At 56.3% G+C, this 57,671-nt stretch carries 52 protein-coding genes (1 of these 52 running past the window's edge); 22 read left to right on the top strand and 30 right to left on the bottom strand.

Annotation, left to right across the window (positions count from 1 at the left end):
• From LN415_02330 to LN415_02315, 4 genes are all read left to right on the top strand, one after another.
• Window positions 1-1,011, top strand: partial view of a hypothetical protein gene (locus LN415_02330; protein MCJ2555931.1) — the 3' portion only. The gene continues 36 nt to the left of window position 1, outside the view; the window shows 1,011 of its 1,047 coding nt (coding positions 37-1,047); its start codon lies off the left edge, out of view; its stop codon occupies window positions 1,009-1,011.
• Between the two features lie 94 nt (window positions 1,012-1,105).
• A complete protein-coding gene (locus LN415_02325) occupies window positions 1,106-2,161 on the top strand; it encodes an MSMEG_0568 family radical SAM protein (protein ID MCJ2555930.1) in 1,056 nt (351 codons plus the stop codon).
• A 4-nt stretch (window positions 2,162-2,165) separates the two neighbouring features.
• Entirely contained in the window at window positions 2,166-3,149 is a 984-nt protein-coding gene (locus LN415_02320; protein ID MCJ2555929.1) for an AIR synthase related protein, read from the top strand.
• 7 nt (window positions 3,150-3,156) lie between these two features.
• Window positions 3,157-3,615: a GNAT family N-acetyltransferase gene (locus LN415_02315; protein MCJ2555928.1), complete on the top strand. Its 459-nt coding sequence runs from the start codon at window positions 3,157-3,159 to the stop codon at window positions 3,613-3,615.
• Here the strand turns inward: LN415_02315 and LN415_02310 are convergent.
• Window positions 3,612-3,803 (bottom strand): hypothetical protein, encoded by a 192-nt coding sequence (locus LN415_02310; protein MCJ2555927.1) that lies wholly within the window; start codon window positions 3,801-3,803, stop codon window positions 3,612-3,614. The two genes, LN415_02315 and LN415_02310, sit on opposite strands and share 4 nt — an antisense overlap.
• A gap of 107 nt (window positions 3,804-3,910) precedes the next feature.
• Between LN415_02310 and LN415_02305 the strand changes: the two genes are divergently transcribed.
• Complete coding sequence (locus LN415_02305) at window positions 3,911-4,249, top strand: carboxymuconolactone decarboxylase family protein (GenBank protein MCJ2555926.1); 339 nt, start codon at window positions 3,911-3,913, stop codon at window positions 4,247-4,249.
• Between the two features lies 1 nt (window position 4,250).
• On the opposite strand, the gene LN415_02300 is transcribed toward LN415_02305, so the two are convergent.
• The 4 genes from LN415_02300 to LN415_02285 all read right to left on the bottom strand — a co-directional run bounded on the left by LN415_02300 (window position 4,251) and on the right by LN415_02285 (window position 9,853).
• On the bottom strand, window positions 4,251-4,682 hold the full coding sequence (locus LN415_02300) for an OsmC family protein (GenBank protein MCJ2555925.1): 432 nt from the start codon (window positions 4,680-4,682) through the stop codon (window positions 4,251-4,253).
• Complete coding sequence (locus tag LN415_02295) at window positions 4,679-5,803, bottom strand: MSMEG_0565 family glycosyltransferase (protein ID MCJ2555924.1); 1,125 nt, start codon at window positions 5,801-5,803, stop codon at window positions 4,679-4,681. Before LN415_02295 ends, LN415_02300 begins: the two co-directional genes overlap by 4 nt.
• 62 nt (window positions 5,804-5,865) lie before the next feature.
• A complete protein-coding gene (locus LN415_02290; GenBank protein MCJ2555923.1) occupies window positions 5,866-7,041 on the bottom strand; it encodes a (Fe-S)-binding protein in 1,176 nt (391 codons plus the stop codon).
• A 1-nt stretch (window position 7,042) separates the two neighbouring features.
• On the bottom strand, window positions 7,043-9,853 hold the full coding sequence (locus tag LN415_02285) for an FAD-binding oxidoreductase (GenBank protein MCJ2555922.1): 2,811 nt from the start codon (window positions 9,851-9,853) through the stop codon (window positions 7,043-7,045).
• Window positions 9,854-10,092: 239 nt separating this feature from the next.
• Here LN415_02285 and hypB point away from each other — a divergent pair, with 239 nt between their 5' ends.
• From hypB to sixA, 6 genes are all read left to right on the top strand, one after another.
• Window positions 10,093-10,752 (top strand): hydrogenase nickel incorporation protein HypB, encoded by a 660-nt coding sequence (hypB, locus tag LN415_02280; GenBank protein ID MCJ2555921.1) that lies wholly within the window; start codon window positions 10,093-10,095, stop codon window positions 10,750-10,752.
• A 10-nt stretch (window positions 10,753-10,762) separates the two neighbouring features.
• The gene (hypF, locus tag LN415_02275; GenBank protein MCJ2555920.1) at window positions 10,763-12,982 is read left to right on the top strand and encodes a carbamoyltransferase HypF; all 2,220 of its coding nucleotides are present in this window, start codon (window positions 10,763-10,765) and stop codon (window positions 12,980-12,982) included.
• 84 nt (window positions 12,983-13,066) lie between these two features.
• Complete coding sequence (locus tag LN415_02270; protein ID MCJ2555919.1) at window positions 13,067-13,288, top strand: HypC/HybG/HupF family hydrogenase formation chaperone; 222 nt, start codon at window positions 13,067-13,069, stop codon at window positions 13,286-13,288.
• Entirely contained in the window at window positions 13,272-13,655 is a 384-nt protein-coding gene (locus LN415_02265) for a hydrogenase maturation nickel metallochaperone HypA (protein ID MCJ2555918.1), read from the top strand. Before LN415_02270 ends, LN415_02265 begins: the two co-directional genes overlap by 17 nt.
• Window positions 13,655-14,743: a hydrogenase formation protein HypD gene (hypD, locus tag LN415_02260; protein MCJ2555917.1), complete on the top strand. Its 1,089-nt coding sequence runs from the start codon at window positions 13,655-13,657 to the stop codon at window positions 14,741-14,743. Before LN415_02265 ends, hypD begins: the two co-directional genes overlap by 1 nt.
• An 84-nt stretch (window positions 14,744-14,827) precedes the next feature.
• Window positions 14,828-15,289: a phosphohistidine phosphatase SixA gene (gene sixA, locus LN415_02255; protein MCJ2555916.1), complete on the top strand. Its 462-nt coding sequence runs from the start codon at window positions 14,828-14,830 to the stop codon at window positions 15,287-15,289.
• 16 nt (window positions 15,290-15,305) lie between these two features.
• On the opposite strand, the gene hypE is transcribed toward sixA, so the two are convergent.
• On the bottom strand, window positions 15,306-16,370 hold the full coding sequence (hypE, locus tag LN415_02250) for a hydrogenase expression/formation protein HypE (GenBank protein MCJ2555915.1): 1,065 nt from the start codon (window positions 16,368-16,370) through the stop codon (window positions 15,306-15,308).
• Between the two features lie 52 nt (window positions 16,371-16,422).
• The gene (locus LN415_02245; GenBank protein ID MCJ2555914.1) at window positions 16,423-16,734 is read right to left on the bottom strand and encodes a hypothetical protein; all 312 of its coding nucleotides are present in this window, start codon (window positions 16,732-16,734) and stop codon (window positions 16,423-16,425) included.
• A gap of 90 nt (window positions 16,735-16,824) precedes the next feature.
• Here LN415_02245 and LN415_02240 point away from each other — a divergent pair, with 90 nt between their 5' ends.
• On the top strand, window positions 16,825-18,054 hold the full coding sequence (locus tag LN415_02240) for an FAD-dependent oxidoreductase (protein MCJ2555913.1): 1,230 nt from the start codon (window positions 16,825-16,827) through the stop codon (window positions 18,052-18,054).
• A gap of 17 nt (window positions 18,055-18,071) precedes the next feature.
• Here the strand turns inward: LN415_02240 and LN415_02235 are convergent, their stop codons facing one another.
• The 3 genes from LN415_02235 to LN415_02225 are packed head-to-tail and all read right to left on the bottom strand — an operon-like array spanning window position 18,072 to window position 20,679.
• Window positions 18,072-18,524, bottom strand: coding sequence for a 4Fe-4S dicluster domain-containing protein (locus tag LN415_02235; protein ID MCJ2555912.1), 453 nt, complete (start codon window positions 18,522-18,524; stop codon window positions 18,072-18,074).
• Window positions 18,521-20,359 (bottom strand): aldehyde ferredoxin oxidoreductase family protein, encoded by a 1,839-nt coding sequence (locus tag LN415_02230; GenBank protein MCJ2555911.1) that lies wholly within the window; start codon window positions 20,357-20,359, stop codon window positions 18,521-18,523. Before LN415_02230 ends, LN415_02235 begins: the two co-directional genes overlap by 4 nt.
• A 44-nt stretch (window positions 20,360-20,403) precedes the next feature.
• Complete coding sequence (locus LN415_02225; GenBank protein ID MCJ2555910.1) at window positions 20,404-20,679, bottom strand: MoaD/ThiS family protein; 276 nt, start codon at window positions 20,677-20,679, stop codon at window positions 20,404-20,406.
• A 127-nt stretch (window positions 20,680-20,806) separates the two neighbouring features.
• Between LN415_02225 and LN415_02220 the strand changes: the two genes are divergently transcribed.
• The 3 genes from LN415_02220 (at window position 20,807) to LN415_02210 (ending at window position 23,199) form a co-directional block, all read left to right on the top strand.
• Window positions 20,807-21,832: a zinc-binding dehydrogenase gene (locus tag LN415_02220; GenBank protein ID MCJ2555909.1), complete on the top strand. Its 1,026-nt coding sequence runs from the start codon at window positions 20,807-20,809 to the stop codon at window positions 21,830-21,832.
• A 73-nt stretch (window positions 21,833-21,905) separates the two neighbouring features.
• A complete protein-coding gene (locus tag LN415_02215; GenBank protein ID MCJ2555908.1) occupies window positions 21,906-22,445 on the top strand; it encodes a ferritin in 540 nt (179 codons plus the stop codon).
• Between the two features lie 85 nt (window positions 22,446-22,530).
• Window positions 22,531-23,199, top strand: coding sequence for a hypothetical protein (locus tag LN415_02210; GenBank protein ID MCJ2555907.1), 669 nt, complete (start codon window positions 22,531-22,533; stop codon window positions 23,197-23,199).
• Between the two features lie 77 nt (window positions 23,200-23,276).
• Here the strand turns inward: LN415_02210 and LN415_02205 are convergent, their stop codons facing one another.
• Both LN415_02205 and LN415_02200 read right to left on the bottom strand, forming a co-directional pair.
• Window positions 23,277-24,023 carry a CoA synthetase gene (locus LN415_02205; protein MCJ2555906.1) on the bottom strand — a complete coding sequence of 249 codons (747 nt, stop codon included), beginning with the start codon at window positions 24,021-24,023 and terminating at the stop codon, window positions 23,277-23,279.
• Window positions 24,017-24,913 (bottom strand): CoA transferase subunit A, encoded by an 897-nt coding sequence (locus LN415_02200; GenBank protein ID MCJ2555905.1) that lies wholly within the window; start codon window positions 24,911-24,913, stop codon window positions 24,017-24,019. The genes LN415_02205 and LN415_02200 overlap by 7 nt, the downstream gene beginning before the upstream one ends.
• 80 nt (window positions 24,914-24,993) lie before the next feature.
• Here LN415_02200 and LN415_02195 point away from each other — a divergent pair, with 80 nt between their 5' ends.
• The 3 genes from LN415_02195 to LN415_02185 are packed head-to-tail and all read left to right on the top strand — an operon-like array spanning window position 24,994 to window position 27,295.
• Window positions 24,994-25,737, top strand: a complete 744-nt coding sequence (locus LN415_02195; GenBank protein ID MCJ2555904.1) for an SDR family oxidoreductase — start codon at window positions 24,994-24,996, stop codon at window positions 25,735-25,737.
• 9 nt (window positions 25,738-25,746) lie between these two features.
• A complete protein-coding gene (locus tag LN415_02190) occupies window positions 25,747-26,889 on the top strand; it encodes a thiolase domain-containing protein (GenBank protein MCJ2555903.1) in 1,143 nt (380 codons plus the stop codon).
• Between the two features lie 4 nt (window positions 26,890-26,893).
• Window positions 26,894-27,295: a Zn-ribbon domain-containing OB-fold protein gene (locus tag LN415_02185; GenBank protein MCJ2555902.1), complete on the top strand. Its 402-nt coding sequence runs from the start codon at window positions 26,894-26,896 to the stop codon at window positions 27,293-27,295.
• A 4-nt stretch (window positions 27,296-27,299) separates the two neighbouring features.
• Here the strand turns inward: LN415_02185 and LN415_02180 are convergent, their stop codons facing one another.
• The 9 genes from LN415_02180 to LN415_02140 all read right to left on the bottom strand — a co-directional run bounded on the left by LN415_02180 (window position 27,300) and on the right by LN415_02140 (window position 38,602).
• Window positions 27,300-29,210 carry a hypothetical protein gene (locus LN415_02180; protein ID MCJ2555901.1) on the bottom strand — a complete coding sequence of 637 codons (1,911 nt, stop codon included), beginning with the start codon at window positions 29,208-29,210 and terminating at the stop codon, window positions 27,300-27,302.
• Window positions 29,211-29,442: 232 nt separating this feature from the next.
• A complete protein-coding gene (locus tag LN415_02175) occupies window positions 29,443-29,697 on the bottom strand; it encodes a hypothetical protein (protein MCJ2555900.1) in 255 nt (84 codons plus the stop codon).
• A gap of 226 nt (window positions 29,698-29,923) precedes the next feature.
• A complete protein-coding gene (locus tag LN415_02170) occupies window positions 29,924-30,517 on the bottom strand; it encodes a GTP-binding protein (protein MCJ2555899.1) in 594 nt (197 codons plus the stop codon).
• Between the two features lie 153 nt (window positions 30,518-30,670).
• Window positions 30,671-31,837, bottom strand: a complete 1,167-nt coding sequence (locus LN415_02165) for a hypothetical protein (GenBank protein ID MCJ2555898.1) — start codon at window positions 31,835-31,837, stop codon at window positions 30,671-30,673.
• Window positions 31,838-31,852: 15 nt separating this feature from the next.
• Window positions 31,853-32,575: a hypothetical protein gene (locus tag LN415_02160; GenBank protein MCJ2555897.1), complete on the bottom strand. Its 723-nt coding sequence runs from the start codon at window positions 32,573-32,575 to the stop codon at window positions 31,853-31,855.
• A gap of 4 nt (window positions 32,576-32,579) precedes the next feature.
• Window positions 32,580-36,647: a PAS domain S-box protein gene (locus LN415_02155; protein ID MCJ2555896.1), complete on the bottom strand. Its 4,068-nt coding sequence runs from the start codon at window positions 36,645-36,647 to the stop codon at window positions 32,580-32,582.
• Window positions 36,648-36,662: 15 nt separating this feature from the next.
• Complete coding sequence (locus LN415_02150) at window positions 36,663-37,472, bottom strand: response regulator (protein MCJ2555895.1); 810 nt, start codon at window positions 37,470-37,472, stop codon at window positions 36,663-36,665.
• A 152-nt stretch (window positions 37,473-37,624) separates the two neighbouring features.
• A complete protein-coding gene (locus tag LN415_02145) occupies window positions 37,625-37,996 on the bottom strand; it encodes a hypothetical protein (GenBank protein MCJ2555894.1) in 372 nt (123 codons plus the stop codon).
• Window positions 37,997-38,068: 72 nt separating this feature from the next.
• A complete protein-coding gene (locus tag LN415_02140) occupies window positions 38,069-38,602 on the bottom strand; it encodes a DUF4184 family protein (protein MCJ2555893.1) in 534 nt (177 codons plus the stop codon).
• Window positions 38,603-38,831: 229 nt separating this feature from the next.
• Here LN415_02140 and LN415_02135 point away from each other — a divergent pair, with 229 nt between their 5' ends.
• The gene (locus tag LN415_02135) at window positions 38,832-39,092 is read left to right on the top strand and encodes a hypothetical protein (GenBank protein MCJ2555892.1); all 261 of its coding nucleotides are present in this window, start codon (window positions 38,832-38,834) and stop codon (window positions 39,090-39,092) included.
• A 12-nt stretch (window positions 39,093-39,104) separates the two neighbouring features.
• Here the strand turns inward: LN415_02135 and LN415_02130 are convergent, their stop codons facing one another.
• Window positions 39,105-41,753 (bottom strand): tetratricopeptide repeat protein, encoded by a 2,649-nt coding sequence (locus LN415_02130; protein ID MCJ2555891.1) that lies wholly within the window; start codon window positions 41,751-41,753, stop codon window positions 39,105-39,107.
• Window positions 41,754-41,922: 169 nt separating this feature from the next.
• Between LN415_02130 and LN415_02125 the strand changes: the two genes are divergently transcribed.
• A complete protein-coding gene (locus tag LN415_02125) occupies window positions 41,923-42,846 on the top strand; it encodes a GTP-binding protein (protein ID MCJ2555890.1) in 924 nt (307 codons plus the stop codon).
• Between the two features lie 186 nt (window positions 42,847-43,032).
• On the opposite strand, the gene LN415_02120 is transcribed toward LN415_02125, so the two are convergent.
• From LN415_02120 to LN415_02095, 6 genes are all read right to left on the bottom strand, one after another.
• On the bottom strand, window positions 43,033-43,839 hold the full coding sequence (locus LN415_02120) for a YwiC-like family protein (protein ID MCJ2555889.1): 807 nt from the start codon (window positions 43,837-43,839) through the stop codon (window positions 43,033-43,035).
• A gap of 125 nt (window positions 43,840-43,964) precedes the next feature.
• Window positions 43,965-44,339 (bottom strand): response regulator, encoded by a 375-nt coding sequence (locus LN415_02115; protein MCJ2555888.1) that lies wholly within the window; start codon window positions 44,337-44,339, stop codon window positions 43,965-43,967.
• The gene (locus LN415_02110) at window positions 44,332-47,217 is read right to left on the bottom strand and encodes a PAS domain S-box protein (GenBank protein ID MCJ2555887.1); all 2,886 of its coding nucleotides are present in this window, start codon (window positions 47,215-47,217) and stop codon (window positions 44,332-44,334) included. Before LN415_02110 ends, LN415_02115 begins: the two co-directional genes overlap by 8 nt.
• 512 nt (window positions 47,218-47,729) lie before the next feature.
• Complete coding sequence (locus LN415_02105; protein MCJ2555886.1) at window positions 47,730-49,655, bottom strand: tetratricopeptide repeat protein; 1,926 nt, start codon at window positions 49,653-49,655, stop codon at window positions 47,730-47,732.
• Between the two features lie 261 nt (window positions 49,656-49,916).
• Entirely contained in the window at window positions 49,917-50,138 is a 222-nt protein-coding gene (locus LN415_02100) for a hypothetical protein (GenBank protein MCJ2555885.1), read from the bottom strand.
• Window positions 50,139-50,306: 168 nt separating this feature from the next.
• Window positions 50,307-50,990 carry a hypothetical protein gene (locus tag LN415_02095; GenBank protein MCJ2555884.1) on the bottom strand — a complete coding sequence of 228 codons (684 nt, stop codon included), beginning with the start codon at window positions 50,988-50,990 and terminating at the stop codon, window positions 50,307-50,309.
• Window positions 50,991-51,400: 410 nt separating this feature from the next.
• Here LN415_02095 and LN415_02090 point away from each other — a divergent pair, with 410 nt between their 5' ends.
• Complete coding sequence (locus LN415_02090) at window positions 51,401-52,450, top strand: hypothetical protein (protein MCJ2555883.1); 1,050 nt, start codon at window positions 51,401-51,403, stop codon at window positions 52,448-52,450.
• 64 nt (window positions 52,451-52,514) lie between these two features.
• Here LN415_02090 and LN415_02085 read toward each other — a convergent pair whose 3' ends face one another.
• The gene (locus tag LN415_02085) at window positions 52,515-52,868 is read right to left on the bottom strand and encodes a hypothetical protein (GenBank protein ID MCJ2555882.1); all 354 of its coding nucleotides are present in this window, start codon (window positions 52,866-52,868) and stop codon (window positions 52,515-52,517) included.
• Between the two features lie 784 nt (window positions 52,869-53,652).
• Between LN415_02085 and LN415_02080 the strand changes: the two genes are divergently transcribed.
• Window positions 53,653-54,291 carry a hypothetical protein gene (locus tag LN415_02080; protein ID MCJ2555881.1) on the top strand — a complete coding sequence of 213 codons (639 nt, stop codon included), beginning with the start codon at window positions 53,653-53,655 and terminating at the stop codon, window positions 54,289-54,291.
• A gap of 24 nt (window positions 54,292-54,315) precedes the next feature.
• On the opposite strand, the gene LN415_02075 is transcribed toward LN415_02080, so the two are convergent.
• Window positions 54,316-57,132: a hypothetical protein gene (locus LN415_02075; GenBank protein MCJ2555880.1), complete on the bottom strand. Its 2,817-nt coding sequence runs from the start codon at window positions 57,130-57,132 to the stop codon at window positions 54,316-54,318.
• Between the last annotated feature and the right edge of the window lie 539 nt (window positions 57,133-57,671).

The raw sequence follows: 57,671 nt of genomic DNA, 5'->3' as shown, positions 1-57,671 counted from the left end.
GTGAGGCATCCGACCATGAACGACCGTGAGCTCTCCGAGGAGATGGAGGTCAAGCATTCAACCATCACCGCCATTAGAAGACGATTGCACGAATCTGGCTACTTCAAGACTGTCAGGATCCCTGCAGCCAACAAACTCGGGTTCGAACTGACCGTCGTCGGGTACGGGAAGTTCAGTCCTTCCGCGGACGACGCCTTGAGGAACCGCTTCGTGGATGCGTTGAGGAGAGAGAACAAGGGCCTGTATTACCTTGTGACGTCACCAGGTTTCTTCTTTCATGTCTCAGCCGTGAGGAACTACACGTCCTACAGAAGGTGGGCGGAAGCGATTGAGATCGAGTTCGCGGAAACGGACCTGTTTCGTGGAGCTGAAGGGACATCGGTGGTCTTCCCGTTTGAAACCAGCAAGCACATTAGGCATTTCGACTACTCCTGGATTCTTCGCGGGCTTTTTGACATTAAGGACAAAGCGATCGTTGAAGCCCCCTTCCAGAGGGTCGACATCAGGAGACTCACGAAGAAAGAGAGGACGGTTCTCAGAGGCCTCGTTGAGCGTCCGGAGGAGACGGATGTTGCCCTGTCTGAGAAGATCGATGCGTCGAGACAGGTCATATCGACCATGAGGAAGAAGTTCGAGAGGACCGGTCTGACGCGAACCGCCAGGATCGTGGACCTTCGGAAGCTAGGATACGAGATACTCGCATTCGGCCACATCAAGTACAGCCTAAAGGCACCTCTCAGGCTGAGGACCGAGGTGGTTCAGAGAAGTGCCGAGCAGGTTCCCCAATTCCTCAACTTCTCAGCCAACGTCGAGACCATCGGTTGCGGAGCCTTCAGGAACTACGACGAGCACTTCAAGGCAAAGAAGGGTCTCCTGTCATTCTATACAGAGAAGGGATTCCTCGATGCTGAACCCAGGTCCGAACTGATCGCACTCAGTGAGGCCAATATCCCCGTAAACTGCGACTTCTCCAGCCTCATCAAGGAGGCCGTGGAGAGTGTGCGGAAGTGAGCGCGGGCACTGTCCTTCGGACTCCCGGGTCCACCGAATAAAACGTTTATAGCTCGTGTTCCTTCTCTTAAGGGAACATCCTGGAGAAATGGAGATGGAAGCCACCCTCAAGAACAGACTTCTCTGTCTCGGAATGAAGGCCCCTGACGAGCTGAAGGAGGGAAGGAAGTGGGGCGCGGGACCTGCTGGTGGGAGGTACCTCCTTGTGCACGATTCGGTCACGAACGTCCCCATATTCGGGTTTGCGGAGGACTCTCCGATCCATCTGCTCGAACGTGACGACAAACACTACGTCAGCGACGGAGGCAAGGAGACGAAGGTGGACCTTCTGGACAACCCCAGATTCTATGATGCGCCGACATCTGATGGTGTAAGAATGCGGATGATCGCATTGGCTCACGGGAACAGATGTCTTGGCTCGACTGTCTATCAGAGATGCGTGAGGTGGGAGATGGGCGACCAGTGCAAGTTCTGCGGAATCGAGCTCTCGCTGAAACACGGGATGACAATGGAAGTGAAGAAGCCACATCATCTTGCCGAGGTTGCCGAAGCGGCGGAGGGCGAAGGCTTCGACCACATCACGCTCACAACGGGCACAGCCAATCTGAGGGACAAAGGCTCGAGGATGCTCTCGAGCGTAACTAGAGCTGTGAAGGATAACGCGAGGATGGGCGTCCACGTGCAGATCGAGCCGGTTTCCAAGGAAGAGATCGAATCGATGCATTCTGCGGGAGCGGACAGCATTGGCATCCATATCGAATCCCTCGATAGAAAGACCCTCGAAAGAGTGTGTCCAGGCAAGGCGGGCGACTACGATGTCTACTTCGAGGCGTGGGAGAACGCCCTCGACGTCTTCGGTCCCAATCAGGTGAGCTCCTACGTCATCCTGGGGCTTGGAGAGGACCGGATCGAGACCTTGGCGGGGATCGACAAGATGTGTGAGGCGGGTGTCATCCCCTTCGTCGTCCCGCTCAGACCGTTGGACGAAACACCGCTTCGGGATTCCATCCCGCCAAGACCGGAGGTCATGGAGGAGTTCTACTCCTACGCATGTGATAGCATGAAAGAGCACGGAATCAATCCGGCGAAGAACTTGGCGGGGTGCGTGCGCTGCGGGGGATGCTCAGCCCTGATGGACTACTACAGATGATAGCATGTTGAAGGACATCGTCGACCTCGTGAGGAACTACGAAGGGCTCACGAGGAAGAGACCGATTTCCCCGATAATCGAGGAGCTCGGCCCCGTCGAGAATATGGGACAGACCATTCACGGTTTCGGGGAGGACTGCGCCGTCATCGACCATGAGGGGCATTACCTTCTTCTCGCAGCCGAGAGCATATGGTCCAGACTCCTCGAGGACCCCGAGTGGGCGGGCTATTGCTCCGTCCTCGCGAACGTCAATGACGTGTACGCGATGGGAGGGAGGCCCTTGGCGATCGTGAACACGCTCACCTTCCGAGACGAACAAGAAGGAAGGCTCTTGGCCAAGGGCATGAAAGCAGGTTCGTTGAAGTTCAGAGTCCCAATCGTCGGGGGACACGTGCAGCCTGCGTCCGACTCGCCTGCCATCTCGCTGTTCATTCTCGGGGCCGCTCAGAACCCACTGTCCAGCTTCGGCTGCAAGGCCGGTGACGACATCGTTGTCGCAACAGACCTCGTTGGAAGGATGAAATCCCGATTCCTGAATTTCGATTCCACGAGCGGGAAGTCCTCGGAGGATGTTCTGCTCAGGCTGGGAGCCCTCGTCGAGATCGCGGACAAGGGGTCTGCGTCCGCAGCGAAGGACATATCCAATCCAGGCGTTCTGGGTACTATCGCAATGTTGCTCGAGACCTCCGGTGTGGGAGCGGACGTGGACGTGGGTGCGATTCCCAAGCCCGAAAGCGTTGATATGTCGTCCTGGGTCCTCACGTATCCTGGATGCGGGTTCATCTTGACCTGTGATAGGACCAGGACCGATGAGACACTGGACATACTGCGGGAGAGGGAACTGGGCACCGCTGTCGTGGGCCGCGCGACTGGAGAGAGGAAGATGCGGGTCTCCCTCGGGGACGAGTCACGCGTGTTGTTCGACCTTGAGAATGAGATAATCACCGGCGCGACCCCTGCTCAACCTTCGGGTGCGGGAGATGAATGAGGAGTGGGTGGTAGAAGAGTTTGGCCCTACGGACGCAAAGGACATAGAAGACCTCTTCCGAGCAGTCTGGCCTCAGGCGAAGGAGTATCCTGAGGAATGGCGGCGGAGAAGGATGCTCTCCGCAGAGGAGATCGTCGGGGAGATGAAGAGCGGCCACCGCTATTTCGGGATAGCGCTCGATGAGAGGATCGTCGGCGTCTACAAAGCGAGAATCCGCGGGGACACGTGTTTCGGAGAGCACCAGTCTATCCATCCGAGCTGCAGGGCGGCGGGTCTGGCAGAGGCCATGTACGATCAGTTCTTGGAATTGGCCAAGAGAACGAACTGCAGGAAGAACGTGGTCAACATCCTCATCGGTCACGGCATTGGTGAGCTGTGCGTGAGGAGATACTCATTCCGGAAAGTGGGAGAGCCCTTCGAGCAAGCCAAGGGTATGCTGGTCCAGAGATACGAAAGGGAGATCTAGACCTCCAGATAAAGGCCCACCACCCCGCCGATGTGGAGATCCGAAGCCGTGTACTCTGACACCCTGACATTGACCTTCTCTCCCCTCATGTCTCTCAGCGTCACCCAACGGTCATCATCCTTCTCCGTCAGGTCGACGACTTCGAACGAGTTGATGAACCTCATCGTCATGAACACCCTCGTCGCCATAATCCCTTCTGAGCATATTTCCTTTTCCGAAGTCCCGGCGGGCGCGCTTTCACGTCCTCCGAGGGCTTAAGTAGCACGTGCGGGATGCCGAGGACGGAGGAAATTTGATGAAACCTGTAGCCAAGGCAATCGAGGACAGGAACGAATGCCAGGAGAAGATTCGGAAGGAGATGCCCGACCTCTATGAGGGTTTCCGTTCGCTCTTGCAGTCGACCTACAAGGACGGACATCTGCCGCGAAAGACAAAGGAGATAGTCGCGGTGGCTTGCTCCGTCGCCGTCCGGTCGGAGTCGTGCGTGCTAGCGCACGTCAAGAAGGCGATTGATGCGGGAGCCTCGAAGGACGAGATTCTAGAGGCGGGCGCGATTGGCGTCGAGATGGGCGGGGGACCCTCTCTCGTGTTCGCCAAAGACGCAATTGATGTGGCAGAGGCCCTCCTGAAGTAGGTTATTCGATCTCGCCGACGCGGATCGTGGACTCCATGCTCACTTCGAAACTCACTGAGTTCGAGATGAAGCATCTCTTCTCTGCCAAGGAGACGGCTTTCTCTGCGCGTTTGACATCCCTCTCAGACGCCACCAGCACCCGCAGGCGAACCGTGCACCCGACGAACCGTATCGTGTCGTTTGTCTCATCCAGATGGCCCTCCGCCTCCGACTCGAAGGACCGGACCTCGATCCTCATCTTCTGGGCGAACGTGAGAAAGGTCACGTGGAGGCAGGCGTTCAAGGAGGCGATCAAGAGTTCCTCGGGGACGACGAAGCCATCCATCCCGCCGAAGTCCACTGGAGAGGAGAAATCGACCTTCTCACCGTTCTCGAACGTCAGTTCTCCCTGCTTCTCACCGATCCATCTGGCGCTTGACCGGAATGTCTTCATGTCGACCCCGCCAAGGCTGTCTTATACAATTGCAGCGTCTTTCTTGCCGCGTTGTCCCACGTATACTTCTTCGCGGACCGCCTGCCTTGGCGGCCCATCTTCTTCCTCAGTGCAGGGTTGTCAATCAGCTTGGCAATCGCCTCGGAAAGCCCCAGGACGTCGCCGAGGTCCACCAGATATCCTGTCTTTCCGTCCTCTACGAGTTCAGGAATGCCTCCCACCCTCGTTGCGACCACGGGCTTCATCATGGCCATCGCCTCCATCAGAGCCAGCCCCCACCCCTCCATTCGCGAGGGGAGCACGAGGAGATCGCAGAGCGCGTACAGGCTGGGCAGTTGCTCATCGCTCACCTGTTCCAGAAAGCGAACATTCCTGCCTATTCCAAGTCTCTTCGCGAGGATGGAGAAGAGCCTTCTCTCGTCGAATTCCTGTGCCGATGTCATCCCGCTCCTCCCCAGCACCGTCAGCCTCGTATCTGGATGTTGAGGCAGCAGGTTCTCCACCGCTAGGAAGAGATGCTCCAGGCCCTTTCTGGCCTCGAGCCCGCCGACAAAGAGGATGTCCACACCAGCCCGCTCAGGTTTCGGGTATCGTTCAGGATCGAACCTCTTCACATCCACGCCGTTATGGACGACGTGGGAGTCCACGCCGTACTCCTTCTTCAGCTTCTTCTTCCAGTATTCCGAGACCGTAACCTTCACATCGCACAGATTTATGGAATCCTCCTGGAACTTCGTTAGTACTGGGCCGCGAAACTCGTCAACGTGATGCACCGTCCGAATGGTCGGGGCGCTGACTTTCTTCTTCAGCAGGTTGAGTGCGTTCCCTCCGATGCAGTCCTGAGTGTGATATATGTCGAAATCGAGCGGGAGGTTCTCATCGTACGTGGAGATCATCCTCTTGACATCCTCGTTGAGGTTGCCGCGAGCGCGGTAGGGGAATACGTCGAACGGAACGGAGACCTCCCTGAAGAACCCGTGCGCGTATGATTCCTCCCGCCATTTCCTCAACGAGAACAGATGAACGTCCACCCCGAGGTCCGTGAGGGCCTCGGAGAGGTGGAGGGCGTGGACCACTCCCCCACGGGGCTTGGTGCTGTGCGTGAGCATGGCGACTTTCATCTCAGACTCCCTGAAGGTTCAATCGCGGTGGATATAAAACGATATTGGCTGGGGCGAGTGCGTCAGAGGCACTGGTGGGCTATCTGGACGACGTCCATGGTCTTCATGTCGATGCCGGCCTTCTTCGCTCCCGCGTTGAGGTTGACGACGCAGAAGGGACACGGGGTCGCTATGAGCTCAGCGCCCGTCTCGACAGCCTCCAAGACCCTCTCCGCGGCGATGCTCTCCGCATGCTCGTTGAAGGCGATCTTGAAGCCGCCGCCCGCACCGCAGCATCTCGAGTTCTCCCTATTCCTTCTCATCTCCAGGAGCTCCAGTCCCGGTATCGCCTTGAGGACCTCCCTCGGTGCGTCGAAGACTTTCGCGTGCCTGCCGAGATGGCATGGATCATGGTAGGCGACCTTCTTGGGGAACTCCTTCGTGAACTCGAGCTTCTTAGCTTTGATAGAATCCGCCAGGAACTCGGTGATGTGCTTCACCTCGAAGTTCAGCTTGCCGTGATAGAGAGGGTAATTCTCCTTGATCGTCTTGAAGCAGCCAGCGCACGCAGTGACGAGCGTGGTCGCGCCTCTCCGCTCGACCTCTCGGACGTTGTGGTTGACATACTCGGCCTTTATCCCGTCCCCCTGTCCCGTTCGAAGCAAGGGGGAGCCGCAGCACCACTCATCGGTCCCAAGAACGTCGAACCTGACCCCGGTGGCCTCGATGAGCCTCGCCGTCGCCTCGGCAAGGAACTGCATCCTGTAGGCCTCCGTGCAACCCACGAAGTAGAGGACCTCTGGGTTGTCGCTGGTCTTCAGGTCCTCCGGGACCCAGGCGGTCCTGTTCTTGAGCTTGTCCTTCTCCAGGTCGTTGGGATCCAGAAAGGGGTTCCTTTTCTCGGGATTGTATATCCTCTTGGCCAATTCCTTATGGCCTGGAAGGCCCTCGAATCCTGCCCGGACGAACTCCTCCTTCACCTGCTCCCATACGTCGGAGAGCTTGATGTCGACATGGCAGACCTCGTCGCACGCCCCGCATGATGTGCAGTGGAAGAGCGCCTCGAAGAACTGCGGATCCATCTCCTTGGGGTTCTTGTCGAGTATGCTTCGCTCCTGAAGCTGCTTCAGGTAGAACATCTTCCCCCTTGGGCTGTCCGACTCCCATCCGAACATGTCGTACGCTGGACACGTCCCCTTGCAGTAGCCGCATTGCAGACATGCATAGATATCGAGCTCTATCTCGCCGATGTCCACCATGCTATCGTACTCCAGAGGGTAGCCCGCCTATTTTTGTCTTTGGAAACGCCTTCTTCACCATCGCCAGCATGTCGAGGCCCACGGCCATCAGCGGACCGGGGATACCTACCCCGTAGCGCATCCTCATCTCGAAGAACTTCCCCGGATTGACAATATCGTCGGGGTCGAGCGTCAGCTTCACGCTCGTCATTATGTCCCCGCCCAGTTTGCCGTGCAGATTGTCCAGGTTCCACGAGAACCAGAGGCCGAGACCGGAACCGCGCCCGCCAAGCTCCACAGCCCTGTCGAGGATGTGCTTGACGAACCCCATCGACGCCAACGAGGCGATGGCATACCGCTCGTCCGCGACGTAGAAGGGCATGAACGCAACGCAGTTCCTGTCGATGAGAACCCCCTTCAGGGTGGAGAGCATTTTGAGCTCCTTAGCTATCTTGGCGGCGGATTTCATCATCTCCGAGAACGCGGTCACGGGAAGGACAACCTCGCCCAGAGCCCCGCCCGGCCCGAGCCTCCTGATCCTCATCTCGTACGTGCGCTCCTCCCATTCGTGCACCGCCAAATCCTCGGACTCTTTCTTTCCTCCCCCCTTCTCGACGATTCCATCGATCATCGCCTCCTCCGCCTCATTCGACTTCGCTGAGCCCGCCAGTGTGACGCTCAGAAGAGAACCGACCTCCGGGGCTTCCCTGCCGAGCAGGCGGACGAAATCGAAGTAGTTGCCGTCGGAGAAGGACACGTTGTACGGGAGGGATTGCGAGTGGCCGATCTCCCTCAGCGGTTTCCCCATCGCCGGGAGCTTGTCGAACGAATACGCAAGGGGTCGGATCTCCTCGGGCATCGGCCGCAGTCTGACGGCAGCCTTCGTGACTATGCCGAGTCCTCCTTCTGACCCCGATATGAGGGCGTTCAGGTCGGGTCCTTTGCCAGAGGCGCCGTCCACGTCGGTGTTCAGGATTCTACCGTCACCGAGGACCGCCTGCATGTGCTCAATAAGCTGGACCGACGTTCCAGCCCCGTAGGCCCCGATTCCCGCGCCTCCGGTGTTCATCCAGCCTCCGACCGTTGCGATCCTTGCGCTGCCGGGATAAGTGGGCAGGAACAGCCCCTTGAGCTCGGCGGCCTCGGAGATATCGAGCCAGGTGACGGCAGACTCGCAGATGGCGATGCGGCTGTCCTCATCGATCTCGAGTATCTTGTTCATGCGGGACATGTCGAGCACGATGCCCCCCTGGTTGGGAACCGCCCCGCCGAAGCCCCAGCTCGCCCCTCCTCGCGGTATGATCGGAATCTTGTGCTCCCTGGCGAACTCGACCAGCTTCTGCACGTCCTCCACGTTCCTCGGCCTCACGACCGCATCGGGAAGGACCTCGAACGGGATGCCTACGAGCTTCGGAAGAGGCGCCAGATCGTGTGAGTAGAGCAAGCGCCTGAACATGTCTAGGGCGACGTTGTCCTCGCCAATGAGTTCAACGAGTTTCCTGCTCAGCCCATTGTCCAGCTTCCCCCTCTTCCTCGGGAGGACCCTCATTATCCCCCTGGAGGATTCCCCAATCCTCGATGACGAGGCCCGCGCGCAAGCTCCAACGGCATGTTGGCTCGAGACCTTTCCAACGATGTGTTTCGATGTCACGATGCGGGGATCGAAGGCGCTCTTGAGCGCGCAGAAGGCCGACGCGCCGCCCTCCTGCATGTCCTGAGTCCAGAGGTCCACGTCGCGGATGAATCCGCCCGTCGTGAACACGGACTCCTGGAACTTCCTCTTGGCTGAGTCGATGTCCTCGTGCCCGAGTCTCGCTCTGGCGGGAACGACCAGCGCCCGGACTGCGCAGAGACCCGATGTCAAGATTGTGAAGTCGAGCTCCATTCTGGCGAGTGGTTCTTTCATGGTCTCAAGCAGATCAGGGATTCCCTTCTGCGGCAGGACCATCTCGTCCGCGAACTCGAACTTCCCCCTCTTCGAGAGGAACCTGAACGAGTTCGGTTTCTCCGATTCCAGCTTCGTCGCGCTGTGGCCCTCTCCGATCTCATCGATCCTTTCCTCAATCTCGTCGTTGGCCTCTCCCGCGCGGAGGATTGCGATTCGCACTATAGGCTTGGGTCCGGAGTCAACTCCCGCTGAAATCGTGATGTCGTGAACGTCGTAGATCCCCGAGACTTTGCCGAGGAAGGCGGACAGCTGGTCGACGGACAGGGAGTATTTCAGAAGCCTCACCTCGGGAGGCATCGGTCGAATGAAGAAATGGACCCAGGCGGGTATCCCAAAGATCCCGCAGGAACCGACCGTCAGGCGGTTGAGGTCGTAGCCTGTACCGAAGTTGGAGATTGCCTCGTACCCCGTTTCTAGCGCCTTGCCGTCTCCGAGGACGAGGTCGACGGAGCGTATCTCGTTCGACACGTCGCCGTTCGCTATCGTTCCGAAGCTTGCCCTTCTCCAGAGCAGCCACTCCCCCACGGACATCTCGTTCGAGGCGGGGAGCGCTGCGAGCGTCATGCCTTGCTTCTCGAGTTCGTCGATGAGCTCGGCGACCGCGGTACCAGGCCCGCAGCTGACGAAGAGGTCGTTCGGATCGACCCTCACGGACCTGTTAAGCTGGTCCATGTCGAGAAGCACATCTCCATTCCCAGAACCGGATGCCCAGAAGTCCTTGCTCCTCTTCACGACGAGGTTCGCTTTCTTGCTCGAGCAGAACCCTACGAGCTTGACAAGCTCCTGCGTCGTCGTTATCTTCGCCACCGGTTTTCCAGTTGTCGGGTCCTCCGCGACCCTGCCGGCCCCGATGGCCGCTGCCAGTTCTTGCCTGCTAACGCTCATCCTCATTCCCCGCTAGAATCAGAATGTGCAAAGCGAGATGATCTCCCTTTCTGAACGAATCGATAACGCCCTTCCTCCCCATCTCGAAGCACCTGCGCTCAATAACCCATTTCCGTATTTATAGGTGAGCGGAAGTCGTGCGTGACAGACGCAAGGTATGACGAAACGCGTATGCCCGGGTTCGATATCCATCGTGGCAAAAGAGCTATATACCATTCAGGATAATTCTCCACAAGCCAATGCACAAACTAGTGGAGGTCAGGTCAGGGGTCGACCTTCTCCAAGCGAACAGGGAAATCGCACAGAAGAACAGGGCTTTTCTCCGCGAAAAAGGGATAGTGTCCATCGACATAATGGGTTCGATAGGGGCGGGAAAGACGCTCTTGGCGGAGAAGATGATCGATATTCTCCAGGGCAGGGGCATCTCCGCCGCGGTGATCGCGGGCGATGTTGCCGGGAACGCCGACTATCAGCGGTTCAAGAAGCACGGCGTACCGGTGGAGAACGTCAATACGGGCAAGGAGTGCCACCTCGACGCGCATCTGGTCGACCACGCGCTCGAGCACATGGACCTGGATGGCATTAGTGTTCTTTTCGTAGAGAACGTCGGGAACCTCGTGTGCCCGGCGGACTTCGCATTGGGAACGGACAAGAGGATGGTCGTCGTCTCTGTGACCGAGGGCGACGACATGATCATGAAGCATCCTCTTATCTTCGGGCTCTCGGACGTCATCGCCATCAACAAGACGGACCTCGCAGAGGCGATGGAGGTCGATCCAAAGACCCTCGGGAAGGACGCGAGGGAACTGGGCTCGAAGGCTACGGTCGTCTACACGGACGCAAAGCACGGGGAGGGTATCGAGGATCTGATGCGCGCACTGGGATTGCCAATGGACTGAGGCTCACTGAATGAAGCTCTATCTCTATGGTGTGGTTCAAGGCGTGGGCTTTCGGCCCACCGTCTACCGGGTCGCTACGTCGCTCGGCTTGAAGGGATACGTGAGGAACAACGGCTCGAACGTCGAGGTCTGCCTGGACCGGGGCGAGGACGAGTTCCTGAACACGCTGAAGGCAGAGCTACCGCCCTTGGCGAGGATAGACAACATCGAGAAGGATTCCGGGTCGTGTGAGGATGTCTTCGAGACATTCGAGATCGTGAACAGCGTCGCGGGCTCGAAGGAGGCGTCCATACCGCCCGACATCGCACTGTGCGACGACTGCATAGGCGAGATATTCAGCACGAAGGACCGGAGGTTCGGTTTCCCGTTCACGAACTGCACGAACTGCGGTGCGCGGTTCTCAGTGATAAGGGACTTCCCGTACGACAGGAAGAACACATCGATGTCCCTTTTCGAGCTCTGTCCGACGTGCAAAAAGGAGTATGCGGATCCGCTCAACAGGCGGTTCCATGCGCAGACCATATCCTGCCCGCACGACGGACCAAGGTACCTTCTCTACAACGACCAGTGCGTGCAGCTCCCCGCCAACGACTCCGTAAGGAGGTTCTCCGAGATGATCGACAAGGGCAAGCTCGGAATCGTGAAGAGCTGGGGAGGCACGCATATGGTCTGCACGCTGGAGCAGACAAAGAGGCTCCGAAGCTGGTACAATCGTCCGTACAAACCCTTCGCAGTTATGGTGCGCGATGTCGAGACCGCGGAGAAGTATGCTCACATCTCGGAAGAGGCGAAGAGGCTTATGACCTCCCCCGAAACACCGATTGTCCTCGTTCCCAAGAGATATGGGGAGCACGACGAGCTGCTCGAGGATGTGGCCCCTGGTCTTGATAGCATCGGCCTGTACATCCCCTATACGGGAGTGCAGCATCTCATCTTCCGAGACATCGACCACGACGCCCTGATTATGACGTCCGCGAACCCGCCCGGCGAGCCGATGGCGCTCACCCATGACGAGGCATTCAGGCTCGGTGTGGAAATCTATCTGCTGCACAACCGCGAGATCATCAACCGCGTTGACGACTCGGTCGTAATCCCTTTCAACGGGAGCAGGTTCTTCGTCAGGAAGTCGAGGGGTTTCGTCCCGAAGCCTATTCCGATACTGCACAAGAAGAAGGTCCTCGGCGTCGGTGCCGAGAGGAACGTCACGTCATCCATATCCAGGAACGGCGAGCTGTTGGTGAGCCAGTACATAGGGAATACGACACACTACGGCGTCTTCGACTTCCAGATGGATGCTACGAGGAAGCTCATGGACTTGGCGGGGATTGATGGCCTCGATGCCGTGGGAATCGACCTTCATCCGATGTACACGACGAGAAGGGTCGGCAAGGAGTTCGCGAAGGAGTTCATGGCCGAGGTCGTGGAGATCCAACACCATTGGGCTCACGCGGCCTCTTTGATGGCGGAGCACGGTCTGGACGAGCTGGTCACGCTGACGTTCGACGGCGCCGGCTACGGAGAGGACGGCAAGATCTGGGGCGGTGAGGCGCTCTCCGCGAGGCTCGACGGCTACGAGAGGTTCGCGCACCTGCAGTACATCCCGCTGATAGGGGGAGACAGGGCGGTTTTCGAACCGGACAGGCTCGTGTTCGGCATATTCGAGAGCCTTCGCCAGCCGAAGGACATCTTCGATGCGGAGAAGAGCAGGGTCTTGAGGAAGGCCATGGAGAAAGCACCCAAGACAAGCAGCTTCGGGCGGGTCTTGGACGCACTTGCTGCGTATCTCGGCGTCTGCAACAAAACCACCTACGATGGCGAGCCCGCTATGAAGCTCGAACGGCTTCTTGCTAGAGGGAGGAACAGGTTCGACTTCGAGACCGAGGCGAGGGGCACGAATGGTCTGGAGATTCAGACACTCCCGCTCTTCGCGCAGCTGGATTCGATCATGAGCAAGGAGGAGGCGACGCCACAGCTCAAGGCGGACGTTGCACATTCATTCATTCACTGTCTGATGAAGGAGTTTGTCGAGCTCTCGGCAGCAAAGGCGGACGAGATCGGCTCAAAGAGGATCGGTCTCTCAGGTGGGGTGACGTACAATCTCTCGATCGTGATGATGGTGACGGAACTCGCGAAGGAGAGAGGTCTGGAGGTCGTCCTTCACAACAGGATACCGAACGGGGATGGCGGGATCTCGACTGGGCAGAACGTAATCGTGGGCGTCAGGGAGTAGCGCTGTCACGACTTCTGTGTACATCGCTCAACTCCATCATTGCTCCTCGTCAGCTTTATAACCGCAACCTCCATTCTATCCATCGTGTGTCTAGCCATACCCGCCAAGGTCCTTGACATAAAGGGCGACGTCGCCACGGTCGACTTCGGCGGAATCAAGAGAGAGGTCGATGTCTCGCTGACCGATGCGGTGGTCGGCCAGTATGTCATTGTTCATGCGGGATTCGCGATTCAAGTCCTCGATAAGGAGGAGGCCCAGGAGACCCTCGCCTTCTTCGATCAGATCCTCGGTGGGAACGTTGCATGAGTTCTCCGTCATGTCAAGCCTCGTGGAGGTTGTTCTGGAAGAGATTAGGAAGCACGATGCAAGTGCTGTCGAGGAGGTCGAGCTCGAGATCGGCGAGCTCACTCTGCTGGGAAAGGAACAGTGCCTCTTCTCGTACGAGGTGCTCTCAAAGGACGGCCCGCTCAAGGGCTCCAAGCTCATCATCAAGGAGAAGAAGGCCAAGGTCAAGTGCGGGAAGTGCGGCTACGAGGGTCCCATTGGAAGGTCGGACGACCCGCTCGACCACCTCCGACTGCCCCGCTTCTCCTGTCCCAAGTGCGGCGAGAACGTGGAAATCGTTAGCGGAAGGGACTGCATAGTCACGAATCTAAAGCTGGTTGTGGACTGATGTTCAGGTTTCGCGACAAGGAGATGGCGGACAGAATACTCCAGAAGCTCAGGGAGATGGACCTGCAGATCACGTTGATGCATGTATGCGGGACGCACCAGGATACGCTCGTGCGGCACGGGCTGCAACCGTTGCTCGAGGACGTTGGCGTCGACATCAGACAGGGTCCAGGATGCCCGGTCTGCGTCACGACCGCCAAGGAGATCGAGGAGTCCATCGCTCTCGCGAAGGCCGGGAAGACTATTACCGTCTTCGGCGACATGATCAAGGTCCCCGGTGTGGAAGAGTCGCTTTCGGACGCGAAGACGGAGGGCCACGATATCCGAATCGTTTACGGCGTGAACGACGCCGTGGATCTGGCGGATAAGATCAGCAATGAGGTCGTCTTCATCGGAGTGGGCTTCGAGACCACGACTCCGAGCATAGCAGTGGCAGTTTCCAGGAGACCGCCCAAGAACTTCTCACTCCTGAGCTGTCACAGAGTCATTCCGCCAGCACTGAAGGCGATAGTGGAGATGGGCGAGGTGAGGCTCGACGGTCTCATCGAACCGGGGCACGTGAGCACTATCATCGGCTCCAGGCCGTATGAGTTCCTGTCCGAGGAGCACGGCATACCTCAGGTCATCGCTGGCTTCGAGCCGCTCGACCTTCTCATGGGCGTCTACATGCTCGCCAAGCAGAAGGAGGAGGGAGCGGCAAGAGTGGATATCGAATACAAGCGCGTGGTGAAGCCCGAGGGCAACCCCGCCGCGATCAAGGTCATGGATGAGGTCTTCGAGCCCGCCGACACCAAGTGGAGAGGATTCCCGACCATTCCCGGGAGCGGACTCGTTCTGTCGGACGAATACCAGGAATACGACGCTCGCCAAAGGTTCGAGGACGATCTGGCAGAGCTCAAGGACAAGGAGTTCAAGGAGCCCAAGGGTTGCAGATGCGGAGAGGTCCTGCGGGGCATCATTCGTTCCGAGGAGTGCCCGTTGTTCGCGAAGACCTGCACGCCTACGAACCCCGTCGGGCCGTGCATGGTGAGCGCCGAGGGCAGCTGCAACATCCTGTACAAGTACTCCAAGTACGCCGAGGCCAAGTGAGCTCGTATCTCATGTGGTTCTCGCAGGGAGGAACGGATAAAAGGCGGGAGGACGTTCGCCAATCGGAGAAAGGGAGGAGTGAGAATGAACCTATATCTCGTGCGGCACGCTGACCCGAAGAGCGAGGCAGAGGATCCTGAGAGGTCTCTATCGGACCTCGGTGAGAGGCAAGCGGACAGAGTTGGCAAGTTCGCCCTCGACGCAGGAGTGAAGGTGAATCAGATTCGACACAGCGGGAAGAAGCGGGCAGAGGAGACCGCCGAGATCATCGGGAAGCATCTCTCCCCGCCAAAGGGCGTAGTCCCGATTTCAGGCATAGCACCGACGGACGACGTTCTTCCCGCAGCGGAGACGCTCGCGAGCGAGGAGGACGATGTCATGCTTGTCGGCCACTTGCCCTTCATGAACCGCCTGGTCAGCCACCTCGTGTTCGGCATTCCTGACTGCGCCGCTGTTGACTTCCCCAAGGCAGGGATGGTCTGTCTCATCCGAGAAACTGGCGGATGGACCATCGACTGGTTCGTGAATCCGAGTGTCTTGCCGTAGAGTTCGCGTCCCGTTGTCAGCAAATCCTCGGTATCGGGTCACCGACGGGCATGTCTATAATCCTCTTCCCGCCAACGAGCGTCTCCAGAACCACGCCCCTAACGTCCGAAGTCGCCTCGCCGACGATCACAGCATCTTTTCCCTCCTCGAAGGACTTCAGGGCGTCGAGGACCGTCTCTGCTTTCTCCTTGACCACCGCCACAACGATCTTGCCTTCGTTGCCTATGTCCAGCGGGTCGAATCCCAGCATCTCGCACGCGGAGTGGACCTCCTCACGGATCGGGATGTCCGTTTCCCTCACCGCTATCCCCACGTTGGACTTCTCTGCCCACTCGTTCAGCGTGTTCGAGAACCCACCGCGCGTCGGGTCCTTCATGGCAACGATGCCGCCCTCTTCCAGAGCCCCGCCGATCATCTTGTTCAGAGGAGCGACGTCGCTTTGAAGCTTCGATTCGAAGCCGTAGCCCTCGCGGAAGGAGAGCACCGTTATCCCATGATCGCCTAGGTAGCCCGAGACGATTATCACATCGCCCACGCGCACGTTCGAGTCCCTTATCCACTTCGAATCGAACTCCCTGTACCGCTTGACCTCCTCGATGTTGGAGTCCAGGTAGGGGCTTCTCTTCCCTACGCCGGAGGTGTTGACCACGATCTGATCGAGCGCGCCCTTCTCCATGACCTTGAGGTCGCCTGTCACGATGGGTACTCCCGCCTCCCTGCCCGTCCTGCCACTACTCGCGATCAGGCGGTCGAAGTCCTCGAGCGGGAATCCCTCCTCGACTATCAGGCCACAGGAGAGTGCAAGAGGTTCAGCGCCGACCGCGGAGAGGTCGTTTATCGTTCCCGCAACCGCAAGGCTGCCTATGTCCCCGCCTGGGAAGAAGATCGGCTTGACGACGTAGGAGTCCGTGCTCAAGACGATGCCGTCCACGACAGCGGAGTCATCGAGCTCCTCGAGTGCCAGCTCGATCCGCCTGTCATCCGCCGTTCCACCCAGGTGCTTGAGAATCCTGTCCTTGATGAGCGACCCCATCACCGCCCCTCCTGCGCCGTGGGCCATTGTGATCCTATCAGTCGGCATGTCTCTCCCCAGGGGCATTAGTCAATCGGGCTATTATACGCTTTCTGACGGCCTATCTGTACTTGGGTCTCAGGACCTTGCGCGGCATCTTCTTCCGAGGCCTCCGCACCATCAGGGTGCTGTAGACCGCCGATACGAAGCCCAGAATGATGAAAAGGACGCCCAGTACACCCAGTATGATGCCCATATCGACGAACATCTCTCCCAGCTCATCCCATTGCGCGTAACCGGAATCAGAGCCTCCGGGCAGAACCTGCGTCATGATGAAGTAGAGCACGATCAAGATGACGCCGGCTACAAAGAGCAATATCGTGGCCGCGACGGCCCGCGCTCTCCGCCTCTCGGGGTCATCGTAGTAGGTCATCCCATCACGGTCGGTCGAGAATCGCCTATCCCGTAGTTAGTCCTTTCGCACTTATCACTTATATATCCGCGGCAGCATCGTCAGGCGAGCATGAGACACGTCATAATCGGTTGCGGTGCGGCGGGTGTGAGCGCCGCAGAGACGATAAGGAAGCACGACAGGCAGTCCGAGGTCATGATTGTGGCCAAGCAGAAGCGGTCGCCGTACTCGCTCTGCTCTCTGCCCGCGGTTTTGGCGGGGGAGATTGAACCATCCAAGATAGTCCGATTCCCGCGCGGGCATTTCGATGACCTAGGTGTGGACCTGAGACTTGGGAAGGAAGTAACGAAGGTTCTGCCGACAGATGGGCGTATCGTCATCGACGGGCGGAAGCTGAAATACGACAGACTGCTCATCGCCACGGGGTCCCTTCCTCTCGTCCCTCCGATTGATGGGATTGAGAAGCGCGGCGTCTTCACTCTCACGTCACTGGAGGACGTCAGACGAATTCAGAGATACATGAGGAACAAGAAACACGCGGTCGTGATAGGCGCCGGCTTCATCGGCATCGAAGCTGCCACAGCACTCAGGAGGCGGGGACTCGGAATCACCGTGGTCGAGATGCTCGACTCCGTGCTTCCGAGGATGCTTGATCCTGACATTGGCGGGAGGCTGCAGAGGATCATGGAGGGCGAGGGCATCCGTTTCCGTCTCGGGTGTCAGGTCACGCGGATCATTGGCGGGAAGAAGGTCGAGGGCGTTGAAATCGGTAAGAAGCGCCTTCCCTGCGAGATGGTCGTCATGGGAATCGGCGTCCGCCCGAACATCGGATTCCTGGCGGGCTCTGGCATCCGCAAGAACACGGGCATACTCGTGAACGAGCACATGAGGACGAGCAGGCGGGACGTCTACGCGGCGGGCGACCTCACCGAGTCCTTTGACCCTCTGCGGGGGAAGAGGATGATGAACGCGATATGGCCGAACGCTGTCCTTCAGGGCCGCATAGCGGGAGAGAACATGGCGGGTGTGGAGACCACGTTCAGCGGGTCATTCACCGTGAACATCATCGACGTCTTCGGCGTCTCCGCACTCTCGATGGGCATGGCTTCCTTTGAAGACAAGAACCTGAGCGAAGAGAAGTTCGTTACTGACCGAGTTGTGAAGAAGATGTTGCTGCGAGGCGGGAAGCTTGCGGGGATGCAGTTCGTTGGTACTCTCAGGAACTCGGGTTACATGATGAGTCTGATGCGGAAGGGTGAGGACATATCCGAGCTGCAGGATGACATACTGGATGATAGGTTCCTATCTCCCGTCTTCGCGGGGCCTCGAGTTCGAGAGTAACGTAGCCCCTGACCCCATTAGGGTGTCCCGAGGATCCGCTCAACCATCTCTTTGCGTTTCAGCGCCATCTCCTTCGTCTCTTCCTCGTATACGAGCGCGTTCGTGGCGCAGTACTTCACGCACGTCGGGTCCCCATCGCAGAGGTCGCACTTCACGATGTCCTTCCCGTGCACCGTGATGGCGGAGTACGGGCACATCGCCGCGCACAGGCGGCAGTGGATGCACCTGTCGTCATCGTGCTTGACCACTCCGTCCACGACCGTGTAGGCGTTCTGGTGGCAGACGTCCTCGCAGACCGGCTCGTCGCACTGCAGGCAGAAGACGGCGTACTCGTACCGCTTGAACTCGTCCCTGATGACCGTCACCGCCGACTTGCGAGGATTGCACTCACCGAACTTCACGAGAGAGCAGGCCATCGCGCACTCCCTGCATCCCGTGCAGCGCTCGGGGTAGAAGTTGAGCACCTTCACGGCAGCCCTCCCACGCTCTCGATCTCCTCCACACGCGAGGGCGCCAGCATGCCGGCCTCGTCCCAGCCGCGCAGCTTGTAGTAGCGGCTGAGCATGCCGTCGAACTCCTTCCTGTCTATGTGATGGCCTTTCGGGGCTCCGAGAGGCATCGGGTCGTCGAAGTACCGCTTGGGCAGCGTGTCGTCCTTCCTCGTCAGCCCCTGTCGGATGTTGAACATCCTCTCGGTGTCCACGACGCGCTTGCCGACGGCTTCCATCTTCCTCCGTCCGTACTTCATCCCCGTCGCCGCTTCCAGCAGTGTCTCGAACCGCGGGTAGTCGAGGAAGTGCGGGCTGTTGAACCCGTGGCAGATGAACTTGCATATCCCGAGGCAGTCGATCACAGCGAAGATGTTCTCAGAGAAGACAACCGTCTTCTCCTTCCCCTCATACGAAGTCGGGTCCAGGGAGACGCCCTTCCCGTATATGCGCTCCTTCACTTCCTTTGGCAGTCGTAGGAAGATCTCGAGCGTGGGCCTGCTCCTCAGGTGGTCGGCTCCTCTGGACGCCGTCGCGATCCCGAGCGCGAAGGCCTTGATGTAGCGCACGTCGTGCGGGTCGCTCTGCGGGAGGTTCTTGACCGCTATCAGATAGTCCTCTGATTTCTTCCCGAACTTCTTGGCGGCCTGCGTACTCTCTGCGAGTATGTCACCGAAGCCCTCCCGCCCAGCAATGTCGTGCAGGAGCGACCTCGCCTGCTCGAAGTTGCCGAACTCCAGCTTCTCTCCGGTCATCTTCTCGTCAATCATCCCCCGCTCGAAGAGCTCGAACGCCCATGCGAGGATAGTTCCCGCAGAGGACACATCTAGTCCGAGGTCGTTGGCGATGTTCTGCAGCTCTATCATCTGCTTGACGTCGTCTATGCCGACGTTCGCTCCGAGGAGCCCGACGGACGTGTACTCCGGGCCCTCCCCGCCAAGCTTGTTCCTGTGACGACAGTGAACGATGCACGAGGAGCAGCCTATCATCTTCTCGACTTCCTTCTCGATGTTCTCGGCGTTCAGGCTGTCCGACCACTGGTTGAGCTGGCTGTTCTTCGTCCGTATCGCACCGAGTTCGTTGCTCACCTCGTACAGAAGAGGCGTTCCGACGCTGCCGAGTATCGGTGTGATCTTAGAACCGAGAATGTAGTCCTCTACCTCCTTCACGACGTCGAGCAGCTTCTGCGGGTGCTTGATCTTCAACCCCATCGTCCCGTAGGCGACGACGGCCTTCACGTTCTTGGAGCCCATGACCGCTCCGGTGCCGCATCTTCCCGCTGAGTTCTTCACACCCGTCCTCAGGTTAGCGAAGCGCACGAGGTTCTCGCCCGCGGTGCCGCAGCACGCGATTTCCACGTCTCCGAGGTCCTTGCGGAACGAGACCTGAGCATCGTTCGTGTTCATTCCCCAGTAGTCCCTCGCATCTCGGATCTCGATGTTCCCGTCCTCGACGTAGACGTACTGGGGCTTCTTGGCCTTCCCCTTGAGAATGATGTGGTCGAATCCCGCGTAGCGCATCTCTGGGGCGAAGAACCCGCCGCAGTTGGAGTCGCCAAGGAACCCTGTCTCAGGGCTCTTGGTTGAGACGTTGAATCTTGAAGAGTTCGGAACGAGCGTCCCTGTGAGCAGTCCGGCCCCTAGAATGAGAACGTTGCTCGGGGACAGCGGGTCCACCCCTTTCCGAAGGAGCTTGTGCAGAAGGTAGGTGTTGATCCCCCTCCCGCCAAGATATCTCGCCCGGATGTCCTTGGGCATGTCAAGAATCTTGACGCTGTTCCTCGAGAGGTCCACTATCCCGATCTTTCTGTCGAGCACCTGCTTCCCCTTTTTTGAGACTTATGCAAGCCGTCCATAAGAAATTATCCGCCTGCCGCCGCGGCGAGCAGGGTCACTTCATCGCCGTCCTCCATCTCCTCCTTCATCGCGGTCTCCGTCAGCGGTCTTCCGTTAAGTATGACATTGATGGAGTAGTCGATGCTCCCGTCCTTGGCGAGTATAGCCTCGCCGAGCTGGGTGTTCTTCCTTCCTGCCTCTTTGACCAAACTCTCGACGCTACCGCCAGCGAATTCGACCTCCAACTCCGATTCGCCAACGATCTGCCTGAGGGAGCTCAAAAGGCGGAGCCTGACGCGCACATTCCGTTCTATCCACCGCCCGTATAAATATCTTGGCTCATCCCCCAAACGGCGCAGAGTGCAACTGCCCCCACCTGTAAGGGTCAAATTCTTTATAACCGCTAATCATTCCCACGCGGGGAGGACTATGAAAGCTGCTGTGTTCTATGAGAAGGGTCAGCCACTGAAGATCGAGGACGTTCCGATGCCGAAGGTCGATGACTGCGACCTGCTGGTGAAGGTCGCCGCCTGCGGGCTCTGCCGGACGGACCTGCACTACCTGCACGGGGTTCCGACGTTCAAGAAGCCGCCGATCATACTCGGCCACGAGATCAGCGGGACGGTCGAGGACATGGGTTCGGCGGTCGAGGGCGTGGAGAAGGGTGACAAGGTGCTCATCCCGCCGGTGTTCTCGTGCGGCGAATGCATCATGTGCCGGACCGGGCGGGGAACGCTGTGCACGAACCAGATCATGGTCGGAAATCACAGGGACGGAGGCTTCGCGGAGTACGTGGCATTTCCCGCCGCTTTCGCCTTCAAGCTCCCGGACGAGGTTCCCCTCGAGGAGGGCGCGATAATCTCGGATGCGATCTCAACTCCGTATCATGCGGTCGTCAACCGGGCGGAGGTCCAGGCGGGGGACAACGTCGCGATATTCGGGTGCGGGGGCGTAGGCCTGTCAACTGTCAAGATGGCTACCCTTGCGGGTGGCAATGTCATTGCGGTCGACATCTTCGACGAGAAGCTCGAGATGGCGAAGAAGGTCGGTGCAGTCGAGGTTCTGAATGCGAAGGAGGAGGAGGATGTCGCAAAGAAGATCAGACGGCTCACGGGCGTGGGTGCGGACATAGCCATTGAAGTGATAGGCAACCCCACGACGATAGAGCAGGCCTTCAACTCCGTGCGCTGGGGAGGCAAGGTCATCGTTGTCGGCTATACGCACAAGGACGTCTCCCTGAACGCTGGCAAGATAATGTTCCGCGAGATCGAGATCAAGGGCTCGCTCGGCTGCGGTCTTCAGGACTTCCCCAAGGTCATCGATCTGGTGAAGCACGGCAAGATGGACGTCAAGGAGTTCGTTACACACAGGTTCAAGCTGGATGAGATTAACGAGGGCTTCGCGCTCCTCGAAGGGGGCGATCCGAGCCTGATAAGGGCGATTGCCATACCATAGCCAATTCGATCGGTGGAAAGCGTATTATAATCCTCCTGCTGTGCCCGATTCGCCCAATCAAATGGTGAGAAGCATGACAAAGGTGAAGGTATTCAGATGCAGGATCTGCGGCGACCCGTTCATGGGGGTCGAACCGCCTTCAAGGTGCCCCTTCTGCGGTGCAAAGGCCCGGTATTTTGTGGAAGCGGAAAAGTGGAACCCGCAAGAGTTCGACGTCGAGCTGAGTGACCAGGCCCGCGATGACCTGGAGGCGGCGTTGAAGCTGGAGCTGGGGAATACGTCGTTCTACACGTGCGCGGAGAACGTCGCCAAGAACAGCGGGGACGAGTACGGTTTCGCCAAGTTCAAGTCGCTGAGGAAGGTGGAGAGCGAGCACGCGAGCGCGATAAGCAAGTTCCTGAAGATCTCCAAGCCGCCGATCGAGGCTGGGACATGCAGCCAGGAGTTCAAGGAGAACACGCAGGAGGGCTGGGATCGTGAGGACCGCGCGATCAAGGCGTACTCGACGTTCAGGGACAGGGCGACAGAGCCCAGGTTGAAGGAGTTCTTCGGCGCGCTTGTCGAGATCGAGACCGACCACCTGGACCTGCACGCCAAGAATCTGGGCAAGTAGGCTTCTTCGCCTCAGCACCCTATTCGTGATTTCCCCTCGAAAGAGCAATATACCCCCAGACTGTTCTGTGAATCGAGGGATAGGCTTGAGGATGGAGAGAGTCAGAGAGGTTTCCATCACTTTGTCTTTGATCCTCTTGGCGGTGGGAATCTATCTCGTCATAGTCATCACGATCTTTGGGATAGGAGCACACTCCGGCAGTGAATACAGAGCTTCGGTGCGTTTGACTGGTTTCGCCTTCATTGTCATCGCCACGGTAACTCTTGCTCTGGTGACTTCTTCCGACAAAGGGCGCGTCCCGCGGGAGTTCGGCTTCAGAGAGCTGCTCATCACGCTGGGTTCCTTGATTCTTCTCTCGGGGCTCTTCTGGATGCTCTTTCTGGCTGTCTGGTACTTTAAGGATCTCACCGATGTCTTCCGCTTCGTCGGCCATCTTGTTCTTGGGGCACCGGGAAGTCTGGTCTTGATGATTGCGGGCATCGTCCTCATCACATACGGCCTGAGACAATCGATTGGAGCGCCCGGTAAGGAAGTCAGACCCGACATCAGAGCGATGACAACAGGTTTCGCCCTGACCTTTGTTGGGATTGGTCTTATCATATTCCTGCCACCTTGGAGGATGGGATATCCCCCTCATTTCGTCCTGTCCATGGTAGGGCCGACGCTTGTTATCATAGGCACTCTAATTGTTTTGACGAACTTACGTCGCAGGACTCGTAGGGACCCTTGGTCTGAATATTCTTCACCGAAATAGAATCCCGGCCACAACGAGACCCAGCTTCCCAGAAGTCCAACTTCGATGTTCTGGATGATCGATGTGACAATCGCCACCTACAGCGAGTTTCTCGCAACACCAAGCGGGTCGATTTCCCGCATGAGCTCCAGTTCCTCTTCAGTTGGAAGTCCCGTCTGAGGCACGTCATCGGGGATTCTCAGCTCAAAACCCGTATTCTGCACGACATCGTCCACCGAAACGCCCGGATGAACGGACTTCAGCCGCATTCTCTCCTCATCGAAGTCCATCACACACAGAGGTGTGACCACGAGCGACGGCCCACCGCCAGGGAAGTCCTTGCCGTCGACGAACCCGGGCCCGCTAACGAAATCCACCTTCTCCACGAACGTCCGCGCAGTGTGGTTCATCGCGTAGACCGCGAACCTCCTCGACCGCGAAAGGAAGGGCAGTCCGACAGAACCGGGACCGCGGAACTTGATCTCCCCTGGCCTACCGATGCCGATTAGATTGCAGTTCCCCCGCTCATCGATCTGAAGGCCGCCGGCAAAGAATATATCAATCTCCGTTCTCGCCTCGAAGTCTATGACATCAGAGAGCGGCAGAACACACTCGGCCTTCAGCAGCCGATCGTCGCAAGAGGACGCTGGAAGTGGCTCAAGTAGCGGGTTCACCGCCCCGCTCCCTCCCGTTATGTAGGAGAGATTCGGTGCGTGCGTCATCTGTGCCAGGCGGGAAGCCAGCATCGGAATCCCGCTAAAAGCACCCATGATCGCGACCTCACCGTCGCAAAGGTGCTTCGAGAGGACCGAAGCCATCAGCTCCGCTGTCTTCACCTCTACCATGGGACGCCCCCCTCCATCAGCTCCTTGGCCTTCTCGCGCCCGCCGATCATCTCCAGGTATTCTTCGTTGTCCTTCGGCCCGCGAACGTATCTGTCCAGGTATGCGTCGAAATCCTCCTTGCACGCTCCCAGGTATTCCTTGATGTGATCCTCGTCGTACCGGTAGTACTTGTGCGACGCTGTGGGATGACAGCCGAACGGCGTATTGACAACGGCATCCACGACAAACGCGGGAACATCGACGCGCATGGCATTCTCGAGCATATACTCGTGCGGCACGACCTCCTCTACCTGGAGTATGACCTTGTCGCTCGCCTTGATCATGAGGAAGTCGTTGAACTTGCTGCCCTCGAATATCGCGTTCCCGTACTGGTCCGCCTTCTGGCAGTGAACCAGGGCGACATCTGGTTGCAGCGCAGGAAGGCACGCGACCTTCTCCCCGCCAAAGGGGTCCGACGTCCACCTGTAGTCATCCTCGTTCATGGACGGCACGGACGTCGCCTCCAGACCTTTCGGCAGCGGAATGAAGGGCATGGAGCTGGCCCCCGCTCGGAGCGTGTACGTGACGAACGCCTCATCGCACTCGCGGACCTTCAGCTTTCCGCTCTCCGCGAACTTCCTGAAGTTGGGAGCGAGTCCGAGGTGCTCCATACCGACATATGCGCAGTAGAGCTCGTCCACAAGACCCGCGCCGATGAGCATGTCCGCGTTCACGGAGCCAGAGGGGCTCGTGATCAGCCTTCCGACTCCGACGTTCTGCCGGATGACCTCGCGAATGAGCGCCATCGTGTTGTTGTGCATGTGCATCCCGCCGATGGCAACGAAGCATCCGTCCTTCACGAAGCGCTCGACCGCCTCTTTCGCACTCAAAACCTTCTCCGTTCTGGCCATTAACCTCCCCTCGCTAAGGATTAAATAGAGTCGCCGCATTAACGCGCTCCGCCTATTAAACTTTCTTTGAGGGGGATACAATGGAACTGGAAGGGAAGAATGCAATTGTGACCGGAGGGAGCCTGGGAATCGGGACCGCCATTGCGCTCAAGCTCGCCGAGCAAGGCGCGAACGTCGCGATAAACTACAGGAAGCACGACGAAGAGGCGAAGGCTGTCGTCGCCGAGATCGAGAAGATGGGGAGGAAGGGCCTCGTCGTTCAGGCGGATGTCGCGAGCTTCGAGGACGCGCAGAACATGATCGAAAAGGTCGTCAAGGAGTTCGGCGGGCTCGACATACTCGTGTGCAACGCTGGCATAAACTGGGACGGCGTGATCTGGAAGATGACAGAGGAACAGTGGGACCGCGTCATCGAGGTGAACCTCAAGGGCTACTTCAACTACATACGAGCCGCCACGCCGATATTCAAGGAACAGGGCTCCGGCAAGATAGTCAACATCACCAGCATCAACGGCCTGAGGGGCAAGTTCGGCCAGACGAACTACTCCGCCTCGAAGGGAGGCATAATCGCGCTCACCAAAGCTCTGGCGAAGGAGCTCGGGCGGTCCAGCGTGAACGTTAACGCAGTCGCGCCGGGCATGATCGAGACGGAGATGATGTCGCAGATCCCGGAGAAGTTCCTGCAGATAGCGAGGGACGAGACCGTCTTCGGCCGGATCGGCAAGCCCGAGGACGTGGCGAACTGCGTCGTCTTCCTTTGCAGCGAGAAGTCCAGGCACACGACCGGAGAGGTCATTAAGGTAGACGGCGGTCAGTACATATGAGGTGACCACATGCGGACAGGCGTTGTTGGGATAGGTCATGGCAAGTTCGGGAAAAGGGAAGTCACGGTACAGGAGCTCGCGTTCGAGCCTTTCAGGGAGGCCCTCAAGGACTGCGGGCTGCATCAGAAGGACCTCGACGCGCTCATCGTCGGTTCCTCTCCTGAGTATCACAGGCAGCGATCGCTGTCAGGTGTCGTCGCTGAGTACCTCGGCATGAACCCCAAGCCGACGTTCCTGGTAGAGGCCGCCTGCGCGTCGAGCAGCGCTGCTCTCGCTACCGCCGACGCCTACATTCGGGCGGGTATCTATGACACCGTCGCCGTGCTCGGCGTGCAGAAGATGCTGGAGCTGTCCACGCCTGAGATCCTCGCGCTCATGGGCAGGGTCGGGGATGTTCAGTGGGAATCCGGATTCGGGACGACATTCCCCGGATACTATGCCATGTTCGCTCACAGGCACATGTACGAGTACGGCACCACGAGAGAGCAGATGGCTGCGGTCGCCGTGAAGAACCATCACTACGGCACGAAGAATCCGAATGCGATGTTCCAGAAGGAGATAACCGCCGAGAAGGCTCTCGGCTCGAGGATGGTCGCCACTCCGCTCTCCCTCTACGACTGCTGCGCCAACGCGGATGGCGCCGCGTGCATGATAGTCACGAACGAGGAGAACGCAAAGAAGGCTGACACGCCTGTGTGGATCGCGGGACTAGGCTCTGCAACTGCACCTATGTCCGTTCTCAGGAGAGAGAATCTCAGTGAGATTCCCAGCGCCGTCGAGGCGGCGCGAAACGCATACAAGATGGCAGGCATCGGGCCCGAGAACGTTGACGTGGCCGATGTGCATGACTGCTTCACGATCGCTGAGATCCTTGCCTACGAGGACCTTGGGTTCAGCGAAAAGGGTGGAGGCGGCAAGATGATCGAAGAGGGTGAGACGTATATTGGCGGGAGGATCCCCGTGAACGTCGATGGCGGTCTGAAGAGCAAGGGTCATCCTGTCGGCGCAACGGGCGTCTCCATGGCGGTCGAGGCCGTGAAACAACTGAGAGGCGAGGCGGGCGAGCGACAGGTCGACGGGGCCGAGGTCGCGCTGATGCACAACGTCGGTGGTATCGGACAGTACTGCTTCGTCAACATATTCAGGAGGTGATTGTTTGGGCAAACTAGGCAAGATCGAATTCGTACCTTTCTCGAAGGTCGATGGGATCGAGGAGAGGCTGAAGGAAGGGAAGATATCCGGGACGCGGTGCAAGAAGTGCAATGAGATCTATCTCCCGCCGAGGATGGACTGTCCCGTGTGCTTGGACGAGGAGATGGAGTTCGTGGACTGCGAGAACAAGGGCACGCTCGTCACGTTCACGACGATTCATGTGGCGCCCGCCGGGTTCGAGGACGATGCTCCCTACACGATATGCCTCGTGGACGTCGAAGGTGGCGGCAGGCTCATCGGCTGGCTTGATGGAAGTGAAGAGGACATCAAAATCGGCATGAATGTCGTGGTCGGGATCAAGGACCTGCCTGAGGACAGGATGATCTACTCCGTAAGCGTGAAGTGAGATCCTAGTCGCTCGTTTCTATGACCTTGTCAGGTCTCAGTGCCGCCCATTCCGCTGACTGCTTGTAATCCAGCGGCTTGACCGTGCTGATGTAGCCGTACATCACTGTGAGCGGTTCGTCCGCCTTCGCGTATGTGTCCAGAAGGTCCATGTTGTGCCCGAGCTCGTGCATCAACGACCTTGCCAGCATCTTGGGCTTGACGCTCTTCCAGTCCTTCTTCACGTACTTCTTCTTGATGAAGCTGTCGATTGCCTTACCAGCAAGCGCGAAGTCGTCGCCACCCTTCTCCGCGATGCCAGTGACATTCTTGTTGTAGACCATTGACCCGCCCGCCTCGTACGAGATGTACGGACCAATGATCGCGTAGTGGAAGATGTCCTCGCGCATCGGGTCGAAGTACTTCGCCTTCTCCTTGAAGTCGTAGAAGTCGTTCTTCGCTCCGAGCAGCTGCCTGAAGTGCAAGAACTTCGTCCCCTTGTGCGTGTCCAGTTTCGCCGGCAGTGTCTGACCGCCGCCTCCCTTGCCAGGCCAGCCGTTGTCTATGTGAATCTTGATGCGGTGCTTCTTGAACTTCTTCTGGAGGAGGTCAACCGACTGCTTGGGGAACTTCTTCTGACCCTTGGTCTGGTCTATCTCCACGTAGATGTCGCAACATATCGGGTTCGGTTCGTGTTCTGGCGGGCGCACGAGCCTGTCCACGCTCCCAGAGAACTTCTGAGCGGGGTGGTCCGGGTCACCTATCTCTCCGTGTCTCTCGTCTCCGTCCCAGACCTTGTTCTTGTTCTTATCGTGCCAGCCGTCCCAAATCCCATCGCCATCCGTGTCGGGATTCGTCATGTAGGTGCCGACCATCAGCTCGTACAGGTCGGTCAGACCATCGCCGTCTCCGTCTCCGCCGGTCTGTTGCATGCACTTCGTGGGTTCCTTCACAATGGGTCCCACGGCATCATCCTGAACGGCGACATATGAGGACCCGCAACCGTAGTTACGGACGATGTTCACCTTGACTTCCAGCGCCTTGTTGGCGAAGATGAATATGTCCTGGCGAACGTCGCAGGCGTTGTCGTGCATCTGAACCTCGATCTCCCCTGTGGGATAAGCGCGATTGGCCAGAATGCGGGTCCACATGTCAGTTCCTGCGCCATTGACCCTGATCTCTATGTACATCTTCGGGAAGCCTTCTTTCGCCATGTCGTTCTGCTGGATGTAGATGCGCATGGCCAGCTGGACGACGTGGTTGTCGACTATGAAGACCGTCATGGTGTGGAAGAGTTCCGGCCATCCCGGTGGACGGTGGTTCTGGTTGATCTCGAGTATCATGTCGTCTTTCACTACGTTTTTCCTGAAGTTCGCGAGGAACTGATAATCGATAGAGTTCTTGATGACCTGGACCATCATTCCCAAGCAGGCCCTGTTCTCGCCGATGTTGACCTCCAGGTTGGAGACGGCGTTGTCCTCCACGAGCACATGAAGGTCTCCCCCGACCTTGTTCCCGCCAACGTTAACCTTCAGGTCCTGTAAGAAGGGATTGCTCACCACATTCACAGTCAGGCTGCCACCGACTTCGAGGTTAGAGACCTCAATCTCGAGATTCGCGTTCTTGAAGATCCCCTTCACAGTGAGCTCGAAGTCGCCGCCTATTCCCATTCCGCTGTATGTGATCTTGGTCCCGTTGAGGGAAGCGTTGGTGGTGGTCTTGCTGAAACCCCCGGTGTGGTTGAGTTTGTGCGTCCAAGAGCTGTTCGGGTTCGAACTGTACAGCGGGAGTGACCCTCCCAAACCCGACTGAATACCAGGAAGTCCCAGGTCGCCATCGACCTGGGGTCCACCCACATCACGCGGCAGCGCTACAGTAGTCGCACTCAAGAGAAATGCTGTCAACACCGCCATTGAAAGAAACCTTGCGTTCCTCATACTACCTCCTCCTTGGGAGACAAAGCGAAATCGTTCCTCCCTCTGCGCCCCCTGGCTTAGAAGCCGAAACCACATATCAGCTACGGGCTTAAGAATCTTGTGCTGCTCACCATTCACAGTCACTGGATGGCCCCGAGGAAGACCTTGGAATCGGGATGATGGTCTCTGTTGGAATCAGGGGTCTTCTTGAAGAGAGGATGGTCTACTCCGTGATGCCTGAGAAGTGAGGTCTTCACCTGTTCGTGACGCGGTTGAGCGGCTCGAACCTGTCTTCCAAGAACCTCAGAATGTCCTCAGATGTCTCCGTTGCTATTCCGTCCTTTCCAATAATGCGGTCGGCAGTCTCCAAGCCCAGGAGGACAGCCTCAGATGACCGAAACAGCCTGGCTTTGATCCTGCTTCTCAGAATCGAGTTAGTTGGGACAATTCCTTGAATGCGACCCTCATCATAGCTCACCGAGATAATCTCAACTCCAGCTTCTCTCATCGCTTCCAGCGTTGCAGAATAGAGGGCCGGAAACGAAACGTAGAAAGTCGAGTGTCTCTCATTCCTTCGCATTGACTCGAGATGATGTCTAATCATCTGAACATAAATCTCCCCTGACTGTTATCATCTATGATAATGTCGCAGCCGAGAACAAGCCTGTGGCACATATTTGACTTCTGGATGCTGAGGGAGAATGAAGATTCTTGCGGCCAGTAGACAAGGGATCCTATACTGTGGCCGACGAATCGTGCGTTTTCGAGTCTCGCTCCGGATTCATGGAGGCGGCGCGACCTGCCATCAGCTCCGCTGTCTTTGCGAAGGCCCTCTCCACGTTCTCTCCGGTCTTTGCACTCGTGAAGAGGTACGGAGCCCCGTAGGCCGCCGCGAACTCCTCGAGCGCTCTTTCCTCGATTCTTATCTGGTCTCTCAGATCCATCTTGTTCGCGAGTATCGTGATTGGAACCTCGCCACTCACTGAGAACATCTTGTCGACCCATTCGGTCAAGTCGTCGAGCGTATCGGACCGCGTGGAGTCGCAAACAGCGATTCCCCCGTCTGCATCCTTGAAATAGGATTCCGTGAACAGGTGCCTGAGGCTCTTCTGTCCCATTATGTCCCAGACCGTCAGAGTGGCCTTGACCTCCTCCCCCTTCCAGACAAGCGTGACCTCTTTCTTGGAGACATTCGTGCCCAGCGTGTAGAGATAGCGCTCATCGAACTCACTGAAGACGAACCTCCTTATCAAACTGGTCTTTCCCACTCCACCGTCACCTATCAGGCAGACCTTGAGCTTGACTTCCCCGCGGAGGTTTGGTTCCATCTTTCATCTCCTAGTTTCGTTCATCTATGATATCCGTATTTAAGGGGTCATCCCACATTATCAATCCCGATTCCACGGACCGTTCGTGGGTTGACTGGTGTCCTCTCGCCACACGAGTACGAGGGTGAACGCGTGTTGTCTCCAGCGTGGTTCTCACGATATCCTTGCCTCCTGTCGTCTGAACAGACGCTCCAATGCCATTGGCGCATCCATTTCCTCGGTTCCAGGGGCCTCGATTACAGACACATTCTCAGGAAGCTCCATTCTGGTTTCTATCTCGTCCACTGGCATCGCGTCATCCAGTTGCCGCTTGGTCACGATTACGACAAGGCGGACATTTCGATGGCTGGAGGCGACTATCGCCCGCCCTCGTTCGATGTCCTCAGGGTTCGTGCTGTCCACAACAAGGAACACGCCACTCACCTCTCGACTGAACAGCCTGAACGTGACTGCGAAGCTCTCATCGGCAGGGTCACCGAGCACCTCGATGTCGATGTCCGAGACATCCAGCCTTCTCCTGTCTCTCCCTCTCCCGATGTGCCCTGTCTCGTCGACAACGGTTCGTGAGCACAGCGAGCTCACGAAATCGTTCTTACCAGAGTCCTTGGATCCAATGACAAGGATTCTCGTGGGTTGTGCGGGACCGCCCACCGGTTCCCTGATTGCGAACCGCACCCAGTCGCTTTCCGAGATCCCGAGCTCCCTTTTCTCGTGTATCTTAACTAGGTTCTGCAGTTCGTGACCTGCCGTTCTTGTCTCGAACTCCAGGACGCAGTCTGCGGATTGCCTTATCCTGTTGAGCTCCCTATCCTCCAGGGTCCAGTTCATGAACAATACCAGAGATGAGGTTCCCGTGTCCTCTGAGGCCCCGCGCAAGAAGTGCCAGAACTCAATAACCGATTCCTTTGGGAACCTGTCGAGGAGGAACTCGAGGGAATCGATAACCACTCGGCCTGGTCTCTCATTCTCGAGGGCCTCTCTGATGACGCTCTGGATTTGGTTCAGATCGAGCGCATCGCGAATGACGTACTTCTCCTCAGAGGGCACCATAATCTGATTGGAGACGGCGTCGACTATGATGAGACGGGACTGCTCAGTGACACCGTGGCTCCTGAACTGGGACCTCGCAAGGCTCGGGGACCTGAAGAAGTCCACGTAAACGCACACCTCGCCGTCGACCATTCCCGAGACCACGAATTTCTCGGCAAGCTCTCTCTTCTCGGTAGGGCTGTTGCTCAGCAGAAGGGACGTTGATGGTCTCGGGAACCCGCCTCCGAGCCATTCATCAACCGTTTCAATACCTGTTCTTGCCCTACTCATGTGGACGTTCTCCTGTCAAAGCAATTCATCAGCGGCTTCGCTCTCGCTCAGAAACTCTAGCCCAGGACCTCTCTCAGTCAAGACGACCTCCAGGAACTCACCGCCTATGTCGAACTGGACCCACTTCGGGCTCGTCGTTACTCCCTTTATGTGATGGATTCTCATCTCCCTCTGGAGGTTGGGTTTGAACCTCATCTCGACTACTCCATCCGCCAACATGGCAAGGGTGTCTTCAGCCCCTTCCTGTGCATCATCGTGAAGCGCAAAGACGCCGAACCCCCGCCAACTTCTCAGCTTCGACGTAACGATTTGGAAGAACTTCATGAGCACGGAGGTCGAATTGTGCAGGAACAAGGGTGACAGGGAGTAGACGAAGAGGTCCGGTGAACCGCCGAGCTGGTTGGCAGCTTTGGAAATGCTCATCCCTATCCCCTCGACGTTAGACAGGCTCGTCACATACAGGGTGCCTCTGGACGGAGTTCCCTCCCTTACGTTGCTCAGAGATAGGGTAACGCAGTCAATGAACACGAGGTCTTCACCCTCGTGCCCTCCAAGGTCGATGTCGAACCTGAGTGCTCGTTCTTTGATCGCTTCTGGCGGGTAGTCCACACAGACCATGACGACCTTCCTCCCTTCCTTGAGCGAGTGTTTGATCAGTTCGAGGGACCATTCGAGCTTTCCAACTCCAGGTGGGCCCTTGAGCAGAAGTCCAGAAACACCTGGGAATCTCTCCGCCACAAAATCACTCCTGAACCGTCATTCTGAGCTTGCCCGGGTCCTCAGACTCCTCGTTCTTCGCGGGAAACGTTAGAGTAATCGTTGTCCCCTCTCCCTCGGTGCTAGCTACATCTATGCTTCCTCTGTGCCTCTTCACTATCATTGACACCACATAGAGTCCCAGTCCCGTCCCCTTCCCTACATCCTTCGTCGTGAAGAACGGGTCGAATATTCGGGATAACTGCTCCTCAGGAATGCCGATCCCAGAGTCGGATATCTCGGCCTCGACAAGGTCTCCTTTGGCTCTCGTCGAGAGGACGATCTGCCCGCCATTCCCAAGGGCATCCACGCTGTTCTGGAGAAGGTTGATGAAAACCTGTTGAAGAGCATCGTGACTCCCCTCCACAGGAGGTAGGTCCCCTAGATCCGCCACGATGTCGATGTTCTGAGGTTTCTGTGTTATCCTGATTGCCTCTAGAGACTCCTGAATGACATCGTTCAAGTCCATGTCGATCATATTGAGATCCATTCCATCCCTTGAGTATCTCGAAAGCCATCGGACGATTCCAGATGCTCTTCCGGCTGCGTCCACTATCTTTCGGGCATGGTCCTTGATCAGCGTCGGATCGTCCTCGTCGAGTATCGCCTCTGCGTAGCCCGTCACCCCGGCGAGCGGGTTGTTAACCTCATGAGCAATCCCGGAAACCAGAGTGCCTATCCCAGCCAGTTTCTCAGACCTAATTAGCCTCTGCTCCGCTTTCTTGGCTTCAGTAATGTCCCTGACAATACCCAGGATCATCTTTTCGCCACCCAACGTGATGGGGACCCAGCGGATCTCTGCCTGAACATGGTTCCCATCTTTTCGGATGAGAGTGAATTCCACTAGACTGGTCTCTTTCCCTTCGACCTTTGGTCCGAGGACTTCCGCGAACCGACGGACCTCGCCCCCAGGCAGGATGGCCATTTCTCCGAAACGCTGGTCAAGCCATTCATCCTTCTCGAAACCAAGCATTTCCACGATGCTCCTATTCACATCGACAGTCGTGCCGTCCAAGTCCGTAAGTATGTAGCCGTCTGGAGCGTGCTCGAAAACCAATCTGAACCTCTCTTCCGAACTCTTGATTCGCTCTGCGGCCTCTTTCCTGTCTGTGATGTCGTGGACCGTCCCGATCATCCTAACCGGCTGGCCCTTCGCTTTGGCAATCACCTCTCCCTCTTCGTGGACGAAACGCACTTCCCCACTGGATAACACGATCCGGTGATCGATGCTGAACGGCTTCCTCTTGTTCAAAGCCCCGTCAACCGACCTTTGAACGAGGTCGATGTCTTCGGGATGGACGAGATCCAGGAACGCCTCGTATGTCGCACCAAACTCCCGAGGACTCAGGCCGAAGATGCGGTAGATCTCGTCAGACCATGTCAACTCGTCTGCCTTTATGTTCCAGGTCCAATTTCCCACGTGAGAGATCCGCTGAGCCTCAACAAGCATTTCCTTGCTTCGCTTCAGCTCCTCCGTCACACGCCTCTGCTGGAGGGCCATCGATACCTGACTGATGAAAGTCTCAATCAGGGCCCTGTTCTTCAGCTTGGTTCCTTTACGCGTCATTATCACCACATGAGCGAAGACCGTCTCTCTCCTTTCAAGGCCGATGGAATAGATGTCGCCTATCTTTGCCATCTTCATGAACATCTTGGACAGCCTCTTCGAGATTCGACCTTCCGTCAGTTCGTGGATCCCTTGGGATAGCTTCACCACCCTTCCACTTCCGAGTAGTTCATCTAGTTCTTGGAGGGTATTGAACTGCATCCCGACGATGTCTCTCCCCATCAGCTTCGTGATTGCACGACTCAGCTTGCCGAGTCCGACGACGGAGCGCACCTCATGAAGGCCCGCATTCTCGTCATAGGATGAGACAAGGATGATGGAGTTGCCGGTTATCTCACTCAGTCGTTTCGCGATGTGCTCGTAGATGTCATCTTCCTGTGGAAAGGCGGTGAGCTCCAGGGCACTCCTGTAAAGATACTGCAGATTGAGCGCCTCTCGATCGGCTTTCATCTCCGCCCTCTTGTGGGCAGTAACGTCACTAAGGAGATTCAGCGTCGCTGGTTTTCCTTCCCAGCGGAAAACCACTGCGTTAATCTCGACCCATATGATGTTTCCACGTTTGCCGACGATTCTGAATGTGTAGACGTCGGGAACATCCCTTCTCTTGATTCTCCGTTTGTGGCGGGCGAGCACCATCTCTCGGTCTTCTGGATGGATGAGTTCCGTGAAGGGCTTCGACGCCAATTCCTTCATGGTATACCCCGTGACCTCCGCGGCTCTGGGATTGGAGAACTTGAGCAGACCGTCCTGGACGACCACGATACCCTCGTTGGCGTTATCAACGAGCAACTTGTACTTCTCCTCGCTTTCACGCAATGCCCGGCTCATCCTCTTCCGATCTGTGACGTCCCTTGCTATCGACTGGAAGGCGTAAACCTTGCCGTCCTTCCTCATCGGGCTGATTCGAACCTCAGTTTCATGTTCGATACCGTTTCGATCGACCCAAGTCACTTCCAGCGGTCTTGGGGTCTTTCCGCTCATGAGGGATGCAAAAACCTTCAGGTACTTCGGCATGTCCCGCGTTCGCAGGGTTGGAAGCTTCGAGAAGTGCTGGCCAACGATCTCCTCCTCGGTGAAGCCCGTCGATTCCAAGAACGCACGGTTGCATGCCGTGACCTTTCCTTTCCTGTTTATAGTCGTCATGCCATCGGGGGCTTGATCGACCATTTCTCTGTACTTTTGCTCTGAATGCCTCAGCTCCTGTTCCAGCAGCTTGCGCGCCTCTTCGATTCCTTGGGTGTGCAATGCGAAGGCGATGTCGCCGACAACCTCTTCGAACAGTGTTTGCTCTTCCTTGTCTCTGACGAGGTCACTTGGGAGAGAGACAGACATCAGGCCATAGACCTCTCCCCTGTGTTCCAGTCGTAGGGTCAACGCTCCTCTTCCTTTGTATTTCTTTGGAAGAGGGCAGCTTTTACAGGATTCGAGGGGATTGTCTATCACTTCAGTTCCCGATCTCTTCATCGCACTTCGACCACAGGGGGTCAACTCCCCACGCTTCAGTTTTCTGAGCACGGGCTCGAAGTCCTTGCCCAAGCCCGACTCGTGGGCTGTAACGAGTTGTCCATCTTCATCTAGTAGGGCGATCCAAGCGTGGAAGTAACCACGGTTCTCAATGAGGTTATCGCAAACTCCTTTCAGCAACTTGTCGCGATTCCTCTCCATTGTGATGAGCTGGTTGACCCTACGGATAGCTCGCAACACAAGGTTAAGGTGGTTGATCTTCTTCTCTGCCTCCTTGTGCCCTGTAATGTCAACCATCGTTCCTGAGATCTCATCTCCATTGAGAACTGCGCTCAGGAGCATGTTTTTCTCTTCTCCGTTCTGGCACACTACCTCGACATCGAAACTGGTGACCTCCCCTTCTTCCTTGAGAATGGCGAGCATAATCCTTCTCCTCTCTGGATCCTTGTACCTCGCGAGAACGCCCTCATGAATCATATTCTCAGGGGAATCGAATCCGAGCATTCTCGCCATAGCACGATTTGTGTGGAGGATCTCGCCCTTCAAGTTCGTGTTGTACATCCCAACGGGGGCATTCTCCAACATGTCTCTGTATCGCTTTTCAGACTTCTTCAAGGCCTCTTCCAGCCTCTTGTTCTCAGTTATGTCGCGACTGACCACGATGGCCCCGATCGCTTCCCCCTCCACGTCTCTCACTAACGCAACCGACGCTGACCCACGAATCCTCTTGCCATCTTTTGTCCTCTGGATGACTTCCCCCCTCCAGTTGTTATTCCGATAGAGACTGTCTAGGACATCCTTCCTCTCGTCGTTTGAATCCTCCAGGCCTGTGACCTCACGCAGGTCTTTTCCAGTCACTTCTTCTGCAGGCCAGCCGTACATCTCTTCAGCGGCCCTATTCCATCCTGTGATGATGAAGTCCGCATCAGTGCAAATGACGGCGTCAGAGATGTATTCCCAGAGCTCGGCGTGGACAGCATCCTGTAATGACTCTCTTACGGGGATGTTCTTGCCCATTGCCATGCTACATCATCTCATTCACTGCAACTCATCGTCGCGACGTTCCTCGATCAGGTCGCCAAACTCCCCCTCAATATCACCGAGTTCATCTACGGAACCGGACCATTTCAAGATTGAGTCGCCATATCTGTTCTCTATTCTCCTGACGGTCCTCCTCATCTCCCTTCTCACGAATCCCGTATCGTCGCCTTCTCCGACGGCCACGAGGAAGAACCCCTCACCCTCCTCCATTAGGATCTTTGAGTCACCATATTCAAAGGACTTCACTTCGTGATTGGGTTTGTGGAACGAATCTTCTATGAACATCCTGACCGCGGTGAGCATGGAGCCAAAGATGTCGGAATCAGACTCCGACCGGGAGGCGACGGCCTTATGGTGAATCAACTTCCCGCCGTCGGTCAGCAGATAGACTCCCGAGAGTTGGAACGATTCCCTTTCTCTTGCGGACTCGACCTCTTCGAAGGCTCTCGCGACTGTGGATATCAACTCCTTCTTCCCGACCGGCTTGGCAACGTAATCATAAGCGCCTCTCTTCATCGCGGCGACGCCGACCTCCACGTCTATATACCCAGTGAGCATGACCACGGGCAAGAAGCTGTAGTTCTGTTGAACGTAACTGAGAACCCCGAATCCATCGACCCCGGGCATCTTTATGTCAGTGATGATTAGCGAGATATCGTGTGCCTTCAAGGCCTCTATTGCGCCCTCCCCGTCATGTGCCGTCACGACACGATAGCCCGCTCGCTCGAGATGGATGCGGAGCGTGTCTCTCACGAAATCCTCGTCATCGACGACCAGAATCGTTTTTGAACCGCCAGCTTGTAACATTTGGGTCCGTGATTTGTATCATCCGGCTTGGCTTAAGGATGTCGGCATCATTATCAGATATGATACATGGCTCTCTATTTCGCCATGGGTATGGTCAATCTACGCGCCACCTATCGCAAGGAGAACACGCTGACCCGAACTAGCTCGTGTTCTTACTTGTACACCTTGCACGTGTTGCAGTACCAGCGCTGCTGGTCCGGTATCCACATCAGAAGTCCTCCACAGCCCGTGCAGACGTTGCCGGGCGGCACTACCGGCATCGGTACCACCGGAATCGGTGCTGCCGGCCTCTTCACCGGAACAACCAGCATGAAAAGTATGGCAAGGAATATCAGGAAGAGGCCCACGCCGACCACTACCATCCCCTGCTGCATGTACACGAACTCGCAACGGTAGTCGCATTCCCGGAGCAGTGTCAGTATGATGCCCACGGGGATCAACGCAATCCCGAGCAACATCAGCACGTACGCCATGAACTTGGATTCTCGGGACTCTGGCTCACTCCTATTCTTTGGAACGCTCATCTGTTCCCTCCTCATCCCTTGATTCACTATGGTGTTGATAAGCCTTTTGGGGACGGCAATCGACCTCCGATGTTACTTGCCCATCTTCCACCAATACACGTAGGCGAGATGGACGAACGCGAGCAGAATGGTCCCGTGCGCGAGAATCTCCCAGGGAAGCACCTCGTCGAGGGGGAACATGACGGAAGGCAGGGGATAGAAGACCGGGCTGCCTCCGTGATACAGGATGTCCAGGAGGACGTGGCTCGTTGTGCCTATCAGTATCGAGTATGCGATGACTAGCAGACTGCCCCGCTGCTCGAGGACATCGATTCCAGCGAACTTGTAGCCTCTCGGGTCAGGGGATGTCCTCTTGAAGTATCTGATCACTTTGGGCACGACGTACAGGGCCGCTATGAGGGCGAGGACGAAATCGAACGTGAAGGCGCCTATCAGCGAATGAGTCATAATCCTCGCGGGTTCCTCGTACACGGGAAGGACGTAGAAGAAGGGTATGAACAGATCCGGAATGACTGCGCCGACGCTGAGCCCGATGAAATCGAACCTCTTAGGCTTCAGGATGAACAGAGGCCAAACGAGGGCGCAATGGAAAGCGGTAAAGGCCATGCGGAATCCAATATCGGAGATTCCAAAGGCGTATTTGTATTGATGGGTGTGCAATCGCTCTCGTGCCGCGATTTTCGGGGCATTATTGCTCGCTTATCGTGATATTAGTCGTCTGAACTTGCATCTAGCCTACTCGGTCTGCAATTCCAAGAAAATACATGTCCAGGAAACCTTTTATTCGACCCCTCTCCGATTCATTATTAGTTCTCAGAAAAAGGAGAGGAAAAAAATGAAGGCAATGATAGCATTCGGTGTGCTGGCCTTGTTCCTCGTGGTGGTTCTGGCCTCGAGGAACATTGTAGCGGACGACGATTCCGACGGTGACGGCCTTCCGGATCCGTGGGAGCTGGAGTATTTCGGGGACCTTGGCTATGGAGCAGATGACGACCCGGACCTTGATGACTTCACGAATCTGGAGGAGTACGAAGCCGGAACAGATCCCACGGACGCAACGAGCAAGCCAAGACCACCGACAGCGAACATGAACTAGGCAACGAACGGGTCACACGAGCTTTCTCGTGCCCTTCGGCTCCTGAAGACGATCCAGTGACGCAATGGGTTTGCCGACCTGCTCGGAGATGGAGATGGCAGTCTCAAAACACATCCTTGCTCGGTCGACCATTCCCATCTCCCTATATAGCTCACCTGATCTCTTGAAGGAGTCCATGATGTCAGCCGGGGCGCCGTGCTCCTTGATCTGTACGAGATGTCGCTGTATGTGGCTAGAGGCGTTGTCGCTTTCCCCTCGCCTGTAGCCAACGAAGGCCAGCGACAGCTCGACAAGCGCGCTATTCTTCTTCTCTTCCAGCCGATTGAATATCTCCATTGCACTGTCAAGATACCTCTCAGCCCTCGACAGATCGGGTTTCTCTATGTAGATGGATGCCGTGTTAAGCAGAAGGATTCCTTGGCCCCGCAAATCCCCGATTCTTTGCGCGAACTTAATGGCACGATTGAAGTACTCGAGCGCGAGGTCGTTCTTCTCGAGACTGTAGAGTGAAACGCCCAGACCATTATATACATTGGGAAGTCTCAGCACATCGTGGTTCCCCTCACATATTCCGACCGCCTGCTTCCACGCCTCCATCGCCTCCTCGCGCAGGTTCTGGAGTGAGAGAATAGAGCCCTTCGTAGCAAGATAGTCTGACCTTTCCGATCTATCGGGGTGCTCGGATGTAGAATCGTCCATGAGGCCGAGGTACTCATAGCCCCTATCGAAGTCTGTTTGATCCGCGTACAGCATCGCCAGGTTCCTGAATACTCTGGTTGTCACCGAAACATCCGTCCGCTCGTTGATTTCTTTCTCTGCTCTCTGGAAGATCTCCAGAGAATCCCTGCTCTGGCCTTGCCTCCTCATGATTTCCCCAATGTGGGAGGCTGCTTCGAGCGCAAGACCGAGATCTCCCTCTTTTGCGGAAATCCTCTCGGCTTCCTTGAAATCCTCAATGGCTTCCTTCCACCTCCCCGTGAGACTGAGCATCCTCCCCCTTAGAAGATGGATGTCCGTCACGAATGAACCCCAAGTATCTGAATCCTCCATTGCTTCGAGAATCTCAAGCAGGTCCTCTGAGAAGCCCTCGCTGATGAGGCTCTCTCCATGCAGTGTCATGAGCTCTGCGGCCCGCTCGAAAAGGCCTCCCTTCACAAGGTGGTATTGAGCCTCTAGGACCGATTCCGGGTCTGAGAAATCGGAGTAGTATTCACCAGCCTGGCGATGGTATTCAGACCTCTTGGGCTCCGAGAGCTGACCGTAGAAGAACTCCTTCAGGGCGTCGTGCATCACGTACTTTTCGTCAGCGCCCTCAGAAAGGAGGGACTGAGAGACTAGGGAGTCGATCATACCGTGGTCCAGCTTCTCTTCCGCAAAGAGCGCACTCGTACTCACTCGTTCTCGGAAGACTGAAGCGATTGATAGTATCGCTCTCTCTTTCTCGCTCAGCTTGGACGCTATCTCCTGCCTGAGAAATCTCTTCACATCCCCGGCAACGACCTGCGCAGAGGAGTCTACGAGTTCCAGGAACAGGGGGTGACCTTCCGTTTTCTTGATAATCTCGTCGAACTCGGCCTTTGGGAGCTTGCGCGAGGACAGGAACTCCCTGCAATCCCTCGCACTGAGTCCGCCCAGTTCCATCTCGACCACGTGCTTCTTGACGCTCACGTCCCGGGTGTCGTAGAACGGCGGTATCTGCCTGCCCAGAACGATCATCTTGAATCCATTTGAGGCTCCGAGGAATCCCTTGGCGGATTCCAAGAAGTTGAGTACGTTGCCCCTGGCGAACTGACAGTCGTCCAGGACAATCATCCCGTCCAGACCGCGCAGGCAGTCCTCCACAATGAGTCCTACCTCGTCCAGGTCTATCTCCTTGTTCGAATCCAAGTAGAACTTCAGGTCATTCCTTTCCAGTTCGCTGAGGACCTTGGAGAGGCTCAGAAGGAGGCCCCGGAGCGTGGTCCAGTCCTTGAGCTGATAGTAGAACAGATTCGTCTTGCCCTTCGACTTCTTCATGACCTTCGCCGCGAGCGTGCTCTTGCCGATTCCCGCGATTCCCCGAATTGCCAGAATACGCTGTTCCTTGGAACTCAAGAAACTTTCGACCCGCGTCAGCTCCTTCCGTCTGCCGAAAAACCTGTGGAGCATCGGAAGCCCAGATGCGACGGGCTTTCTCTTCTTCATCCTCCTCTTCTGGTATTCCGCCACGTCGAACGCTGACTTGCGGGTGTGAGTCACGATGTCCAGGAGCGTGGACCCATCCGCGAGAATGGTGGGGATCTCCCGAAGCCTGACAGTCCTCTTCCCACCCGGGGCGTTGAGCAGCTCTATCTGCCCGCCTCCTATCCCCGTCTCGATTTCCCGCGCGCGGTCCATTCCGCGGGACGTTAGGAAGTAGCATAACCTCCGTCTCTTCCCTCTCTGCACGTGCCTCAGCTCCCCGCTGATGAACTCGCTCTCCACGAGTCCGCCTATGACCTGAGACACCTGGCTTCTCCTTATCTCGAGGGCGTCTGCGATTCCTGACTGTGTGAGTGTGAGGGGCAGCTCCGCTTGATCGTAGATGCCGACGTGGTTGTCCAGGAAGAGGACGATCCTCTCACTGATCTGCAGAAGGTACTTCTTCGTGTAGTACCCTTTGCCGTAGCCCTTCCTCACCATCTCCCTTGCCCCTGCAAGGGGATGATGCACCCTGAGATATTAGGTTCTTTCGGAAAAACTACATGTAGACACCATATAGTTATAAACACCACAGGATTATCCTTGGAGCAGGACCGCGTTTCCAGCCGGGTTCATTTGGAAAGCGCGGGGGCGCTGCGGAGGACAGTCCTTGGACGGATCGGGACAGGATGGCAAGAAGGTCCTGCTAGATGGGATCTCCAAGAAGGAGGACCTCAAGGATGTGAGCCGTAGGGGGAGGATTGTCTTCGAGGTTGTCGTCACTGGTCGAGACTCGAGGTTCAAGACGCTGTCCGATCTTCTGGAGACCCACGGCTGGATATGCGAAGAGAACAGGGCGACACTGACCGTTCCGAAGGACTTCTTCTCCACGGGCGATGTTCGGGCGGTGGAGACGGTTCGGGACGCGATAGTCAAGATGAAGTACCTTCTCAAGGTGGCCAGAATGGACTACGACATGAGAGTGATCTCGGAAGCTCCATCCGTTGGAAAGGTGGAGAGCGTGGCGAAGCTCAAGGTGGGTCTCGTCGGCGATGCCGCGGTGGGGAAGACGAGCCTCATCCGAAGGTTTGTCCTGGACCAGTTCGACGACAAGTACGCGAAGACGATAGGAGCGAAGGTGTCCAAGAAGGAGATCCACCTCGCCCTGCCCCGGGGCAAGCATATGAGAGTTGACATGATGATCTGGGACGTCATGGGCGAGAGGAACATCGCGGAGCTCTACTTGCAGGCCCATTTCAAAGGCATGCAGGGGATACTTGCGGTCGCGGATGTGACGAGAGCGGACACGCTTAGGAGCATAGACGAATGGACCGCTTCGGTCCGCGAGGTGGCTGGCGACGTACCTGTCTACGTCCTCGTCAACAAGATGGACCTGGAGGACGAGTTCGACATGGAGCTGGTAGACGTCTCGAAGTACAGCCGAGGCCTGGGCTCGCCCTTCGCGTTCACGAGTGCCAAGACGGGGAAGAACGTCGAGAAAGCGTTCATCGAGCTGGCGGACTGGATTCTGTCCCGCGGAAAACAGAAAATGGCCGTCGCTCCCATAAGTGATGTCTCCCTTCGGGAACGATAGCGCAGAGCGTCGTGTCACCATCCTGGCGAAGGACATATTGAGCATCAAGTGGAAGGAAGAGTATCACGAGCGAGATCAGTTTCGAGGAAATCGAGCACGTGGAAGCTGCCCGACTCCACGCTTTCAGTGATGCACCTGAGTATGATGCGAGGATTAAGGGACGAGGCATGGGCGGAACCGAGGCTACTACGATATGTAGAACGCCAAGACGACCATAACCAAGAAGACGAGCGTGTAGAAGACCTCCATCACACCAATCCGCCGAACGGGTAACGGTCTCTTTACCCTCCTCCCCACCGCAGTCCACGCCCTAAGAGCGCCCGGCAGAAGGGCTAGAGGGGAAAGAGGAGGAAGCATGCCCGCAAGACCGAGAACGACCGCGGCGCAAAGAGCACCGAGATGATACAGAACTGACGGCCGACCCGCCTTGAGACGCTGTCGAAGCGGTCCCATGCTCGCAGCCCGCCGGCGCACCAGGTAGCGCACGTGGAAGACGCTCCCGCAGAAGAAGGAAGCGCAGAGCACCCACACTGCGAAGGTCTGCACGGAGAAGATGCCTCGGGCAGTATACTCTGCCACAGGGGCGACAAGGGTCAGACCGAGTACTCCAATGAGCTCGCCGCTATTCGTGTAATCCCTCTTCTGGTGCGCTATCATTAGTGACGTCAAACCGACTGCGAGTAGGAGGATTCCGAAGAGGAGAAGTGACCACAGTCCGTAGGCCAAGACAAGCAAACCTCCTGTGCCCAGAAGGACCAGTGCGTAGAACGTTGTCCATATCAGCACTCCCTTCCTCCGTGTGTCCGTCTCGGGAAACCGCAAATAGACTCCCGCTGAATGGCGCGCCAGAAAGCCGAATACGACCGAACATAACAGGAGAGCGGTTCTGGGGTCGAGACTGCCTCCTACCCACGTGCCCAACACAAAGCAGGCGATTAGGATCGACCAAGCGCCGTGTTGCTTCGAGATTGTGAGGGTGAAAACCCCGCGCATACCGCTACCTTTGGACATGGCTCAGACCTTTGAGAGTTACGAGACGCTTGCCGATTGCTATGCCAATGGCGGTATTAATGCTTCTAAGGGCGTACTGTCGCACACAGATATCGGACGCGCAGGTCCTATGGCGAAAGGAGCTTCTTAACACGCCGGACGAGGTCATCTGGAGCGAAGGGCTTCGTTATGTAGTCGTCCACGCCCAACTCGTTCAGGGCCCTCTCCCTGTCTCTTGGATGAGCCATGACTGTGAGCATCGCCACCGGGATGTCCTTGGTTCTTGGGTTCTCCTTCAGCTTCTCGAAGACGATCCATCCGTTCATCCCCGGCATCCTGACATCCAGCAGAACCAGGTCTGGGTTCACTTCATCTATCGTGTCGAGACACTCGATGCCGTCGTTTGCCTTGGAGACTTCGTATCCCTCCGCCTCCAGTATCATTCCCACAAGATCGAGGACGTTCTTCTCGTCATCAACAACCATCACCTTCTGCTTAGACATCCGGATCCTCCTCGCCAAGAGGCAGTATGACACGGAAGACCGAGCCACTTCTGGGCTCGCTCTCCACCTCTATGCGCCCCGTATGGGCTTCCACAATCTCTTTGCATATCGCCAGACCGAGTCCCGCGCCCCTGTGTACCCGCGTGGATGAATTGTCCGCTTGATAGAATCTATCAAAGATGTGTGGCATGTCCTCGGCGGAGATTCCTGTACCCGTGTCTGCCACTTCGACGGTAATATGTTCGTCGCTCGCGCTTGCCCTGATCTCAACCGAACCACCCGCTGGCGTAAACTTGATGGCGTTGCTGAGGAGGTTGGAGAACAACTGGTGCAGCCTCGACTCATCTCCTCTGAGGGGACGTAAGTTAGACGGGAGACGTTTGGAGATCCGAATCTCCTTCTTCTTCAGTTCTGGAGTCATGGAAGAAACCAAGCTCTCGATAATCCGACCGATGGATACGGTCGCTGTTTCCATCTCCAGCCCCTCGACGTCTATGGTTATCAGGTCGAGGAAGTTGTCTATCAGAACCCTCAACCGCTCTGATTCCTCGACAATTATGCTAACGGATTTCCTATGGTTCTCAGGCAACTTTCCGGTCTTCCCTGAGAGCATGAACCCGGCATACCCTTCGATGCTTGTAAGCGGGGTCCTGAGCTCGTGTGATATGTTGGAGATCAACCTGTTCTTGGTTTCCTCCGCCTGCTTGAGATCTGTGATGTCCGTGACGATTGCGCTGAATCCAACGACCTCGTCACCCCGCGTGAGGGCAGTCGGAGTACTACTCAGCCGGACTTCGTGGCCATCCTTGCATATCACGGAGAACTCCAGATGTACCGTTTTTCCGGGATCCTCAAAGGCGCTCAGGAACACTTCCACGATCTTCTCTCCGTCGTCAGGATGAATGAAGTCACCGAAGAATTCGCCAAGGAGCTCTTCTCTGGAGTACCCTATCGTCCTGCAGAGCGCATCGTTGACGTAGTTGAACTTCCCTTCAATGTCTGTGGTCGCAATCGCCGCTTCAGTGTTCTCAACGAGATTTCTGAACCTCTCTTCGGACCTTTTCATCTTCTCTTCGGCTTCTTTGCGTTCTGTGATGTTGGTTGTCTGGAGGACCACGCCAGCGAAGTCCCCTTGCGCATCCTTGAGCGGTTCCCAGGAGCTCGAGGCATACCACACTTCCCCATTCTTTCTCACTGCCTTGTACTCGAAGTCCCTGCCTCCAATTCCTTCGGAGAAGGTTCGGTCAAAGGCCTCTTCTGCCTTCGGCCTGTCGTCCTCATGGACCCACGAGACGAATCCTCCCAGCAGTTCCTCAGGAGTGAGGCCTGTAATCTCTTCGGAATTCGGGCTGACATAAACGTTGTTACCTTCTGTATCTGCTATTACGAGGACACCGGGAGCCCCCTCTACGATGCTTCTGAACCTTTCCTCTGATTGTCGCAGGTTCTCCTCAGCCTCCTTGCGATCCTCCTCCTGTCTATCTCTCTGCAGTCTTGCGTTCAGGATTGGAGCTATGCCGTTGGCTATGTTCTCCAGCAACTCCACATCCTTATTGTCGTAGTCCGTTGTCTTGTTGCTGACCAGCAGGTTTCCTATGACTTCGTTTCGATGGATGATGGGCACATCCAGAGCCCGGGTGACAGGAATGTGACCCTTTGGCACCTTGAAGCCTCCGTTGGAGCAAAGCGTCCTCTTCTCCATGAGAGCCCGGCCCCATATACCTCCCCACGTCTCTCGGGGAAAGACGATGTCTTTGTCTTTCATCTGGCATTGGTCCCAGATGTCTTTGGTCAGGGAGGGGGAAACGAAGGCTCCGTCTCGGTGGATGTATCCGAAGATGCCGTACTTGCTCCCCATTGTCTTCAGAACCACATCAAGCACTTCCCCGTACATTCTCTCATCCGAGATGGTGAGGAAGATCTCATCGATTTTGTTTCTGATTTCCAACTCCTGCTTGTACTCTCGCAGGGCCTCCTCGGCCTCGATTTTGGAAATGCCAAGAGCCAAGTCAGCTGCCAGCTCCTCGAGGAGGCCGATTTCATCCTTGTGAATGTCCCTTTCCGTCTCGAAGCAGACGTGGATGAGTCCGATGACAGGTCCGCCACTGGTCATTATGGGGACGAGAACAGACTGATGGTCTACTTCGTAGTCGCAGCAATCGCATTCCCCACACTCTTCCCTCGTGCTTCTGTACAACACACTGGACTGCTCTCCAAGCAGATATCTAACACACTTCGGGGCGTCACCCTCGCCTGTCGGGCTGGCCTTCCACTGCCTTCGTTCGTGATTCCCACGATGGGCGACAGGACGCAGCTCGTTCGTGTCCTTGTCCAGATAGGCAATGGATATGTCCATGTATCCTCTCGTGTCGGCCAACGAATAGCATGCCCTCTCCAGAAGTATCTTCTTGTCTGTTTCGGACGTAATGCACTGATTGATATTCCTGATGGCTAGGAGCAAAGAGTTCAGGTCTCCAAGCTGCCTTTCGGTCTCTCTAATCTTGTCCTTCAGCTCCCTGCGCTTGGTGACGTCCCTGACAGTGACCATGACACCCACGACTTTATCACCCGATCTGACGAGATTGGCTGAGTAGTCTATGTCTATCTCCTCTCCTTTCCTGTTCCTGATGTGGAGGGGCAGAAGAACCTTCTTTCCGGCAAGAGCGTCACTAGAACACTTCTCGAGTTCCGATATCTGCTCTGGAGACAACACACCGATGTCTGAAAGACGCCTCCCCACCAATTCATCACTTGAATCCCCAAACATCCGAACAACGCTTTCGTTGACATTGAGGATTCTTCCGGACGTGTCCAAGAACAGAATCCCGTCACTTGCGTTGTCGAACATACTCCTGAACTTCTCCTCGAAGTGGCTCAACCTACCACCACCAGGAGAAACGATGATCGCAGAACTCGCTCCCGTAAGGTGCGTTCCCCCCATCCCCAAGAGTCCCGCAGCGTTTCGATGTGCTCAGGGAATCGTCCAATGACCCGCTAAGCAGACGCCAGAAGGCACCGAATCCAGCCTCAGTATTAGGGAACTCGAACTGTCCGAGGAGGAGGGGCATGGTCTCGCCCCCCTCCATTCCTGGATTCGCACTACGGTCCATCTGTGTCATTCTCCGCCTTGGCCAAGGTCAGACACTCTGTGTTCTTCTTCTGGTAACTCGGCAATCGAAGACTACTTGGCGCTCTTGTTGCACTTCCCATTGAGTGTGTAGCGCAGATGAGAGGATTCCGCGCCTTTCAAGGCGATTGCAGCGATTCCTCTTTAATCTTTGTCAAATGCATTTCGAACGGGGAGACTCCGCTTCCAGCGATTCGGAAGCAGAATATCCATCGAGGTCTTGCCATGGGTTCAGAAACGAACCTGAACCCAATGGGGCGTTCTCAAGAACCTGTCTCAGGAGCAGTCCTCTTTTTCGGAGAGTGGGTGTCCTGGCCGATCTCCCTGGCAAGCGGTATCTCAAGCATCAGTCTCTCCCCTTGCAAGAGAACAACTCCCTTCTGTTTGTCAAGCCTGTAGAGATCGACGGACTGTCTGTCGGGACTCAGGACGTTCTGGAACGTGTAGTGTTTCAGGATGCCGTGGGAATGCAGCTTCTTCACACGCCTGTGGCATTCTGCCACCGGAATGCCCAGATTCCTTGCGAGTTCGTTGACCGATCTGCTTCGCCTCCACAGGGCCATCAGGATGTTGCGGTCGGACCTGTCGAGGTCCATCGGGCGCGATCGAATGGCGTCTTGCTTCCCGTGCCTCTCTGGCTTCTGGGCGGGTGGGACCTCGTGGTCCGGTTCAGGGGGCTCATCCCTCTCCCGCAACATATCAGCAAGGTACTGCTCAAACGCCTCCCGAAGGGCGTTATGCGCGACCCTTGAGAATCCAAGCGACTGAAGGATCGTCCCGGCCTCGAACCAGGCATCCGCCAATTCGGGGTCGAGTTCCAGTACCCTCTTCAGAGCTGCCAGCGCTCCGGGTCTATCCCCGCCTGTGCTGAGCATCTTCCCCTCGTCAACCCACAATGATTCGTCCTCAGGGTTAAGCCTGGTGGCTCTCTCAATGCACTCCGTCGCGTCCTCACTTCTTCCCATCATCGAGTAGACCCGCCCCTTCCCCTTCCACGCCTTCCAATGGTCTCGGTCAGTTTCAAGGACCTTGTCGTAGTAGAGGAGTGCGACTTCAAGATCCCCAGCATGGACACGCTCGTCGGCCTTCTGCATGAGCTCCTCCCTCCTGGCCGCTTCTTCCCCAGGACTCTTGGAGACTGGGGCGATTGTCTTCTGAGAGGCTCCCTCAGGCTCCCTCTCACCTCTCTCCTTGGGCGCTGGTGACTCCGTTTTCTTGGATGTCCTGCCTCTGAGGAGCGTCTCGATCTCCGCTCTCCTCTTCTTGCTCCACTTATGGTCGGGATCGATTTCCAGCGCCTCTTCGAAGCAACCAAGGGCCTCCTCATACCTGTCCATGACATAGAGCAGGGTTCCTTTGGAGTACCACGCATCCAGGAGGTTTGGGTCGACCTCTATTGCCTTGTCGTACAGCCTGAGGGCCTCCTCGGGGTTCCCGCTATATCTATGCATACTCGCCGACAGAACGAGGTCCTCTCTGTGAGGCTCAATATCTGAGAGCCGTTCGGAGGCCTCTCCGAGGCTCGAGTGGCCTCGGTCCACGGTTCCGTGTATTTCTGGTATCCCTGCATCTTCTGAAAGGACGGGATCGGTGTCAAGCTGGTTGCTCTCCTTCAGAGGCCCATCAGAAGCGCTGGCTCTGGTATGACTGTTGAGTTCCTTCAACGCCTCTCCCCTCCCATACCAGGCATCTGAGAAGTTCGGGTCGACCTCCATCGCCCTCTCATAGCATATCAGGGCCTCTTTGTACTTCTTGAGCTTCAGGAGGGTCTCTCCTTTCTGGAACCACAGTCTCTCGTCTCTGCTGTCAAGCTCGGTTGCCCTTGTATAGCATTCGAGGGCTTCCTGAAACCGGCTCAATCGTATCAGCGCTTTGCCTTTGGCATCCCAGGCCTTCAGATGAAAGGGGTCGAGCCAGGTGACTCTCGCGAAAGCTTCAACAGCCTTCTCGTGCTCTCCCATCTTGGCCTGTAGCGAGCCCAGGCCAAACCAGAGGCTCTTGTCATTCGGGTTCTTCTCGATTTCGCTCTCATGCCATTCCTGGGGGCTCTTCTTCTTGACATCTTCTGGAACTGCTTCTCTGATCGCAACGAGAAGCTGGGACATGAAGCAAAGCCACTCAGACGAGAATAGACGTATCTTGAGCTGCTTTGAAGAGTCAAACGGGGACATTCGCACCCACTTCTCCATCAGATTCAAGGTCAACCTTCGCGCCTCTCGATTCAGAAGTTCTCCTTGCAGAGATAGCCTCTGAGTGGTATTGGGACTTCTGAAGCATTTTGTTGTCAAACGGATAGCTGATGAATAAAGTTTTTCTCAGTATTATCACCTATGGGAATAGCGGCACAACCTACTTGTATCACGTCCACGTCGAACACTATAGGTCGCGCAGGGAGAAGAGACAATGACGAGTCAGATGGTTGTTGCACACCGTCCAGAGTGCGATGAGAGCTATTCCACGGCACCGAAGGGATTCCAGGGAGTCGACACAACAGATGCAAGGATCCTGATGTTCACCCATGAGAGCCCCAGGAGGTTGCTGACCATTGCGACCATCTTGGGGATTCCTCTCGCGGAGTGTTCCGGCAGGATCAAGAGGCTCATTCTCATGAACTTGCTTGGGTCGTTTCGGCTGTCCCTCAATCCGTCGAATGCTGAGAAGAAGAGGCTCATTTACGATTTTCACTACGCGAACACGAAGCGTGTCAGTATAGTCGTCAAACGGAACAGGCACCAGGTCCGAGTCTCTCTGGCTGAGTCTGGAGAGAATGTACTTCTGACGCCTCGACTGCCTCGATAGAAAACTATCAACCTCGTCGATCTGCGAAGGGGGCTGGAATCTCAGTCGATGCCGACGGCCGTCTTCATCGTTGGATGGAATCTCGATGACAATCTCGCACGCTCTTCGATTGCAGGCCAGTTCCTGCAGACACGAGGAAGAAAGAAATCCTTCGTGTAGATTCCCTTTGCACTTAGCGCCTGGACGAGCAGTGATTCCCCTTGCTGCGCTACCTGAATGCACACATCGGTCGAATCCTTGCACTGGGCGACCGTCACGTTATCGTGCGAATCTAATGTCAGGCAGAAATAGCCCAGTGAGCCTCGATGATCGAGGAAAGGAACGAGTTCCTTCAGCATGTACGCGGGAGCGGAGTCCTCCGAGAACATCTCTGAAAGCGGCGATAGAGGATCGAAGAAGATCTTGTCGAATTTCTCCATCCTCGAAAGGGCATCGAGGGTCCTCTTTGTCATCTCTATCTCGTTGTCACAATCCCGGACATCAGCGATGCTAAGCACTTCTAAGGTTCTCGGTGACTCTCCAGAGGCCAAAGAAATCGCCCCATTGAACGACACGTGGAGAATCGATTCGTCCTCTGATTCGACAGATGACGTCACCCATTCCGCGAAGTCCTGGTATATCCGAAGGTCCGAGACGAGGAGAAGAATGCTCCTGGTGCGAGCGCTCGGCCTCATGACAGAATCCTTCGGGCTCACCCTCTCTAGGTTTGGCTCCTTTCTATCCATCTGTGTGCACCCCTTATCCATGGCCTGTGATGAAGGCCACAACACCTTCTGTTGCTGAATAGGTGGTAGATAATTCATCGGATATTTATGTGTTCCCCCCTCGCATTATGCATTCTGCACAAACTAGTGGCTGAGAGTGGTCTCTTGACTAATGCTTTCCGAAGAAGTTACAGTCAACGGACAAAGAACTCTCCCTGTTTGTGTCAGGAGGACACTCTGTCCCGGTGGGTCCATCAGAACGCTCGAGAACGTGGAGGAGCAATCACTGACGAGCGCCGCCAATGATCGGCATCTTTCCGCAGTGTTCGATTCATGAGGGGGACACTAATCGCTGCAATTGCATCTCCATGGGATTTGTATCGCAACGGATAAATAGCCCCCCTATCTTCCGATGCTCAATGGCAAATGAGGTGCCGAAGAGAAGTGATGCGAGGGTCATGCATGGACTCGTCCACTATCCCTTGACTACCGACAAGGATCTCGCTTCGAGACTTGGCATGAAGTCGCCGACGGTCACCGCGATCCGCCGGAAGCTCGTGGAGAACCGAATCCTGCGGTCAGTCGAGGTCCCGAACTTCGCCGCACTTGGATGCGAGGTCATGGTCGTTTCCTTGGGATCTCTTGTCTCATACCCAAGCCTGGAAGAGCGACTCACGAGCGTCTCGGATGTGCTCGAGAGAGATGAGATCGTCCACGCCTTCATGGAACCAGGCCAGGATTTCATGATTCAGATCTCTCCGAGCTACACGCAGGCTATGCGCAATATACATTCCATCGAGGAGAGGTATCAGACCCAAGGATTCATCGAGGAGCCCATGCAAGTAATGGCGTTCCCTTTGGGAACGTCCGAGGTCTATCGATATTTCGATTTCACCCCACTCCTTGACGTCCTCTTCGAAGGTAAGGAAGGGGAGGAGGTCAGGAAGACCATCTTTCGAACGAAATCTCTCAAGTTGGGGAGGAAGGAGTCTCTCGTGCTCTCCGGTCTCGTCGAAAAACCTGAGGCCAACGACACGGAGCATTCCAAGAGATTGGATATCTCTCGCATGACCGTGGGGAGGGCAAGGAGGAGGTTTCGGGACGAGAGGATTCTGGAAAGGATTTACACACCAGACTTGTCAAGGATTGGCATCCGGCTAGTCGTTGTTACGAGTGCCAGGTTCCACCCAAGGTCCTCGGCAACACTGAAATACAATCTTGCAAGAATCATGAAACTTCTCGGACCCGCCTTCTTCTGTGTATACGCCTCTAGGAAGATAGTGGCGGTCAGCGCCTTCAGGGATTTCGAGGACTATAAGCGGAGGCTCCACGACCTCTCTGAAGCCTACAAGGAGCACGAGTACTTCTGGGATACGCCGAAGAGACTCCTCTTCTCTCTTGACCACTCATCTGTGGTGAAGGACCACGACTATGGCCCGCTTGTCAGACAACTCCTGGCAACGGGGCCTCGGAATGGATAGCTCCTGGGACAATCGCCCACCAGGGTTCAGGACGAGTTCGATCATCTCGGAATACCGCTCTCGCCTAGCGCCTGACCGAGGTCCTCCTTCTAAGGAAGTCGCCTAGTGCGGTTAGGAATATGCCCATGGCTGCGAAGAAGAAAGCGAGGATATGCTTACCATCGAGTAGCACAAGAGACACGATTGCGAGGCCGTAAAAGGCAATCCCGAGTACGAGGGCCTTGTCATTCGCACGCGACGATTTCTGCTCTGCACGCCTTGCGTCCCGGTCAATCGCCTCGAAGACATTCTCCCCATTGAGGATTCCCACTCTCGTTCCCAGTTGTCTTGTTGGGCCTTCCCTACTGGGTGAGTCCTCAGAGGCGTTCATTTCCGCGCCGGCCTTCCTCGTGCTTAGCTCGGGAGATCCTTTGACCATGCAATGTCACCCCAATTGATGATGGCCGCTCTCTCCACGTACAGAAAGAAGTTGCTTGCGTGTCGGATGTTCCACGCCTGAAAAAACGGGTGAGAGTGGCCAGACTTCATCCTGAATCCTAGATTCCGTCTCGCCACTCTCGGGAGGGCAGAAGGTCGGGGAGATCCCGCAGAAGGGGGGCTCTGCGTCAATGGAACATCCCCTCTTCCCTGAGACTATTGAGACCACGTGGCCCAAGGCCACTCTTCTCTTCTCATCGGGGGGCCGAAGATTGGAATGGTGATGATGCAAGATGCGCGAACAATCAGGGTAGATTCCTCGACGCCATGTCTTTGGCCAACGTGGTCCTCTTGTCATAGTCTCAAAGCCCACCGTTCTAGAAGCGTGCTTACTTGAGAATGGACCTATAAGTCCGTTTCTCACAGGTTATCACCACAGATAACAGAACATATCATACACCGTGCGAAATTGCAGGGATGATACGCATATGCGACTCGTGAGACACTGATACCTAACATACCGTGAGATTTGATGAGGGAGGTGGAGACTGAGGAGAAGGAACACGGCCTCATTGTGAGAGGTGTAAGCTCTCGCTTCATATACCGGTCAATTTCGTGCAGATTGGACAACCAAATCCATGATTCCGAGCAAAACATATGTAGCGTGTTTATCAACGGCGATAAACTGCGAGGAAGGTTTATTAGATACCAATCTCGTTTTCTTGCCACCAAACCAAGATGTGCATTTAGCGGTAGTTTCACATCTGAAAATGGAGATGCAAAAGTTGAGGCCTGAGGACATTGAGTTCAAGATCCTGGAGGGGCTTGCCGATGGGATGAGGACCGCTGGTCGGCTCTCTGAGAACACGCTGATAGAGAGCTCGGTACTGGGCCCGACTCTGAAAAGGATGATGATGGAACACCTAGTCGAGCCATCCAGAATGGCCCATTCAAGGGGGCGCAAGGATTTCGCGATGATCATGTACAGGCTCACCCCTGCGGGACTCAAGAAGCTCAACTCTCGCCTTGACGATACGACAGAGGCCCACGAACCTTCGGCGGAAGAGATACTCAGAGAGATCGAAGGCCTGGAACTGGACTTACTTGATACAGATCCGATACTCAGCAGCAGAGGCGAAGCCGAGACCCATGAAATCTCAGACGACGGAAGGGCCGGCAGACTCTACTGGCACATAGGACTGATTCTGATAGTCGTCGGTGTTGTGGGTTTCGTCGGGTTCTCCCTGCTCCACGACATCCTCGAGATACCAGTTGTCGGTGAGGCCTTCGACGAATTCGGGAGCATCAACCAACTGGCGGTTCTGCTGGGAGTTGTCTTGCAGGCACTTGGGGTATCGTTCCTCTTCATCTCAGAATTCGCGCATAATGCGGGTCCACGCTTGCCTGAATCACAGGCATACTAGAGGCTGGCTTGATTGCAGAGAAGGCTAGCTGTCAGCAGCCTCTGAGCTCTTCCTTTGCGTCCTCGTGGACCGAGTCCGTCTTCTCACAAACGGAACTAGTCCAGCCAACACTATCGGCAGGATGAGATGCTCAAACTCCGGTATTCTCTCGATGGCGATCTCGTAGTCTAACGTCTCCTGCCTCCAAATCCACGGAAGCTCGCCATCGCCTGAACCGGCGTAGGTCGAGGTGAGGTGTGTTTTCGTATTGGTGTCAGATGTCAGAGTGACTTCAGACCATGAGTTGCCATCCCAGACCTGACAATATATCTGGTTCCCTCTCACGTAGAATGCGTAGAGATTGTCGTTCGTCGTGAGAAGGCTCAGGGTTGGATAGAAATTGAACTGGTTGCTCGTCTCTGGATCGGACGAGCCATCCGTCCAGGATCCCGATGTCTCCTTGTACACATACTGGATGTAGCCACTCGAGTCCGAGTATATCAGATGAAGAGTCTGCGATGAGTTCGCAACGACGGAGGGTCCCATCTTGTCCTTGGTTCCCGCGGTCGTGGCAATGCTGGCTTCGTTCGAGTCCCAGGAGGAAGTCCCTGCATCATAGCCTCTTCCCTCTATGTTGCCGTCGGCATACCAGACAGCGTAAATGTCCCCGCCAAGGAGCGGAGCGATTTGCGGGAACACGTAGTTGTTGGAAACGTCGCCGGCGGTCCTCAGAACGGTTCTCGTGTCCCAAGCGGACACATCGTCCGTGTTAGTGGACCTGACTCCCGCGATGTTGTAGTTCGTTTCCTGACAGGAGGAGACTATCCAGATGTAGCCTGTTGAGCTTCGCGAGATGAAGGCCACCTTGCTGCCTAGATCGCTACCAGAGGCCGTGACCGTGTACTCGCTGCCCCAGGAGATACTCGTTCCCGAGATCGTTCCTTTCCTCGTTATCACGGTCGTGTCACTGGCAGAGGTGTCGCCAACGATGTATATGGTGGAGTTCCCGCTATCGAGCCACACCGAAGCGTAGTTGACTCCTGAGCTGGAGAACGCCGAGACCGCGCTGTTGGACCAGCCTTCGCCCGAGGAGCTGTACTCGTACATCGTCTTCCCCTCGTCACCGTCGTAGTAGAACGCCCAGAAGTATGTACCGTCGTACACGATCTTTCTCTGGTGCGAATAGGCCGTGCTGCTGACGGATGACGTCGTGCTCTCAATGACGTATATGCTCCTGGATCCCGCCCTCGTTGCCCATGTGGTGTTGCTCCAGGCCTCATCCTGGTTGCGCGCCCAATCCGTGGTCTGGAAGAAGACTCTGGAGCTGTTGAGCTCTCCTAGGCGGGCCGCAGAAACGGAGACCTCCAACTCTCGGTCGCCGGCTTCAGCCTCCACGGAACCGACGTTCTTCCAACGTCCAGTGTCCCATTCGAAGAGTTCCTTCGCGAGTATCTTGCCACCGATTCCGGTGAGTCTCACCAGATAGTCGGCCCTCAGCCCGCCGAAGGGATATCCTTGCGAGACCGAGGAATTCGTGTCAATGTAAATGAGTGCTACGTCTTCTCCGGCCACTCTGGGGATTCTCGAGGGTGGGGAGGGTTCTCCCGGCTCACCTTGGGTGACCTTCACCCTCTTCTCAGGAGTGAATAGCCCTCCAAGGATTTCACCCTTGACGGATAGATACGCGAATACGTACTGGTTGGAGAGGTTCGTCGAGTAGCCGTTCACGTCCACATTGGGGTTCTCCGTCAGTCGCGCGTCAACGTCAACCAAGATCTCGTCTTGCCAATCACCGAAAAAGCCGTCGATGCGTTTCTCTGACGGTTTGGTCACGGCATAGGTCCTCTGACCCTTTCCCAGTATCGTGACGGTAGCGTCCGCGTCCACGGAAGCCAGGGAGACCTCAACGAATTCCCCTGGCACAATGGTCTGCGAATTGACCGATACGTACTTCCTGACCGTCGTGTCGGCGGGGACCGTGAAGGGATCGATGGGGTGCAGGGAGAAGTTCCCGATCTTGTGGAAGTTCAGGCCCTCGACCTCGACGTCCGATCCGAAGGCCCTGAGCCTCAGCTCGAGTATGTAAGGCGTCGATGTCTCCAGAACTCCTCTGCCCAGCAGGCCAGTCTGGACCACTTGCAGTGCCCCGAATCGAGGGCCAAGGGGGACATGGGACCAGGAGGCTGCGCCATCGTAGTTGTCCATGGTGATTCTAACCTGGAAGTTCGTCGAAATCGCCATAATCTGGTTTGGGTGGAGCTGGACCTCTAGACCGTTCTCGGCCACTGCAGCTCCGCAGCTCCCGATGGATCGCCACGCGCTCCAGTTGTGCGGGTCGGTTCCTTGAAACGTGGCAACTCTGGTGTAGCTTACCGAGCCTTCTGATCCTGCAATCTGGACCAGTCTCTCGGCACCAATGTCCTGGGCCTGGTAGCCAGTTTGCGGGTCCCCGTCCATGTCGATGAAGATGTAGACAGAGTCCAAACCCTCGGGGTCTTCGAAGATCGTTCCCCTTGCACTAGCATAGAAGGAGATGAAGCCATTCTCACTCTTGAGGGCGAACTCGCTGATGTCGACGTCTGGATCCGATGTCGAGGATCCCTGGGTATATGTAGGAACCCCGCTCCAGTCTGAGAACTTGCCATCTATCTTGATCGAGGTCGCCGGGCCTGGTGGGGATTCCGGAATCAGCACCGTGATCGTGGCGAACAGAATCACAAGAGAGACGATGATGGTGGAGTACCTCCGTATGGCTCCCTTCTTCTGGAGGCCCTTGCCGTTGGATATCGTTCCTCTTATGAATCCGTTCGTGCGACCGTTCACCTTGCCATTCACTCGGCCGTTGACCGATCCGTTGATCATTCCATTCACTCGACCGTTTACTCTGCCATTGGTTCGCCCGTTTACTCGACCGTTAGTATGTCCATTCACCTGGCCGTTTGTCCTCCCATTGGTCAGGCCATTTCGTCCAGCATTCATGTATCCATTGTGAGAAAGAGCGCTTAGGGCGTGGACTTCCCCTCCAGTCCTGCGAGGGGTCCTTGTTTCTTTCTTATGTTCTCGTGAAGATGGCATATTCCAGAACCCGAGACCCTTCTTCGCCATGACTCTCCCCCTTCTGGTCCGGGGGTATTAATCCTTATCGTCATATTATCATCTCCGATAACGAAAGTTATCCCACGATTAGGAATAGCCGATGCAACATATCGAATAGATAAGTGGTATACGGTGGAAATATGCAACAACGTCACACCACTACATGAGAAAGGCCCTCGGTGCGCTCTGACACACAGGTCGCTGGAGCCCTGCCGATCCATATTGCATTGATGAACCGCCGCCGAGAGACCTAGGTCTTCTTGACTATGATGTTCACCGTCTTCACGAATGCGAGAAAGGCGAGG

The organism is Candidatus Thermoplasmatota archaeon, from assembly GCA_022848865.1.
Classification (GTDB): domain Archaea; phylum Thermoplasmatota; class Thermoplasmata; order RBG-16-68-12; family JAGMCJ01; genus JAGMCJ01.
The sequence above is the reverse complement of the archived record's forward strand: the minus strand, read 5'-3'. Positions and strand labels throughout refer to the sequence as shown.

What these genes read in the sequence shown, in the direction of transcription:
- LN415_02325 (MCJ2555930.1), top strand. Translation starts at nt 1,106, where the DNA reads ATGGAAGCCACCCTCAAGAACAGACTTCTCTGTCTCGGAATGAAGGCC.
- LN415_02320 (MCJ2555929.1), top strand. Translation starts at nt 2,166, where the DNA reads ATGTTGAAGGACATCGTCGACCTCGTGAGGAACTACGAAGGGCTCACG.
- LN415_02310 (MCJ2555927.1), bottom strand. Translation starts at nt 3,803, where the DNA reads ATGGCGACGAGGGTGTTCATGACGATGAGGTTCATCAACTCGTTCGAA.
- LN415_02305 (MCJ2555926.1), top strand. Translation starts at nt 3,911, where the DNA reads ATGAAACCTGTAGCCAAGGCAATCGAGGACAGGAACGAATGCCAGGAG.
- LN415_02300 (MCJ2555925.1), bottom strand. Translation starts at nt 4,682, where the DNA reads ATGAAGACATTCCGGTCAAGCGCCAGATGGATCGGTGAGAAGCAGGGA.
- LN415_02295 (MCJ2555924.1), bottom strand. Translation starts at nt 5,803, where the DNA reads ATGAAAGTCGCCATGCTCACGCACAGCACCAAGCCCCGTGGGGGAGTG.
- LN415_02290 (MCJ2555923.1), bottom strand. Translation starts at nt 7,041, where the DNA reads ATGGTGGACATCGGCGAGATAGAGCTCGATATCTATGCATGTCTGCAA.
- LN415_02285 (MCJ2555922.1), bottom strand. Translation starts at nt 9,853, where the DNA reads ATGAGCGTTAGCAGGCAAGAACTGGCAGCGGCCATCGGGGCCGGCAGG.
- hypB (MCJ2555921.1), top strand. Translation starts at nt 10,093, where the DNA reads ATGCACAAACTAGTGGAGGTCAGGTCAGGGGTCGACCTTCTCCAAGCG.
- hypF (MCJ2555920.1), top strand. Translation starts at nt 10,763, where the DNA reads ATGAAGCTCTATCTCTATGGTGTGGTTCAAGGCGTGGGCTTTCGGCCC.
- hypD (MCJ2555917.1), top strand. Translation starts at nt 13,655, where the DNA reads ATGTTCAGGTTTCGCGACAAGGAGATGGCGGACAGAATACTCCAGAAG.
- sixA (MCJ2555916.1), top strand. Translation starts at nt 14,828, where the DNA reads ATGAACCTATATCTCGTGCGGCACGCTGACCCGAAGAGCGAGGCAGAG.
- hypE (MCJ2555915.1), bottom strand. Translation starts at nt 16,370, where the DNA reads ATGCCGACTGATAGGATCACAATGGCCCACGGCGCAGGAGGGGCGGTG.
- LN415_02245 (MCJ2555914.1), bottom strand. Translation starts at nt 16,734, where the DNA reads ATGACCTACTACGATGACCCCGAGAGGCGGAGAGCGCGGGCCGTCGCG.
- LN415_02240 (MCJ2555913.1), top strand. Translation starts at nt 16,825, where the DNA reads ATGAGACACGTCATAATCGGTTGCGGTGCGGCGGGTGTGAGCGCCGCA.
- LN415_02220 (MCJ2555909.1), top strand. Translation starts at nt 20,807, where the DNA reads ATGAAAGCTGCTGTGTTCTATGAGAAGGGTCAGCCACTGAAGATCGAG.
- LN415_02215 (MCJ2555908.1), top strand. Translation starts at nt 21,906, where the DNA reads ATGACAAAGGTGAAGGTATTCAGATGCAGGATCTGCGGCGACCCGTTC.
- LN415_02205 (MCJ2555906.1), bottom strand. Translation starts at nt 24,023, where the DNA reads ATGGTAGAGGTGAAGACAGCGGAGCTGATGGCTTCGGTCCTCTCGAAG.
- LN415_02200 (MCJ2555905.1), bottom strand. Translation starts at nt 24,913, where the DNA reads ATGGCCAGAACGGAGAAGGTTTTGAGTGCGAAAGAGGCGGTCGAGCGC.
- LN415_02195 (MCJ2555904.1), top strand. Translation starts at nt 24,994, where the DNA reads ATGGAACTGGAAGGGAAGAATGCAATTGTGACCGGAGGGAGCCTGGGA.
- LN415_02190 (MCJ2555903.1), top strand. Translation starts at nt 25,747, where the DNA reads ATGCGGACAGGCGTTGTTGGGATAGGTCATGGCAAGTTCGGGAAAAGG.
- LN415_02180 (MCJ2555901.1), bottom strand. Translation starts at nt 29,210, where the DNA reads ATGAGGAACGCAAGGTTTCTTTCAATGGCGGTGTTGACAGCATTTCTC.
- LN415_02175 (MCJ2555900.1), bottom strand. Translation starts at nt 29,697, where the DNA reads ATGAGAGAAGCTGGAGTTGAGATTATCTCGGTGAGCTATGATGAGGGT.
- LN415_02170 (MCJ2555899.1), bottom strand. Translation starts at nt 30,517, where the DNA reads ATGGAACCAAACCTCCGCGGGGAAGTCAAGCTCAAGGTCTGCCTGATA.
- LN415_02165 (MCJ2555898.1), bottom strand. Translation starts at nt 31,837, where the DNA reads ATGAGTAGGGCAAGAACAGGTATTGAAACGGTTGATGAATGGCTCGGA.
- LN415_02155 (MCJ2555896.1), bottom strand. Translation starts at nt 36,647, where the DNA reads ATGGCAATGGGCAAGAACATCCCCGTAAGAGAGTCATTACAGGATGCT.
- LN415_02150 (MCJ2555895.1), bottom strand. Translation starts at nt 37,472, where the DNA reads ATGTTACAAGCTGGCGGTTCAAAAACGATTCTGGTCGTCGATGACGAG.
- LN415_02145 (MCJ2555894.1), bottom strand. Translation starts at nt 37,996, where the DNA reads ATGAGCGTTCCAAAGAATAGGAGTGAGCCAGAGTCCCGAGAATCCAAG.
- LN415_02140 (MCJ2555893.1), bottom strand. Translation starts at nt 38,602, where the DNA reads ATGGCCTTTACCGCTTTCCATTGCGCCCTCGTTTGGCCTCTGTTCATC.
- LN415_02135 (MCJ2555892.1), top strand. Translation starts at nt 38,832, where the DNA reads ATGAAGGCAATGATAGCATTCGGTGTGCTGGCCTTGTTCCTCGTGGTG.
- LN415_02130 (MCJ2555891.1), bottom strand. Translation starts at nt 41,753, where the DNA reads ATGGTGAGGAAGGGCTACGGCAAAGGGTACTACACGAAGAAGTACCTT.
- LN415_02120 (MCJ2555889.1), bottom strand. Translation starts at nt 43,839, where the DNA reads ATGCGCGGGGTTTTCACCCTCACAATCTCGAAGCAACACGGCGCTTGG.
- LN415_02115 (MCJ2555888.1), bottom strand. Translation starts at nt 44,339, where the DNA reads ATGTCTAAGCAGAAGGTGATGGTTGTTGATGACGAGAAGAACGTCCTC.
- LN415_02105 (MCJ2555886.1), bottom strand. Translation starts at nt 49,655, where the DNA reads ATGGAGAAGTGGGTGCGAATGTCCCCGTTTGACTCTTCAAAGCAGCTC.
- LN415_02100 (MCJ2555885.1), bottom strand. Translation starts at nt 50,138, where the DNA reads ATGAGCCTCTTCTTCTCAGCATTCGACGGATTGAGGGACAGCCGAAAC.
- LN415_02095 (MCJ2555884.1), bottom strand. Translation starts at nt 50,990, where the DNA reads ATGGATAGAAAGGAGCCAAACCTAGAGAGGGTGAGCCCGAAGGATTCT.
- LN415_02085 (MCJ2555882.1), bottom strand. Translation starts at nt 52,868, where the DNA reads ATGGTCAAAGGATCTCCCGAGCTAAGCACGAGGAAGGCCGGCGCGGAA.
- LN415_02075 (MCJ2555880.1), bottom strand. Translation starts at nt 57,132, where the DNA reads ATGATCAACGGATCGGTCAACGGCCGAGTGAATGGCAAGGTGAACGGT.